This is a genomic window from Rhodanobacter lindaniclasticus (assembly GCF_004799035.1).
GTDB lineage: Bacteria > Pseudomonadota > Gammaproteobacteria > Xanthomonadales > Rhodanobacteraceae > Rhodanobacter > Rhodanobacter lindaniclasticus.
The window spans coordinates 1-57,671 of the sequence record NZ_MWIO01000031.1 but is presented as its reverse complement, the minus strand read 5'-3'; the positions used below and the strand labels follow the sequence as shown (position 1 = coordinate 57,671).

The 57,671-nt window shown below is 68.7% G+C and carries 37 protein-coding genes (1 of these 37 running past the window's edge); 25 read left to right on the top strand and 12 right to left on the bottom strand.

Translation table 11 applies throughout. The annotated features are described in order from the left end of the window. A protein-coding gene (locus tag B1991_RS11865) for a hypothetical protein (RefSeq protein ID WP_246031153.1) crosses the window boundary here: on the top strand, positions 1–1,517 show its 3' portion. It extends 1,453 nt beyond the left edge of the window; the window shows 1,517 of its 2,970 coding nt (coding positions 1,454–2,970); its start codon lies beyond the left edge, outside the window; it ends in the stop codon at positions 1,515–1,517. Between the two features lie 93 nt (positions 1,518–1,610). Here the strand turns inward: B1991_RS11865 and B1991_RS11860 are convergent, their stop codons facing one another. Next, positions 1,611–2,267 carry a J domain-containing protein gene (locus tag B1991_RS11860; RefSeq protein WP_136258895.1) on the bottom strand — a complete coding sequence of 219 codons (657 nt, stop codon included), beginning with the start codon at positions 2,265–2,267 and terminating at the stop codon, positions 1,611–1,613. Between the two features lie 158 nt (positions 2,268–2,425). Between B1991_RS11860 and B1991_RS11855 the strand changes: the two genes are divergently transcribed. The 10 genes from B1991_RS11855 to B1991_RS11810 all read left to right on the top strand — a co-directional run bounded on the left by B1991_RS11855 (position 2,426) and on the right by B1991_RS11810 (position 25,780). Next, the gene (locus B1991_RS11855) at positions 2,426–3,265 is read left to right on the top strand and encodes a TIGR04325 family methyltransferase (protein ID WP_136258894.1); all 840 of its coding nucleotides are present in this window, start codon (positions 2,426–2,428) and stop codon (positions 3,263–3,265) included. 76 nt (positions 3,266–3,341) lie between these two features. After that, the gene (locus B1991_RS11850) at positions 3,342–4,265 is read left to right on the top strand and encodes a cupin-like domain-containing protein (protein ID WP_136258893.1); all 924 of its coding nucleotides are present in this window, start codon (positions 3,342–3,344) and stop codon (positions 4,263–4,265) included. Between the two features lie 44 nt (positions 4,266–4,309). Further along, entirely contained in the window at positions 4,310–5,101 is a 792-nt protein-coding gene (locus tag B1991_RS11845; protein WP_136258892.1) for a hypothetical protein, read from the top strand. Positions 5,102–5,364: 263 nt separating this feature from the next. Continuing rightward, the gene (locus B1991_RS11840; RefSeq protein WP_246031152.1) at positions 5,365–12,609 is read left to right on the top strand and encodes a hybrid non-ribosomal peptide synthetase/type I polyketide synthase; all 7,245 of its coding nucleotides are present in this window, start codon (positions 5,365–5,367) and stop codon (positions 12,607–12,609) included. A 5-nt stretch (positions 12,610–12,614) separates the two neighbouring features. Beyond that, a complete protein-coding gene (locus B1991_RS11835) occupies positions 12,615–19,109 on the top strand; it encodes a non-ribosomal peptide synthetase (RefSeq protein WP_168709633.1) in 6,495 nt (2,164 codons plus the stop codon). 225 nt (positions 19,110–19,334) lie between these two features. Next, positions 19,335–20,597, top strand: coding sequence for an O-antigen ligase family protein (locus tag B1991_RS11830; protein ID WP_136258890.1), 1,263 nt, complete (start codon positions 19,335–19,337; stop codon positions 20,595–20,597). Then, positions 20,594–22,144 (top strand): oligosaccharide flippase family protein, encoded by a 1,551-nt coding sequence (locus tag B1991_RS11825; protein WP_136258889.1) that lies wholly within the window; start codon positions 20,594–20,596, stop codon positions 22,142–22,144. The genes B1991_RS11830 and B1991_RS11825 overlap by 4 nt, the downstream gene beginning before the upstream one ends. Next, positions 22,141–23,511, top strand: coding sequence for a phenylacetate--CoA ligase family protein (locus tag B1991_RS11820; protein WP_136258888.1), 1,371 nt, complete (start codon positions 22,141–22,143; stop codon positions 23,509–23,511). The genes B1991_RS11825 and B1991_RS11820 overlap by 4 nt, the downstream gene beginning before the upstream one ends. Next, entirely contained in the window at positions 23,508–24,629 is a 1,122-nt protein-coding gene (locus B1991_RS11815; protein ID WP_136258887.1) for a glycosyltransferase, read from the top strand. The genes B1991_RS11820 and B1991_RS11815 overlap by 4 nt, the downstream gene beginning before the upstream one ends. Next, positions 24,626–25,780 (top strand): glycosyltransferase, encoded by a 1,155-nt coding sequence (locus B1991_RS11810; protein WP_136258886.1) that lies wholly within the window; start codon positions 24,626–24,628, stop codon positions 25,778–25,780. Before B1991_RS11815 ends, B1991_RS11810 begins: the two co-directional genes overlap by 4 nt. Positions 25,781–25,783: 3 nt before the next feature. Here the strand turns inward: B1991_RS11810 and B1991_RS11805 are convergent, their stop codons facing one another. Both B1991_RS11805 and B1991_RS11800 read right to left on the bottom strand, forming a co-directional pair. Further along, positions 25,784–27,889 carry an NAD-dependent epimerase/dehydratase family protein gene (locus B1991_RS11805; protein WP_168709632.1) on the bottom strand — a complete coding sequence of 702 codons (2,106 nt, stop codon included), beginning with the start codon at positions 27,887–27,889 and terminating at the stop codon, positions 25,784–25,786. Between the two features lie 26 nt (positions 27,890–27,915). Further along, a complete protein-coding gene (locus B1991_RS11800) occupies positions 27,916–29,079 on the bottom strand; it encodes a glycosyltransferase (RefSeq protein WP_168709631.1) in 1,164 nt (387 codons plus the stop codon). 247 nt (positions 29,080–29,326) lie between these two features. Here B1991_RS11800 and B1991_RS11795 point away from each other — a divergent pair, with 247 nt between their 5' ends. From B1991_RS11795 to B1991_RS11765, 7 genes are all read left to right on the top strand, one after another. Next, complete coding sequence (locus B1991_RS11795; protein WP_246031151.1) at positions 29,327–30,001, top strand: polysaccharide deacetylase family protein; 675 nt, start codon at positions 29,327–29,329, stop codon at positions 29,999–30,001. Next, complete coding sequence (locus B1991_RS11790) at positions 29,998–31,164, top strand: hypothetical protein (RefSeq protein ID WP_136258883.1); 1,167 nt, start codon at positions 29,998–30,000, stop codon at positions 31,162–31,164. Before B1991_RS11795 ends, B1991_RS11790 begins: the two co-directional genes overlap by 4 nt. A gap of 71 nt (positions 31,165–31,235) precedes the next feature. Continuing rightward, positions 31,236–32,168: a class I SAM-dependent methyltransferase gene (locus B1991_RS11785; protein WP_136258882.1), complete on the top strand. Its 933-nt coding sequence runs from the start codon at positions 31,236–31,238 to the stop codon at positions 32,166–32,168. Between the two features lie 269 nt (positions 32,169–32,437). Next, positions 32,438–33,502 carry a glycosyltransferase family 2 protein gene (locus B1991_RS11780; RefSeq protein ID WP_136258881.1) on the top strand — a complete coding sequence of 355 codons (1,065 nt, stop codon included), beginning with the start codon at positions 32,438–32,440 and terminating at the stop codon, positions 33,500–33,502. 50 nt (positions 33,503–33,552) lie between these two features. Then, positions 33,553–34,689 carry a GNAT family N-acetyltransferase gene (locus tag B1991_RS11775; protein ID WP_168709630.1) on the top strand — a complete coding sequence of 379 codons (1,137 nt, stop codon included), beginning with the start codon at positions 33,553–33,555 and terminating at the stop codon, positions 34,687–34,689. Between the two features lie 14 nt (positions 34,690–34,703). Then, entirely contained in the window at positions 34,704–35,699 is a 996-nt protein-coding gene (locus B1991_RS11770) for a polysaccharide deacetylase family protein (RefSeq protein WP_136258879.1), read from the top strand. After that, positions 35,696–36,505 (top strand): glycosyltransferase family 2 protein, encoded by an 810-nt coding sequence (locus B1991_RS11765; RefSeq protein WP_136258878.1) that lies wholly within the window; start codon positions 35,696–35,698, stop codon positions 36,503–36,505. Before B1991_RS11770 ends, B1991_RS11765 begins: the two co-directional genes overlap by 4 nt. A gap of 10 nt (positions 36,506–36,515) precedes the next feature. Here B1991_RS11765 and B1991_RS11760 read toward each other — a convergent pair whose 3' ends face one another. The 8 genes from B1991_RS11760 to B1991_RS11725 form a co-directional block, all read right to left on the bottom strand. Then, the gene (locus tag B1991_RS11760) at positions 36,516–38,207 is read right to left on the bottom strand and encodes a hypothetical protein (RefSeq protein WP_136258877.1); all 1,692 of its coding nucleotides are present in this window, start codon (positions 38,205–38,207) and stop codon (positions 36,516–36,518) included. Positions 38,208–38,212: 5 nt separating this feature from the next. Next, positions 38,213–39,205 (bottom strand): UDP-glucose 4-epimerase GalE, encoded by a 993-nt coding sequence (gene galE / locus B1991_RS11755; protein ID WP_136258876.1) that lies wholly within the window; start codon positions 39,203–39,205, stop codon positions 38,213–38,215. Next, positions 39,202–40,032, bottom strand: a complete 831-nt coding sequence (locus B1991_RS11750) for an alpha/beta fold hydrolase (RefSeq protein WP_136258875.1) — start codon at positions 40,030–40,032, stop codon at positions 39,202–39,204. The genes galE and B1991_RS11750 overlap by 4 nt, the downstream gene beginning before the upstream one ends. After that, positions 40,029–40,805 carry a serine aminopeptidase domain-containing protein gene (locus B1991_RS11745; RefSeq protein WP_136258874.1) on the bottom strand — a complete coding sequence of 259 codons (777 nt, stop codon included), beginning with the start codon at positions 40,803–40,805 and terminating at the stop codon, positions 40,029–40,031. The genes B1991_RS11750 and B1991_RS11745 overlap by 4 nt, the downstream gene beginning before the upstream one ends. A 3-nt stretch (positions 40,806–40,808) precedes the next feature. Next, positions 40,809–42,125: a porin family protein gene (locus B1991_RS11740; RefSeq protein WP_136258873.1), complete on the bottom strand. Its 1,317-nt coding sequence runs from the start codon at positions 42,123–42,125 to the stop codon at positions 40,809–40,811. Positions 42,126–42,276: 151 nt separating this feature from the next. Then, on the bottom strand, positions 42,277–43,068 hold the full coding sequence (locus B1991_RS11735) for a P-loop NTPase family protein (protein WP_246031150.1): 792 nt from the start codon (positions 43,066–43,068) through the stop codon (positions 42,277–42,279). Then, positions 43,065–44,621 (bottom strand): XrtA system polysaccharide chain length determinant, encoded by a 1,557-nt coding sequence (locus B1991_RS11730; protein WP_136258872.1) that lies wholly within the window; start codon positions 44,619–44,621, stop codon positions 43,065–43,067. Before B1991_RS11730 ends, B1991_RS11735 begins: the two co-directional genes overlap by 4 nt. Before the next feature lie 33 nt (positions 44,622–44,654). Continuing rightward, positions 44,655–45,275, bottom strand: a complete 621-nt coding sequence (locus tag B1991_RS11725; protein WP_136258871.1) for an XrtA/PEP-CTERM system exopolysaccharide export protein — start codon at positions 45,273–45,275, stop codon at positions 44,655–44,657. A gap of 155 nt (positions 45,276–45,430) precedes the next feature. Here B1991_RS11725 and tviB point away from each other — a divergent pair, with 155 nt between their 5' ends. Next, a complete protein-coding gene (gene tviB / locus B1991_RS11720) occupies positions 45,431–46,708 on the top strand; it encodes a Vi polysaccharide biosynthesis UDP-N-acetylglucosamine C-6 dehydrogenase TviB (protein ID WP_136258870.1) in 1,278 nt (425 codons plus the stop codon). 64 nt (positions 46,709–46,772) lie between these two features. Then, positions 46,773–47,795, top strand: a complete 1,023-nt coding sequence (locus B1991_RS11715; protein ID WP_136258869.1) for an NAD-dependent epimerase — start codon at positions 46,773–46,775, stop codon at positions 47,793–47,795. Between the two features lie 49 nt (positions 47,796–47,844). Here the strand turns inward: B1991_RS11715 and B1991_RS11710 are convergent, their stop codons facing one another. Beyond that, entirely contained in the window at positions 47,845–48,060 is a 216-nt protein-coding gene (locus B1991_RS11710) for a twin transmembrane helix small protein (protein WP_136258868.1), read from the bottom strand. Positions 48,061–48,119: 59 nt separating this feature from the next. On the opposite strand from B1991_RS11710, the gene B1991_RS11705 reads away from it, so the two are divergent. The 5 genes from B1991_RS11705 to B1991_RS11685 all read left to right on the top strand — a co-directional run bounded on the left by B1991_RS11705 (position 48,120) and on the right by B1991_RS11685 (position 57,492). Continuing rightward, positions 48,120–48,848: an SURF1 family protein gene (locus tag B1991_RS11705; protein WP_136258867.1), complete on the top strand. Its 729-nt coding sequence runs from the start codon at positions 48,120–48,122 to the stop codon at positions 48,846–48,848. Between the two features lie 34 nt (positions 48,849–48,882). After that, positions 48,883–49,455, top strand: a complete 573-nt coding sequence (locus tag B1991_RS11700; RefSeq protein WP_136258866.1) for a hypothetical protein — start codon at positions 48,883–48,885, stop codon at positions 49,453–49,455. Further along, the gene (locus tag B1991_RS11695) at positions 49,455–50,618 is read left to right on the top strand and encodes a COX15/CtaA family protein (protein WP_136258865.1); all 1,164 of its coding nucleotides are present in this window, start codon (positions 49,455–49,457) and stop codon (positions 50,616–50,618) included. Before B1991_RS11700 ends, B1991_RS11695 begins: the two co-directional genes overlap by 1 nt. A 1-nt stretch (position 50,619) precedes the next feature. Next, positions 50,620–51,522, top strand: a complete 903-nt coding sequence (locus B1991_RS11690; RefSeq protein WP_136258864.1) for a heme o synthase — start codon at positions 50,620–50,622, stop codon at positions 51,520–51,522. A gap of 135 nt (positions 51,523–51,657) precedes the next feature. After that, positions 51,658–57,492: a hypothetical protein gene (locus B1991_RS11685; protein ID WP_136258863.1), complete on the top strand. Its 5,835-nt coding sequence runs from the start codon at positions 51,658–51,660 to the stop codon at positions 57,490–57,492. Positions 57,493–57,671: the final 179 nt, after the last annotated feature.

The window sequence follows — 57,671 nt, the reverse complement described above, 5'->3', positions numbered from 1 at the left end:
ATTTCACCTGGCCGTCGCTGGTCTACTTCGACGACCGCGACGACAACCACTCCAACGGCGATCCCTCTTCACCGCCGCCGGGCGCGACCCCGGTCGGCATGTTCCAGCAGATCATCGGTGCGTTGAGCTACTGGCAATCGCCCAAGCTCGCGGTGTTCAACCAGTACCTCGCGGCGGTCGATCAGGCCACCGGCGGCTACAGCGAGGCTCCGGCCTGGCTGCAGTTCTTGGCGATCGATCCGAATGCGCCGAAGGCGGCGCTGACCACCTTGCCGCTGTCCTATTTCGCGCCGGGCATGAACGCCGTCTCGGCGCGCTCGGATTGGACCACCGCGGCCAGCTGGATGTCGTTCCGCGCCGGCCCCTACACCAACAACCCCGCCGCCGGGCACGAGTTCTTCGACCAGGGCAGTCTTGCCCTGGTGCGCGGGGGCTCGCCGTTGCTGGTGAACGCCGGCGGCTGGCTGGTGCACGAGCCCGGCGGCAATGCCGACGAAACCAAGATCTTCAACGACAACTACGGCGATCTCGACGGCACGCCATACTCGGGCAACCGCCAGCTGTACAACGTCTTCTATGTGCGCAGCATGAGCGGCAGTTCCGTGGCGCAGCGTTTCGGCCAGGGCGCCTATACCACCGAAGACGACAACGTGCGCACCAAGGTGTCGGCCTACGAGGAAGGCGGCGGCTATGTCTACATGCTGGCCACCCACCTGGAGGACATGTACCGCAGCTTCTCGGCCGGGCCGGCCGTGTCGGCGTGGTCGCGGCAAATCGTCTACCTGCGCCCGAACCGCTTCGTCGTCTACGATCGCACGACCGAAGGCAGCGCGACTTATGATCAGTACATGGCCTGGCATTTCCCGGCCAACCCGACCGCCGGCAGCGCGCCGGCCGGGCAGAACCGGTTCGACGTCACCTACAGCGGCAAGTACATGGGAGCGATGACCACCGTGCTGCCTGCCGGCACCAAGACGACGACAGTGGGCATGTATCCGGGCGACAACCCGGTCAAGGCGTGGCAGGTGCAGGTGCGCCCGGCCGACACCAAGACCAGCCAGCAGTGGCTGACGGTGTTCGATCTGTCCGGCACCGCGGCCAAGGTGGCCACGGCCAGCCCGGTGACGGTGAGTCAGGGTGGCATCGTCGGCGTGGAACTGCTCGCCAGCGACGGCAACAGCGTGGTGGTGAGCAGCAGCGGAGCCGCAGGTACCCCGCTCAGTGGTGGCATCGTCTACGGAGTGCAGCCGTTGTCGGCCTACCACGTGGTCACCGATCTGGTGCCTGACACCGGCTACACGGTGACCACCTCGGCCAATGCCGGCCTGCGCAACGTCAACATCAGCGTGGGTGGTACCACCATGAGCAGCGACAAGGGCGTGCTCAGCTTCTACGTGACGACCGACGGCACGGTGCAAGGCAACCCGCCGCCACCGCCGACGCCGGTTTACGTCCCGGTGCCGATCAGCTCGCTGCCGGTCCCCGGTTTTCCGGCGCCGTACAAACCCGGCGGTTGAGTCGGGCCGCGACCGGCGTTAGTACCGGTCGCGGCTGACGCCCCTCCGTGCCGTGATCGCCGTCGATCAGGGGCGGTCCGGCGCATCGCGCGCTCACTGGCCCCGCGGCGCGCCGCCGTGCGCGGTGACATGCAGCGGGTACAGCGGCGAGCTGTACCAGTCGACCACCTTGCCGTCTTCAAAGCGCACCCACGACGGGCCATACTCCCATCGCTGGTCGCTGGGCATCAGGGTGGGTTCGCCTTCGATGCTGCGCACGCTGGCGGCATCCATGCCCAAACCCCACGCCGGCTGTGCCGCCGGCCGCTCCGCCAACGGCGTCGGCGCGGCGTGATGCACGATTTCGGCGGGCGGGGCAGCGGGCGGCGAGGGCGGTTCGCCCGGCCACAGCAGCCACACCGCGATGGCGGCGGCCGGCAGCAACAACCAGCGGCGGGAGCGCCGCCGGCTCGTGCGTACCCGCGGCGCCACCGCTGCCGGCCCGGCCTCGCCCGCCGGTGATGGGGACGGCCGCACACTTGCCGCGCCGGGCAAACGGCCGTGCGCGCGATGGAACTCCATCGCCATGCCGTACATCGCGGTGAGCTGTTGCAGCCGTTGCGCGGCCACGCCGTGCGGATCATCGCTGCGGCGATCGGGGTGCAGGACCGCCACGCGGCGTCGATAGGCATGCTTGAACTCGCCCAGGCCACAGCCCGGTTCGAGGTCAAGCAGCCTGTAGAGGTCCAGGAAATCGGTCTCGCGCGCCACGTCGTGCTTCTCCCCAATGCTGCGAGCCGGGTCGCCCGTCGCGCACCCTCGTTCATGCCGCCGTTCTGCGGGACTATACCTGTTCGGCGCGGAGGGCAGGGCGCGCCAGCGGGCGCTCGTGCTAGCGTGGCGCACCGGTGGCGGAGGGAGGAGCAACGATGTCCAGGGGACTGTCCGCAAGCCTGCGTGGCGTTGCGCTCGGCGTGGCCGAATTGCCGGGCGTGCGCCTGCTCGCGCGGCCGCTCTACCGGCGCCTGTTCGCCAGCGACGTGTTGCCCGGCAATGCCTACGGTGGCGTGTTCGCCAGTGTCGAGGCGGCGCGTGCCGGGGCGCCGGCTTCGTTGCCGACCAGCTACGACCAGCCGCAATCGGGCGAGCTCTACGCCGACCGGCTGGAGCGCGTGCAGATCGTGGATTACCCGGTGCTGTTCTGGCTCTCGCAGCTGTTTGCCGCCGATGCGCGGAAACTGTTCGACCTGGGCGGCAATGTGGGCACCAGCTATTTCGGTTTCCGCCACCACCTGCCGTATCCCGATGACCTGCGCTGGCTGGTGCACGATGTCCCCGCCGTGGTCGCGGCCGGACGCGCGCTGGCCGAGCGAGAGGACGGCGCCGGCAAGCTCGGCTTCACCGATTCGCCGCAGGACGCCAACGGCTGCGACGTGCTGCTCTGCAGTGGCGTGCTGCAGTACCTCGATTATTCGCTGCCGGAGCTGCTGCGGCCGTTGCGCGAGCCGCCGCGCCACGTGCTGGTCAACGTGACGCCGCTGCACCCCGAGCGCAGCTTCGTGACCCTCCAGCGCGTCACCCGACGCCGGGTCGGCATTGCCAACTGCCCATATCGGGTGTCCGCGCTGGATGCCTTCATCGAAGAGTTTGCGGCAGCCGGCTATCGTGTGGTCGATCACTGGTCGACGACCGAGCGTCACATGCGCATTCCGTTCGAACCCGCCTGCTCGGTCGACCGCTACCACGGCTTCTGCTTCCGCCGCGACTGAGCTTGCGGGGCGTCGGGGTGCGGGGCACACTGCCGCTTCGATCCCGCGGCGCAGCTTGCGGATCGCGGGAGGGGGCATGTCGGGTCCATCGTCCAAGTGGCTGGAAGTCGCCTGGGATCAGTTCGATCCCTGGCGGATACAGGGTGTGCGGCATCATCTGGCGGCGCACCCCGCGTTGCAGTTGCCGGCCCTGGTCGAGCTGGGCAAGCGGCTGGAGGCGCGTGGCCGCGTGCGCTCGCACAGCGGCGACGCCACGGCGGGCACGTCGTTCAACGAGGCCCCCCGCCTGCACCCCAACGCCAAGGGTGTCGAGGCGACGCTGAGCGATATCGAGCATGCCGCGGCATGGACTTCGCTGCTCAACGTGCAGTCCGACCCGCAGTACCGCGCCGTCGTCGACGAGGTGCTCGATTCGATCCGGCCGCAGGTGGAGGTGGTCGACCCGGGCATGTGCTATCGCGCCGGCTGGATCTTCCTCACCTCGCCGAGGGCGGTGACGCCGTTCCACATGGACAAGGAACACAATTTCATCCTGCAGGTACAGGGCCGCAAGCGCATCTACGTCTGGGACCATCGCGACACGCAGGTGGTCAGCGAGCATGCGCGCGACCGTTTTCACCGCACCCATTCGCGCGAGCTGCTGCAGTGGCGCGAGGAGTATCGCGAGCGCGCGCAGGTGTTCGAGCTGGAACCCGGGATGGGCGCGTACATGCCCTCGACCAGCCCGCACATGGTCGAGAACGGGGATGGCCCGTCGATCACCATGAGCTTCACCTACTACACGCGGTCGACGCGGCGCGACGCCCTGCTGCATCGCACCCACGACATGCTGCGCGGTCGGGGTTGGGTGCCGCCAGTGGTGGGTCGCTTCCCGCTGTTCGACGCCGCCACGCTGGCGGCCGGCGGCCTCTACACCGGCGCCAAGCGGCTGGCGCGGCGACTGGCCGGCGCGTCCGTCGATTCGGATGCCGCGCCGTACGCCAAAGTCGGCGATTCGTGATGTCCGGGCGGTCGCGTGGCGGTCGCCGGGCCTGGCGGGTGCTCATGCTGGCCTGCATTCCGCTGACCGCGGCAGGCGTCGACGGGCCGGTTCCTCCGGTGCCCGCGCCGCCGGCGCTCGGCGTCCACACCCTGCTGGCGCAGGCCGATCACCGCGGCCGCCGTCCTGCCGTGACCGTGCCGCTCGACACGGCACCCACGGGCAGTGCGTTGCTGGTGCTCAATGGCGGCTTTGCCAGTAACGCGGTGCCGCCGACCGACAGCTATGGGCGGCACTGGACCCAGGTCGGCCCCACCGCCGTCTACGACGGCTACCAGGGCCGCTTCGACGTGAAGGCCTACGTGTCGCTGGCCGGCCCCGGCGGTCCGCACCACACGGTCAGCATCGACAAGCCGGGCGAGCCCGACCGCGAGATCACCATTCCCTTCGTGGAGATCCGCCACGCCGCCGTGCTGCAGGATTTCGCCCAGAATTACCCCGCGCCGACCTTGACCCAGCGCATCGCGGGCAAGCTCAAGCGCACGCTGGAAGGCATGCTCTCCGAACCGGACGACCGCTTCAGCGTGACCAGCGGCGAGGTCGCCACGACCGGGCCGGCCACCTTGATCGCGGTGTGGTGGGGTGACGGCAACGTGCGCCAGATGAGCGCGGTGCCGGACAACGGTTTCACGGTGATCGACAGCTATCTGCAGTTGCCGCCGATCAGCGGCGTGCAGTGCGCGGTGGCCTACCGTCAGGTCGACCGTGCCGGCACCTATCGGGTGAGCTGGAGTGGCAGCCCGCGCCAGCGGGCGATCCTGTGGCTGTTTGCGTTCCAGTCCGCCGCTGCGCCCTAGCTTTGCTGCATAGCACACAGGCATCTAGAATGGCGTGTTCTGTTGCACAGTTCTGCACGATTTTGCGCTAATCTTGTCGTCCAGGGGCTGGTTTGGTGACGACGCGACAAGCGGGCGCCTCCAGGCAGTTCCGCTGGGCAGATGCCGGTCGATCCGCGATGCCTCGCGAACGATGCGCATCCTGCCCGAAGGAGATCGGCGAGTGTCGTGGCGGTCATCGCCGCCCCGACCAGGAGGGGGCGGTGGGCGCGGCATCCAATCCAGTGGCAATTGACGACGGCGTGTCGTTGCTGGACGTGCTGCCGGGCATCGCGCCTGTCGGCGACGAAGCCTGGCAAAGCCGCCGCGTACCGCTCGACGAAGCATTGGTTGCGCGCGTGGCGGCGATGGACGCGGTCGATCCCGCGCGCACTGCGCTGACCCTGTTGGCCGCGTTGGCCCTGGTCGAGGCGCGACTGACCGGCGCCGAGTCCGCCGTGGCGACACTGCACCAGGCCGGACGCATCCGGCAGCTGACCGTGCCGGTGCCTCGCGGCGCGCAGCGCAAGGCGTGGCTGGAAGGCGTGCTGTCCGCGCCGGGCGAGTCGGTGGCTCCGGCCACGGTCGCGTGGATGGTGCTGCACGACACGGCGGTACCGGGCGACGCCGCCGCGCTCTCCACCTGGCGCATCGATCGCGATACCGCTGCCCTCGAACTGCGCTGGCGCAGTCCGCTGACCGCGGCCAGCGTGGAGCTGCTGGCCGGTGGCGTGCAGCGCGCATGGGCGGGCCTGCTCGACGAAGGCGAGGCCAGCCTCGCCGAACTGGATCTGCTTGTCCCGGCCGAACGCCAGCGCTTGCTGGTGCAGTGGAATGACACCACGGTGCCGCGCAACCGCGGCGACAGCGTGTCCGCCTTGTTCTCCCGCACCGCCGCCGCACATGCCGACGCACCGGCGGTGGTCGAGGACGGACGCGCCCTGAGCTATGCCCGGCTCGATGAGCGGTCCAGCGCCTTGGCCCGGCATCTGCGCGATGTCGGCGTCGTGCCCGGCGACATCGTCGGCGTCGCGCTGGAGCGCTCGGCGGCGGCGCTGGTGGCGATCCTCGGCGTGCTCAAGGCCGGCGCGGCCTATCTGCCGCTCGACCGCAACTACCCGCCGGAGCGGTTGGCGTTCGCGCTGGCCGATGCGGGCGCGCGGATGGTGCTGGTGGCGTCGACGTCGTCGTCACCGTCGTTGCCCGAGGGCGTGGCGTGCGTGGCGCTGGATGCCGTCGAGTCCGCACCCGCGCCGCACGACGCGCCGCTGCCTGCGGTCGACGGCAATGCGCTCGCCTACGTGATGTACACCTCCGGCTCCACCGGCACGCCCAAGGGCGTGGCGATCGCCCATCGTTCGATCATCCGACTGGTATGCGGCGTCGACTACGTGCGGCTGGATTCGGACACGCGCATGCTGCACGCCGCGCCGCTCGGTTTCGATGCGTCGACCCTGGAAATCTGGGGCGCGCTGTTGAACGGCGGCCGCGTGGTAGTCCATCCCGAAACGATCCCCACCGCCGCCGGCCTGGCCGCAACCATCGCCGGCGAAGGCGTCAGCACGGCGTGGCTGACCTCGTCGCTGTTCAATGCGGTGGTCGACGAGGAGCCGCGTCGGCTCGACGGGCTGCGCCAGTTGCTGATCGGCGGCGAGGCGCTGTCGGTCGACCACGTGCGTCGCGCGCTGGCCGCGTTGCCCGGCGTGGAGATCATCAACGGCTACGGCCCGACCGAGTGCACCACGTTCACCTGCACCTGGCCGATCCCGCGCGACCTGCCTGCCGACGCGCGCTCGGTGCCGATCGGTCGGCCGATCGCCGACACCCGCGTGTACGTGATGGGCGCCGCCGGTGAGCTGCTGCCGACGGGTGTGGTCGGCGAGTTGTACGTCGGCGGCGCCGGCGTGGCGCGCGGCTATCTCGGGCGCGAGCAGCTGACCGCCGAGCGTTTCGTGGCCGATCCGTTCGGCGGCGCCGACGATCGGCTGTATCGCACCGGCGACCTGGTGCGCTGGCGCCATGATGGCGTGCTGGAGTTCGTCGGGCGCCGCGACGGCCAGGTCAAGATCCGCGGCTACCGCATCGAGACCGGCGAGATCGAGGCGGCGCTGCTGCGCCAGCCCGGCGTACGCGCTTGCGCCGTCGTGTTGCGCGACGACCCGCCGCTGGGCAAGCGCCTGGTGGCCTATGTGGCGCCCGCCGCCGCCCGTCCCGACCTGCCGGCGTTGCGCCGCGGCCTGGCCGCCGAACTGCCGGAGTTCATGCTGCCGGCCGCCTGGGTGGTGCTGGACGCGCTGCCGGTCACCGCCAACGGCAAGCTCGACCGCGCCGCGTTGCCGGCACCGGGCAGCGCGCGGCCGGAGCTGGCCGCGGCCTACGAGACTCCGGTGGGCGAGGCGGAGACACGCCTGTGCGCGGCGTTTGCCGCCAGCCTCGCGCTGGACAAGGTGGGCCGCCGCGACAATTTCTTCGAGCTGGGCGGCAGCTCGCTGCTGGCGGTGCGGTTGGTCGATCGCTTGCGTCGCGACGGCGATGCCACGCTGGACGTGCTGACCTTCTTCCGCGATCCCACGCCGCTGGCGCTGGCCCGTCACCGCGATCACGCCGGCGCCGACGGCATCGAACCGGCGCGGCTGGCCCGCCCCCGTTCCGCCGGCGCGCACGCCGGCGCCGAACCGATCGCGATCATCGGCATGAGCGGCCGCTTCCCCGGGGCCGCGGACATCGAGAGCTTCTGGCAGAACCTGTGCGAAGGGCGCGAGTCGATCACCCGTTTCGCGCCGGGCGAGCTCGACCCGTCGATTCCGGCCAGCCTGCGCGACGACCCGGCCTACGTCCCCGCACGCGGCGTGATCGACGGCGTGGAGCTGTTCGACGCCGCGTTCTTCGGCATCAGCCCGCGCGAGGCGGAGTTGATGGATCCGCAGCAGCGGCTGTTCCTGGAGTTGTGCTGGGAGTGCCTGGAACGCGCCGGCCATGCGCCCGGCGCACAGGACGGTCCGGTCGGCGTGTTCGCCGGCATGTACAACGCGACCTATTTCCAGCATCACGTCAGCGCGCATCCCGACCAGGTCGAAAAGCTCGGGGCGTTCCAGGTCATGCTGGACAACGAGAAGGATTTCATCGCGCCGCGGGTCGCGCACAAGCTCGATCTCACCGGCCCGACGGTGAGTGTGCATACCGCCTGTTCCACCTCGCTGGTGGCGATCTGCCAGGCAATGGAGAGCCTGCGCAACGGCCAGTGCGAGATGGCGCTGGCCGGCGGCGCCTCGATCACCTGCCCGCCGCGCAGCGGCTATCTGTTCCAGGACGGCGCCATGCTGTCGCCGGACGGCCACACGCGCAGCTTCGACGCCGAGGCACGCGGCACGGTGTTCAGCGATGGCGCGGCGGTGGTGCTGCTGAAGCGGCTGGCCGACGCGCAGGCCGATGGCAACCCGATCATCGCGGTGATCCGTGGCGGTGCGATCAACAACGACGGCGGCACCAAGGCCAGCTTCATGGCGCCCAGCAGCGAGGGCCAGGCCGCGGTGGTCGCGATGGCCCAGCGCAACGCCGGCGTCGACGCGCGCAGCATCTCCTACGTGGAGGCGCACGGCACGGCCACGCCGATCGGCGATCCGATCGAGGTCGAGGGCCTGGTCAAGGCGTTCCGCCGCGACACGCCAGATACCGGTTTCTGCCGCCTCGGCTCGGTCAAGAGCAACGTCGGCCACCTGGTGATCGCCGCCGGCGCGACCGGGGTGATCAAGACCGCGCTGGCGCTGGCCGAGCGGCGGATTCCGCCGAGCCTGCATTACGCTGCGGCCAATCCGGCGATCGACTTCGCCCGCTCGCCGTTCGTGGTCAACGATCGCCTGCACGACTGGACCAGCGCCCCCGGCGTGCCGCGCCGCGCGGGCGTGAGCTCGTTCGGCGTGGGCGGCACCAACGCGCACGTGGTGCTGGAAGAAGCGCCGGCGCCGGCGCCGGGCGAGCCGATCGCCGGGCCGCAGTTGCTGTTGCTGTCGGCGCGCACGGCCACCGCGCTGGGCGCGGCAGCCACCCGGCTCGGCGCACACTTGACTGCGGCGCCCGACCTCGAGCTTGCCGACGCGGCGTGGACGCTGACGGTCGGGCGCAAGGCCTTCGCCCATCGGCTGGCCGTGGTCGCCGATGACGCCCTCAGCGCCGGCGCGCAGCTGGCCGGCGCGGAAACCGCCGCGGCAGCGGCCCGCAGCGCGCCGGCGCAGGCGAGCGACGTGGTGTTCCTGTTCCCTGGCCAGGGTGCCCAGTACGCCGGCATGGGGCGCGCGCTGCATGCCAGCGAGCCGGTGTTCCGCGACGCGTTCGATGCCTGCGCCGAGGCCTTGCGCGAGAAGGGCGGTTTCGATCTGGCCGCGCGCGTATTCGCCGATGACCCGGCGGCGCTGCTGCCCACGGCAGTGATGCAGCCGGCGACGTTCGCCATCGAGTACGCGCTAGCGCAGTGGTGGATGAGCCTGGGCCTCAGGCCGGCGGCGATGATCGGCCACAGCGTGGGCGAGTTCGTGGCGGCCACGCTGGCCGGCGTGTTCAGTCTGCGCGACGCGATCGCGCTGGTCGCGCGGCGCGGCGCGCTGATGCAGGCGCAGCCGGCTGGCGCGATGCTGTCGGTGCGCCTGCCGCTGGATGCGCTGCAGGTGCGGCTGCCGGTCGAGCTGGCGCTGGCGGCGGAGAACGCGCCGGGCGCCTGCGTGGTGGCCGGCCCGGCCGGCGCGATCGAGAACTTCCGCGCGGTGCTCGAAGCCGACTGCATCGCCGCGCGCCTGCTGCAGACCTCGCACGCCTTCCATTCGGCGATGATGGAGCCGGTGCTGGCGCCGTTCCGCGAGGCGCTCGCCGCCGTCGAGCTGGGTCGTCCGCAGTTGCCGCTGGTGTCGACCGCGCTGGGCGACTGGCTCGACGCCACGCGGGCCGGCTCGATCGATTACTGGACGCAGCATCTGCGCGTGCCGGTGCGCTTCTCCAGCGCGCTGGCGCGGGTGCTCGACGCACCTTCGCGCGTGCTGCTGGAAGTGGGCCCGCGCCACACGCTGACCACGCTCGCCCGCCAGCAACTGGGTGCCGCACGCGAGCGCATCGTCGCCGTGCCCAGCCTGGCCGATGCGGCGGATGCGGAGCGCGCCGCCTTGCTGCAGGCCGCGGGCCAGCTGTGGTGCCGCGGCGTGGCGCTGGATCCGACTCGACTCGACCATCGCGCGCGCCGTCGCCGTGTGCGCCTGCCCACCTATCCGTTCGAACGCCAGCGTTGCTGGCTGGATGCCGCACCGGCCGCGTCGCCGGCGCCGTCGTTCGTCATGCCGATACCCGTCGCCGCCGCGCCTGCGGCCGAGGAAGCCCCCATGCCGCAAGTCGCCACGCCCGTCGATCGCCGCCCCCGGCTGGTGAACCAGCTCAAGGCGGTGTTCGAGGACATCACCGGGATCGAGCTGGACGATGCCGACAGCACCAGCAACTTCATCGAGCTCGGGCTGGACAGCCTGATGCTGACCCAGGTCGCGCTGCACCTGTCGCGGGTGTTCCCGGTCAAGGTGACGTTCCGCCAGTTGATGGTCGACCACGCCAGCCTGGACCGGCTGGCGGCGTTGCTGGACGAGCAGATGCCACCGGACGCGCCGGCGGCGCCAGTCGCCGCGCCGGTCGCCGCCCCCGTGGCTGCGCCGACGCTCGCCGCGCCAACGCTTGCCGTGCCGGCGCTGCCGACGGCGGGAGCGGGCGGCAACGACTACGTGCGTCACGTGATCGACCAGCAGATGCAACTGATGGCGCAGCAGCTGGCCTTGCTCGGGGGAACGGCGAGCGCCGCCGCACCCGTCGCGCCCGCACCGCAAGCGGCACCGCCGGCCAGCGTGGCAATGCCGCCGCCAGCGGCACCCGTATCGACCAGCGCGGATCGCGACGAGGAGGCGGCGCTGGCGCACACGCGCTACGACGTCAAGAAGGCGTTCGGCGCGATCGCACGCATCGACAACGGCCAGCTGGAACTGTCCAGCCACCAGCGCGAGCGACTGGACCGTTTCATCGAGCGCTACGTGGCGCGCTCGCGCAAGTCCAAGCAGTACACCGAGGCGCAGCGCCCGCACATGGCCGATCCGCGCGTGGTGAACGGGTTCCGCCCGTTGACCAAGGAGATCGTCTACCCGCTGGTGGTCGAGCGTTCCAAGGGTTCTCGCCTGTGGGACCTGGACGGCAACGAATACGTGGATGCGCTGAACGGCTTCGGCATGAGCCTGTTCGGCTGGCAGCCGGATTTCGTGCTGGAGGCGATCCGCCGCCAGCTCGATCTCGGCTACGAGATCGGCCCGCAGCATCCGCTCGCCGGCGAAGTGGCGCGGCTGGTGTGCGAAGTCACCGGACACGACCGCGCCGCCCTGTGCAACACCGGTTCGGAAGCCGTGCTGGGTGCGCTGCGGGTGGCGCGCACGGTCACCGGGCGCAGCACCGTGGTGCTGTTCAGCGGCTCCTACCACGGCATCATCGACGAGGTGATCGTGCGCGGCACCAAGAAGCTGCGCGCGGTACCGGCGGCGCCGGGGATCATGCGCAACACGGCGGAGAACGTGATCGTGCTGGACTACGGCACGCCCGAGTCGCTGGAGATCATCCGCTCGCGTGCGAACGAACTGGCCGCCGTGCTGATCGAGCCGGTGCAGAGCCGGCGACCCGACTTCCAGCCGGTCGACTTCCTGCGCGAGGTGCGCAAGATCACCGCCGCGTCCGGCACGCTGTGCATCTTCGACGAGATCGTCACCGGCTTCCGCGCCCATCCCGGCGGCACCCAGGCGCTGTTCGGCATCCAGGCGGACCTCGCCACCTACGGCAAGGTGGTCGGCGGCGGTTATCCGATCGGCGTGATCGCCGGCAAGCGCGAGTTCATGGATGCGCTCGACGGCGGCAGCTGGCAGTTCGGCGACGACTCGGTGCCGACCGTGGGCGTCACCTATTTCGCCGGCACCTTCGTGCGCCATCCGCTGGCGCTGGCGGCGGCGCAAGCGGTGCTGCAGCACATGAAGGAGCAGGGCAGCGGCCTGCAGGAACGGCTCAACGCGCGCACCAGCGCGATGGCGGCCGAGCTCAATGCGTTCTGCGACGAAGTGGGCGCGCCGATCGCGGTCAAGCACTTCGCGTCGTTCTGGAAGACCCAGTTCCTGGAGGAACACCCGCTGCAGGATCTGCTGTTCGCGATGATGCGCAGCCGCGGCGTGCACATCCTGGACAACTTCCCCTGCTTCTTCACCTCGGCGCACAGCGAGGCGGACTTCCAGCAGATCACGCAGGCCTGGAAGGATTCGGTGATCGAGTTGCAGGAGGCCGACTTCCTGCCGCGGCGCACCGCCACCGCCCGCAACGTGATGGACGCGCGCCAGCCGCCGTTGCCTGGCGCGCGCATCGGCCGCGAACCGGACGGCCGTCCGGCATGGTTCGTGCAGGTTCCCGGGCAACCGGGCGGCTACACCAAGGTCAGTTGATCATCATGAGTATCGGAACTCCAGCCAGGGATGCGGCACTCGCCGTCGACTACGACCCCTTCGCCGACGGCACGCTGTCGCGCGTGGTGCCCAGCACCGAGCCGCAACGCGAAATCTGGCTGGCCGACCAGCTCGGCGCCGAGGCCTCGCTGGCCTACAACGAATCGGTCTCGTTGCACTTGCGCGGCGTGCTCGATGCGGTCGCACTGCATGCCGCGCTGCAATCGCTGCTGGATCGGCACGATGCGTTGCGCGCCAGCTTCGGCCCGGATGGCGAAGCCCTGTGCGTGCGCGAGCAGGTGAGCTTCGAGCTGCCGCTGCTGGATCTGTCCGCTGCCGATCCGGTGCGGCGCGAGCAGGCGCTGGAGGAGCGCCGCGCCGCGGCGGTGGAAACGCCGTTCGCGCTGGGTCGCGATCACCTGCTGCGCGGCGAGTTGCTGCGCCTGGCGCACGACGAGCATGTGCTCATCCTGACTGCCCATCACATCGTCTGCGACGGCTGGTCGTGGTGGGTGCTGGTGCGCGAGCTCGGCACGCTGTATGCGCAGCGGCTCGGCCACGCGGTGGAAGCGCTGCCGCCGGCCGAAGCGTTTGCCGACTATGCGCTGGCCCAGGCCCGTCAACCGGATGCCGCGTACGCACAGGACGAGCAGTACTGGTTGTCGCGCTACGCAGGCGAGATTCCGGTACTCGACCTGCCCACCGATCGCCCGCGCCCGGCCCGCCGCGGCTTCGCCTCCGCCCGCGAGGACTGGACGCTGGATGCGGAACTGGTCGCCGCGGTCCGCCGCTTCGGCGCGCGTCGCGGTGCGAGCCTGTTCGCTACCCTGCTCGGCGGTTTCGCTGCCTTGCTGATCCGGCTGGCGCACCAGCCGCGGGTGGTGATCGGCATCCCCACGGCCGGGCAGGCGATCGACGGCCACGATGCCCTGGTCGGTCATTGCGTCAACACCTTGCCGCTGCTGTTCGAGCCGGACTTGGACCAGCCCGCCGCGCTGGCCATCGAGCAGGCGCAAACCACCTTGCTGGACGCGCTGGAACACCAGCGCCTGACCTTCGGTACCTTGTTGCGCAAGCTGCGCATCGGGCGTGACCCGTCGCGGCTGCCGCTGGTCAGCGTGATGTTCAACATCGACCAGGCGCTGGACCACGAGGATTCGGCGTTCCCCGGCCTGCAGCTGGAGTTCGCCAGCAACCCGCGCCGCCACGAGAACTTCGAGCTGGCGATCAACGCGGTGCAGAGCCACGGCGAGCTGCGCCTGGAATGCCAGTACAACCGCGAGCTGTTCGACGGCGCCACCATCCGTCAGTGGCTGGGGCACTACCAGACCCTGCTGCAGGCGATGGCCGGCGACGAGGACGACACGGTGTTCGGCCGGCTGCCGCTGCTGGCCGACATCGAGCAGCGCAAGGTGCTGGAGAAATTCAACGCCACCCACGTCGACTATCCGGCCGGGCAGTGCATCCACGAGTTGATCGAGGCGCAGGTCGCGTGCACGCCGCAGGCTGTCGCCGTCAGGCATGAAGGCGCAACGCTGAGTTACGGCCAGTTGAACGAGCAGGCCAATCGGCTCGCCCACCATCTGCGCGCGTCCGGCGTGCGCCCCGACCAGCGCGTGGCGATCTGCGCCGAGCGTTCGCTGGAGCTGGTGGTCGGCCTGCTGGCCATATTGAAAGCCGGCGCGGCGTACGTGCCACTCGACCCGGAGTATCCCGCCGAACGCCTGGCCTGGATGCTGGAGGACTGCGCGCCGGCGGTGCTGCTGACCCAGCAGGCACTGGTGTCGCGGCTGGCTCCGCTGGCACCCACCGTGCCGCGGCTGGTGCTGGATGAGGCTGTGCCGGCATGGGCCGCGTGCGAGACGTCCAACCCGACCGCGGCGGCGGCCGGCCTGCACGACCGCCACCTCGCCTACGTGATCTACACCTCCGGCTCCACCGGCCTGCCCAAGGGGGCGATGAACGAGCATCGCGGCGTGGTCAATCGCCTGCGCTGGATGCAAGCGATGTTCGCCATCGATGCGCACGACGTGGTGCTGCAGAAGACACCGTGCAGTTTCGATGTCTCGGTGTGGGAGTTCTTCCTGCCGCTGATGAGCGGCGCGCGGCTGGTGATGGCGCGTGCCGGTGGCCATCGCGATCCGGCCTACCTCGCCGACACCATCCGGCGCGAGCAGGTCAGCACCATCCACTTCGTGCCCTCGATGCTGCACGCCTTCCTCGACCACGGTGATACCGCGGCGTGCGCCAGCCTCAAGCAGGTGATCTGCAGCGGCGAGGCGCTGCCGGCCGCACTGGCCGCGGCCTTCTTCCGCCAGTTGCCCGACGTCGGCCTGCACAACCTGTACGGCCCGACCGAGGCGGCGGTGGATGTCACCGCGTGGGCGTGCGTGGCCGGTGATGGCGCGTCAAGCATTCCGATCGGCCGCCCGGTGGCCAACACGCGCATCTACATCCTCGATGGCTACGGCCAGCCGGTGCCGGTGGGCGTGGCCGGCGAGATCTTCATCGGTGGCGTGCAGGTCGGCCGCGGCTACCTCAACCGCGAGGCGCTGACCGCCGAGCGCTTCCTGCCCGATCCGTTCGCCCATGACGCCGACGCGCGCATATACAAGACCGGCGACCTCGGTCGCTGGCGCGCGGACGGCAACATCGAGTACCTCGGCCGCAACGATTTCCAGGTGAAGCTGCGCGGCTTCCGCATCGAGCTGGGCGAGATCGAACACCGCCTCGCCACGCACCCGACGGTGGCGCAGACGGTGGTGCTCGCGCGCGAGGATCGCCCCGGTGACATGCGCCTGGTCGCCTACATCGCCGCGGCGGCCGGCGCCAGCCCCGATCCGGCGGCGCTGTCCGCGCACCTGCGCGCGAACCTGCCCGAATACATGGTGCCGTCGCATTACGTGATGTTGCCGGCGATCCCGCTGTCGCCCAACGGCAAGGTCGATCGCGCGCGGCTGCCCGCACCCGATGCGGCCACCGGCAGCGGCACGCGCGCACAGCAGGCGCCGCGCGACGAACTCGAACAGCACGTGGCCGCGGCGATGGCCGCGACGCTGGGCGTCGAGGCCCCGGGCGTGGACGACAACTTCTTCGATCTGGGCGGCCATTCGCTGCTGGCCTCGCGCTGGATCGCCCGACTCAATCGCGAACTTGGATTGAGCCTGTCCTTGCGCGCCGCGTTCGACGCCCCCAGCGTGGCCGCGATGGCGGCGGCGATCCGCGCGCTGGACGCCGATCCGGCGCAAGCGCGCCCGGCGCCGCCGGCGATCCCGCGGCTCGCCGATCGCGGCAGCGCGCCACTCTCGCTGATGCAGCAGCGCGTCTGGTACCTGGAGCAGCTCAACCCCGGTCAGGTGGTCTACCACGCGCCGTCCGCGCATCGCCTGCGCGGGCCGATGAACGTGGCCGCCTTCGGACAGGCCTTGCGCGACATGGTGCGGCGTCAGCCGACCTTGCGCACCACGATCGAGCTCGACGACAAGACTGCGGTGCAGCGCATCCACGCCGAGCTCGACGTCGCGTTGCCGCTGGAGGATCTGTGCGGCGTGGCCGCGGTCGAGCGCGAGGCCGTGCTGGCCCGGCGCCTGGAGGAACTGATTGCCGAGCCGTTCGATCTCGGCACGCCGCCGCTGTTCCGGGTGCGATTGTTCCGGCTCGATGCGCAGGAGCACGTGTTCTTCTTCATGCCGCATCACGTGATCTGGGATGGCTGGTCGTTCGACCTGCTGTACGAGGAGATGTCGGCGCTGTATGCCGCGCGTGCCGCGGACAGGGAACCCGCGTTGCCGCCGCTGGTGGTCGAGTACGCCGATTTCGCCGCATGGCATGCGCAGTGGATGCGCGGCGACGAACTGAAACGCCAGCTGGCGCACTGGCGCAAGCGTCTGGCCGGCGCGCTGGAGCCGCTGGAGTTGCCGCTCGACCGTCCGCGTCCGCCGCGGATGAGCGGTGCCGGCGCCACCGAATGGATCCACCTGCCGGCAAAGCAGGCCGCCGACATGCGCCAGCTCGGCCAGCAGGGCCAGGGCACGCTGTTCATGGTGTTGCTGACCGCCTGGTGCGTGCTGCTGCATCGGCTCAGCGGGCAGGGCGAGGTGATCGTGAACACACCCGTGCGCGGTCGCGACACGCCCGAGCTGGAGCGGGTGATGGGCTTCTTCGTCAACGCGCTGCCGCTGCGCGTGCAGCTGGAAGACGGCGCCTCGTTCCTGGACGCGCTGCAGGCGGTGCGTGGCGTGGTGCTGGATGCGTTTGCCTGTGCCGACGTGCCGTTCGAGCAACTGGTGATCGACCTCAACCTGCGTCGCGACGACAGCCGCCCGCCGCTGAGCCAGGCCATGTTCTCGTTCCAGGACGTGCGCCTGCGCCCGGGCCGCTGGGGCGACCTCGAACACCGGAACATCCCGGTGTTCCAGCACGGCGCGGCCGACGACGTCGGCCTGTGGTTCATCGAGCACGCGCAGGGGCTCTCCGGCGGCCTGACCTACAACACCGACATCTTCGACGCCCCCAGCGTGGCGCGCTGGACCGATTACCTGCGGCAGATCCTGGCGCAGGCGGTGGCCTCGCCGCAGCGTGCGCTGGGCGACTTCGAGCTGATGGACGCGGTCGAGCGCCAGCAGGTGCTCTCCGGCTGGAACGCCACCGCGATGGACTACGACCGCACGCTGGGCCTGCCCGCGCTGATCGAGCCGCAGATGCGTGCCGCGCCACGCCGCATCGCCGCCGAGTGCAGGGGCGAGCAGCTGGACTATGCCGGCCTCGACCGGGCCAGCCGCAATCTCGCGATGGCGCTGGGCCGTCACGGCCTGGGCCGCGGCGATCGCGTCGGCATCTGCGTGCCGCGCAGCCTGTCGATGCTGGTGGCGGTGTTGGGCGTGTTGCGCAGCGGCGCCGCCTACGTGCCGCTGGACCCCGGCTTCCCGCCGGATCGCCTGCACTACATGGCCGGCCATGCGCAGCTGCGGCATGTGTTGGTCACTGATGCGGCGTTGTTGCCGGCGGCGGTCGCCGAGGGTCGCGAACTGCTCGACGTCGATGCGCTGGCGGCGCAGCCGGCGGGCGAGGGCAACTTGCCCGAGGTGCACGGTGACGACACCGCCTACGTGCTGTACACGTCCGGCTCCACCGGCAAGCCCAAGGGCGTGGCGATCCTGCATCGCAACCTGGTCAACTTCCTGCTGGCGATGGCGCGCGAGCCGGGCTTCACCCAGGACGACACCTTGTGCGCGGCCACCACGCTGTCGTTCGACATTGCCGGGCTGGAGCTGTACCTGCCGCTGATCGTGGGTGGGCGCATGGTCATCACCACCGACGAGGAACAGCACGAGCCAAACCAGATGTGGGACCTGATCGGCCGCAGCGGTTGCAATGTGCTGCAGGTGACGCCTTCGGTGCTGCGTCTGCTGCAGGACACCGGACAGGATCGCGCGGTGCACCAGTTGCGCCTGTTCGTCGGCGGGGAAGCGCTGCCGCTGGTGGTGGCGCGCAACATGGCGGGCCGCTGCCGCGAGTTCTGGAACCTGTACGGACCTACCGAGACCACGATCTGGTCCACCGTGGCGCGCATCCGCCCGGACCTCGACACGGTGCCGCTGGGCAGGCCGATCGCCAACACGCGGATCTACGTACTGGACGCGCAACGCCGGCCGCTGCCGCCGGGCGTCATCGGCGAGATCTGGATCGGTGGCGACGGCGTGGCTGCAGGCTACCTGTTCCAGCCGGAGCTGACCGCCGAGCGCTTCGTCGACGATCCCTTCGTCGGCGGCACCGCACGCATGTATTGCACCGGCGACCTGGGTGCCTGGCGCCATGGCGTGCTGCATTTCCACGGGCGTGTCGACCATCAGATCAAGGTGCGCGGGTTCCGCATCGAGCCGGGCGACATCGAGTCTGCCGCCGACAGTCATCCCGCGGTGCACGAGTCCGTGGTGGTGGTGCGCCGCTTCGGCGACAACGACCTGCGCATGGTGCTGTACGTGGTGATGGACGGCGACGTCGAGGCGGGTGCCCGCGACCTGCGCGAGCACCTGCGCCAGCAGCTGCCCGCCTACATGTTGCCGCAGCACATCGAGACCCTGGCGCAGTTGCCGAAGACGCCCAACGGCAAGATCGATCGCAAGCAGCTGCCCGAACCTGTCGCCGCGGCCGTCGTGGCGCAGTCGCGGTCCAGCCAGCAGGCCGAGGCCGTGACCGTGGCCGAGACGATGAGCGACCCGCGCGAGTTGTACCTCGCCGGCCTCTGGCGCGAACTGATCGGCGTGGAGGAGATTCGCCGCAACGACAACTTCCTCGACCTCGGCGGGCACTCGATGCTGGCGGTGGAGTTCGCCAGCCGGGTGCGCAAGGAGACCGGCGTAAGCCTGCGCCTGCTGAACGTGGTTACCGGCACACTGGCGTCGCTGGCCGTCGAGTTGCCCGAAGCCGGCGCGGACTCGCCGTCGCCGGCGGAGAGTTCCCTGTGGTCGCGCCTGCGCAAGCGTCTCGGCGGGGGCTGAGGTGCAGCCTCGACCAGGGGCGTGCGCAGAACGCGTGCCATGCCCGCCTGCCGCCCGCGGCAGGTGCGGCGACTGCTACCATCGTGGCGGCCCCGCCGATGGTGCGGGGCGGGTTGGCGAGCGGATGCACGCAGGCATCCGTCCATGGGGCGCGGCACCGATCGTGATGGCCTGGCTCAGTCGTTTCTTCACCCCGAGTCACGCGCTCGATCCCGATCACGCCGAATGTTCACATTAAGCCTCATCTATCTCGCCCTCACCATCGTCCGGCCGCAGGATTTCGTGCCCGCGCTGGAGGGCATTCCGCTGCTGCCGGTGGTGCTGCTGCTGGCTTTCGCCGCGTGGATGATCCGTGCCGGCAAGAGTTTCGACGCGCCGCAGTTCCTGCTGTTGCCGGTGTTCCTGCTGGTGGGCATGGTGTCGATGGTCGCCAACCACTGGTTCGGCGGCGCGCTGGCGCTGCTGGAGAGCTTCGGCCCCATCGTGATCGCGTTCTTCGTCTTCGCCGCGGCCTGCACCACGCCGCGCCGGGTGACCATCGCGATGGCGGTGTTCGTGCTGTGCGCCTGCGTGCTGGCCCAGCACAGCATCGTGCAGGCGAACACCGGCACGGGCTGGACCGGCGTGCCGCTGGGTGAGGATGGACGCGTGCGCTACGTGGGCATTTTCAACGACCCCAACGACGTGGGCCTGCTGTTTGCCGCCACGCTGCCGATGGCGTTCTTCCTCAGCAGCGGGGGCGGTTTCCTGCGCCGGCTGTGGTGGCTGGCCGCCGCGGCGCTGCTGTTGTACGGCGTGTACCTGACCAATTCGCGCGGCGCCATGCTGGCGGTGCTGGTGGTCGGTGGCATCTTCGTGTGGCAACGCCGCGGCATGTTCACCGCCGGCGTGCTGGGCGTGCTGGGCTTGGTGGTGATGCGCCTGCTGTCCTCGCGCATGCAGGAGCTGGACCCGGACGAGTCCTCCGCGTTCGGCCGGGTGGATGCCTGGTACGAGGGCATGCACATGTTCTTCTCCAACCCGCTGCTCGGCGTCGGTCCCGGCAACTTCACCGACTACAATCAGCTCACCGCGCACAACTCCTGGATCCTGGTGCTCGCCGAAACCGGGTTTCTGGGCTACACCCTGTGGCTGGCGTTCACCAGCTACGGTTTCTGGATGATGGTGACGGTGATGCGCCATCAGCCAGAGGCGGCCGGCGAGCCGGTGCGAGCCGGCACGTGGAAGAGCGAACGGGCGATCGCGTTCACCCTGCTGCTGTCGCTGTACGGGCTGTTCGCCGCGGCGTTCTTCCTCAGTCGCAGCTACACCGTGGTGATGTACCTGCTGATCGCACTGGTGGTGGGCCATTACATGGGCGCGCGCCAGCGCTGGCCGGGCGTGCCGCTGCTGCGCCTGACCGATCACTGGATGCGCTGGCTGGCCGTGTCGGTGGCCAGCATCGTGGCGTTGTACGTCATCACCACCATCTTGCTGATCGGCTCATGAACACCCGCAGCCGCGCCTTGCGCAACACGCTGTTTTCCTCGATCGGCATCTACGTCGAGTACTCGCTGGGAATGCTGGCGGCGATCCTGATCGCGCGCCAGCTGGGACCGCAGCATTACGGCATCTACGGCCTGTTCATCTGGTTTGCCGCGATCGGCGTGGTGGCGACCAACTCGGGCATCACCACCGGCGTGATCAAGTTCGTCGCCGAGCTGCGCGGCGCCGATCAGCACGAGCTGATCGTGCCGGTGGTGCGCTACCTGCGCCGCATGCAGATGTGGCACCTGGTTGCGGTAATGGCGCTGGCGCTGGTGCTGTACCTGCTGTTCGGCGCACGCTTCGCCGCCGACCTGCACGCGACCGAATTCGTCATGCTTGTCGTCGCCGTGGCGATGCGCGCGCCGTACATGTTCAACATCGCCGTGGCCAAGGGTTTCGAGGCGTTCGATGCCACCGCCAAGGTCAGCCTGATCTCCGCGCCGCTGAACCTGCTGATGGTGGCGGCGGCGATGCTGATGGGTGCGTCGATCTTCTGGTTCCTGGTGGTCTACCTGATCTCCGGCGCGGTGTTCCTGCTCACCTCGCGTCACCAGGCGCGGCGCCTGCTGGCCAGGCATGACGGCACGCAGGCGGTGCCCGATGTGTTGCAGCAGCGGGTGCGTCGGCACCTGCGCATCGTCTCGGTCACCATCATCTTGGGCTTCCTGATTGCCAGCGACGTGGAGATCCTGTTCCTCAACCTGTTCGACAGCGCCACTTCGGCCGGCTATTTCAAGGTCGCCTACCAGCTGGCGACCGGCATCATGCTGCTGGTGCCGGGCGTGTTCGGCGCGGTACTGCTGCCGATGATGGCCAAGGCGCAGAGCCAGGGGCGCGAGGCCGGCGGCCGGCGCTTCGTCGCCGTGACCAGCTACCTGGCGTTGCTGGCGGCGCCGGTGGTGGCTTTCGGCGGCACCTTCTCCGGCGCGGTGATCGGCCTGCTGTACGGCGCGACCTATGCCGCGGCGGCGCCGGTGTTCGGTTGGTGCCTGTTCGCCTGCGCGATGGGCACGGTGACCCAGGGCGCCACCAGCCTGCTGGTCAGTGCGGATCGGCAGAACGTGGTGCTGATCCTCACCATCGTGCTGGGCGTGCTGAAGATGCTGCTCGACTACGTGCTGATCGCGCGCTTCGGGCTGTACGGTTCGGTGGCGGCCATCGTGATCCTGCTGTTCGTCATCGCCGCCTCCTACCTGACCATCGGCATCCGCATCAGCGGCGTGCAGCTGGAGTGGCTGCGCCTGCTGCGCATCGTGCTGGCCGCGGCGCTGGCCGCCGGGCTCGCCTCGCTGGTGCACGCCGCGCAGCTCGGGCCGATCCCGACCCTGCTGCTGGGCGCGTTCGTGCTGACCGCGTCCTACGCGCTGCTGACCCTGCTGCTGCAATGCTGGAGTCGCGCCGACATCGCCCAACTGCAGAGCCTGCACCAGCGCTACGCTGCCGGTCGACCGCGTCCGCTCGGTCGTCTGCTGGCGTGGGCCGGTGCCCGTGCCTGGGGGGATCCATGAAGACATCGTGGTACGAGAAGGCCTTTTCCCGCGTGCTCTACCCCCTGTGGGAGAGCGGCCTGCGCCGCCGGCACACGCTGGCCTATCTGGCCGACTACCAGCGCGACCAGTGGCTGGCGCCGGAACAGATCGCCGCCCTGCAATGGCAGCGCCTGAAGCAGTTGCTGGAGCACTGCGAGCGGACGGTGCCGTACTACCGCCAGCGCTGGCGCGAGGCCGGCATCGCCGTCGCCGACATTCGCACCCTCGACGACTACGCGCAGTTGCCCGTGCTGACCAAGGCCGACATCCGCCAGCACTTCGACGCGCTGCAGGCCGAGGGCTGGCACGACCGCGTGCTGAACAAGGCCACCGGCGGCTCCACCGGCGACCCGCTGCGTTTCGGCTACACCCGCGAGAGCTACGAGCGGCGCACCGCGGTGATGTGGCGCGGCTACGGCTGGGCCGGCTCGCGCATGGGCCGGCGCACCCTGTTCGTGTGGGGCGGGGCGGTGGGCACGCCGCACCGGTTCCAGCAGTTCAAGGATCGCGTGTACAACGCGGCGTTCGCCCGCCACGTGCTCAACAGCTTCAACATGACTGACGCGAACATGGCCGAATTCGCCGATGCGATCGACCGCTACCGGCCCCAGGTCATCGTCGGCTACGTCGGCCCGCTGGTGCGGTTGGCGCAGTGGCTGCTCGACACCGGTCGCCGCGTGGTCGCGCCGCAGAGCATCATCGGCGCCGCGGAATCCCTGCACGAGTTCCAGCGCGAGATCATCGAGCGCGCCTTCGGCTGCCCGGCGTACAACACCTACGGCTGCCGCGAGTTCATGCTGATTGCCTCCGAATGCGAACGCCGCGAAGGCCTGCACGTCAACGCCGATCACCTGGTGGTGGAGTTGCAGCGACGTCCGGGTGCGCTTGCCACCGAGCCGGGCGAGGTGGTGATCACCGACCTGTTCAACTACGGCATGCCGTTCGTGCGCTATCTCAACGGCGACGTCGCCACCGCGAGCGACCACGTCTGCAGCTGCGGCCGCGGCCTGCCGCTGCTGCAGCGCGTGGATGGCCGCCTGCTCGACGCGATCCGCACGCCGGCCGGCCATCTGCTGCCCGGCGAATTCTTCCCGCACATGCTCAAGGACGTGCCGGGGCTGGCGCGTTTCCAGGTGGTGCAGCGCCGGCTCGACCAGCTCGACCTGTCGCTGGTGCGCGGCCCCGGCTTCGACGACTCCTCGCTCGCCTACATCCGCCGCGAGCTGGCCAAGGTGGTCGGCGACAGCCTGCAGCTGAACGTCCACTTCGTCGACGACATCCCGCTCACGCCCAGCGGCAAGTGGCGCGTATGCATCTCCGAACTGCCGGCCACGCCCGCGGCATGAACATCGTCCACGTCGTCGAGAACCTCAACCGCGGCGGGCTGGAACGCATGGTCATCGACCTGGTGAGCATGCAGCAGCGGCAGGGGCACCACTGTCGCGTGGTCTGCCTGTTCGAAGCCGGCGCGCTGGCGCACGAGCTGGCCGCGCAGGGCATCCCCGTGCACGTCTGCGGCAAGCGCCGCGGGCCGGATCTGCGTGCCTTGCTGCGCCTGCGTCGCGCCCTGGCGGTTCCCGTCACCGAGGTGCTGCACACCCACAACGCGGTGGCGCACTACCACGCGGTCTGGGCCAGCACCGGGCTGGGCATCGGGCGTGTCGTCAACACGCGGCACGGCATGGGCGCCAACCGCAACTCGCGTCGGCGCGAAGGATTGTATCGACGCGCGCTGGCACGCACCGATGCGGTGGCGCTGGTGTGCGCGGCCGCGCGCGACGACGCCCTGCGCCGCGGCATCGTGCCGCCCGGCAAGGCCTGCGTGGTGCCGAACGGCATCCGCGTGGAACAGTTTCTGCCTGCCTCTCCCGACCATCGTGCGCGGCTGCGCGAGAGGCTGGCGTTGCCGGCGCAAGCGCGGCTGATCGGCAGCGTAGGCCGGCTCAACTGGACCAAGGACCAGGCCAGCCTGATCCGCGCCTTCGCCACGGTGCGCCAGCGCGCGGCCGATGCGGTGCTGCTGCTGATCGGCGACGGCGAACTGCGCGCCGAACTGGAGCAGCTCGCCGCCTCGACGGTGCCGGGCGGGAACGTGCGTTTCCTCGGCGACCGCAGCGACGTGCGCGAACTGCTGCCCGGACTCGACCTGTTCGCGCTGTCCTCGCTCAGCGAGGGTTACTCGATGGCATTGCTGGAAGCCTGTGCCAGCGCCTTGCCGATCGTCGCCACCGCGGTGGGCGGCAATGGCGAGATCGTGCGCGAGGGCGTCAACGGCAAGCTGGTGCCGGCCAGCGATCCCGGCGCGCTGGCTGCGGCGATGGTCGCCTTGCTGGAAGCGCCCGCGATCGCGCAGGAGCTCGGCGCGCAAGGGCGCGCGTGGGTCGAGGCGGAAGGCTCGCTGGAACGCATGGCCGAACGCTACGAAGCGCTTTATCGCGGCACACCGGAGCGGGTCGGCGCATGAAACTGCTGATCACCACCAACCTGTTTCCGACGCCGTGGGACCCGCTGCGCGGCGCGTTCAACCGACAGCAGTTCGAGCGCCTGGGCCAGCGCCACGAGGTGCACGTGCTGACCGCGGTGGATTTTCGCGAACGATTGGCCGGCGTGCGCGGCGCGGTCGAGGTGCCCGGCCTCCGCCGCGACCACTTCACCTTCGTGTTTCCGCCGGGGCTGCGCTCGCTGCATGCGGCGTGCTGGTTCGCCTCGCTGTGGCTGCAGCACGGCCGGCGCCTGCGCGCGGAAAAGTACGACGCGATCCTGGCCAGCTGGGCCTATCCCGATGCGGTGGCCTCGGGCTGGCTGGCGCGGCGGCTGGGCATTCCCTATGTGGTCAAGGTGCACGGCAGCGACCTGAACGTGATGGCCGAGGGCGCGTTGCGCCGGCCGCAGATCGGCGCGGCGTTGCGTCGTGCCGGCGCGGTGGTGGCGGTGAGCCAGGCGCTGGCCGACAAGGCGGTGGCGCTGGGCGCGGATCCGGCACGGGTGCACACGATCTACAACGGCGTCGATGCGCAGCGCTTTGCGCCCGGCTCGCGCGAGGCGGCGCGGCAGCGGCTGGGCCTGGGCGCCGACCAGCCGCTGCTGCTCTACGTCGGCAACCTCAAGCCGACCAAGGGTTGCCTCGACTTGCTGGAGGCGTTTCCCGCAGTATTGGCGCAGCGGCCGCAGGCGACCCTGGTCTACGCCGGCGCCGGCGCCGGCGGCTGCCGCGACGAACTGCTCGCCCGGGCCGCCGCACTGGGCTGCGCCGAACGCGTCAGTCTGGTCGGTGCCGTGCCGCACGCGCAGCTCGGCGACTGGTTCCGTGCCGCCGACCTGCTGTGCCTGCCCAGTCACAACGAGGGCGTGCCGAACGTGGTGCTGGAGGCGATGTCCTGCGGCATCCCGGTGGTGGCCAGCCGGGTCGGCGGCATCCCCGAAGTGCTGCCGGAGTTTGCCGGCATGCTGGTGCCGGTGCGTGATCCGGCAGCGTTGTCCGCCGCCTTGCTGGAAGCCACCGGCCGGGCATGGCAGGGCGAGCGCATCGTCGAACACGCGCGGGGTTTTCGCTGGGACGACAACGTCGACCGGCTGGAGCGCGTGTTGCGCGACGTGGTCGACCGTCGCGCCTGACGCTCAGGAATCGGCGGTTTCCGGCGGCGTTGCCGTGCCCGGTTCGGCGGCCGTGGCAAACATCCGCTCGAAACCCTTCTGCAAGCCGATGCGCGGTTCCCAGCCCAGTCCGCTGCGTGCCGCACTGATGTCGAAGTTGGCCAGCGGGCGCAGCGAGCGGACCCGGTAGCGGGTCAGCGGCACGCTGCGGTGAAGCAGCTTGCCGAGCAGTTCCACGCCGGCAGCCAACGCCATGAACACGCCGGTGGGCACGCGCAGCAGCTTCAGCTCGTCGCCCAGCTTGCCCTTCACCCTGGCCAGGTAATCGCCCTGGGTGACGATCTGCGGGTCGACCACGTTGAAGATCCGGCCCGTCGCGGCGGGTGCCTGCGCGGCCAGCAGCAGCGCGTCGACGACATCGTCGACGTAGACCAGCGGCAGAGTCTGCTGCGCCGGGCCGACCGCGATCCAGCGCCCGGCCAGCGCCAGCGTGCCGTTCGGGGTCACGCGCTCGGCCCCCGGCCCCACGATCTGGCCCGGGCGCACGATCACCGCCGGCAGCGCGCGCTCGCGGATCGCGTCGCTGACGATTCCTTCGGCGGTGAGCTTGGTCTGGGTATAGGCGCCGCGGCGGTCGGGCCAGGGCTCGAACGCCGAGTTTTCGGTGACGGCCACCGCCGGATCGCGGCCGGCGTGGTCGAGCACGCTGAGCGAGCTGACGTAGACCAGCCGTTCCGCCGCATGCCTGGCGCAGGCGTCGACCACATTGCGGGTGCCCCACACGGTGCCCGCCTCGAAGTCGCCGGGACCGCCGCGCATCGCCGCGCCGACGTGGTAGACCACGCGCGCGCCCTGCACGGCGTGGTCGACGATCGCCGGATCGCCGAGATCGCCCACCACCACCTGGAGGCCGGCACTCTCGGCGGCCGGGTCGGCACGACGCACCAGCACGCGTACCGACTGGCCGCGTGCGCGCAGCGCGGCAACCAGCGCACGGCCGAGGAAACCCGCCGCGCCCGTGACCAGCGCATCGACCGGCGCCAGCGGCACGATGCGCGCGGCCAGTTCGTCGCGACGCTCGCGATCGGCCCGTGCGCACACCGCTTCCATCAGCTCGACATGGCGGCGGCCTTCCTCGGCGCTGATCGGCGGTGCGCTGCCCCCATGCAGCGCCTGCGCGAACGCCTGCGCGCCGTGCTGGATGCCGGGCGAGGGGCGCAGCCGGCCGGTGGCGAAGCGCAGCACGTTCCACGGCACGCGCACCACGTCGCGCAGGGCGTTGGTGAAGGCGGTAAGCACGATGCCGATGAACTTCGGCCCCGGCAACACGCGCTTGATCCGGCAGATCTGCAGGAAGCGGTCGGCCTCGATGATGCCGCGCGTGCCCTGCACGATGATGCGGTTCTGCATCGGACGGATGTTCCACGACAGCAGCAGCCGGCCGACGCCGTCCGTGCACTGCGCGCGCGCGTCCCATTCGTCGAACTTCAGGTTGGTGCTGCGTCCGCTGGAGCGGTAGTGCACGTCCAGCTCGCCGATCGGGCCGAGGAAGGATTCGAGCACGTACAGGCCGTGCACGCCGAGGTCGCGGAACGGATACGAACCCTGTTTGACCATGCCCGGCAGCGGGCCACCGGCGTACGGCGGATAGTCCGAGCTGCGCAGCACGTCGAAGCTCAGCACCTCGCCGATGCGGCCGGCCTTCACCCAGGCCTGCGCCTGCATCACCACCGGATCGAAATGGTCGGAATGGTCGACCGACAGCTGCAGGCCCTTGTCGCGCGCCTTGGCGATCATCGCATCGCACTCGGCCACGGAGTCGGCCATCGGCTTCTCCACGAACACGTGGCAGCCCATGTCCAGCGCCTGCAGGGTCAGCGGCGCGTGGCTGGACGGCGGCGTGAGCACGTACACCGCATGCGGGTGGCGTTCGGCGAGCCGGGTGAAGTCGCCGGTGACGAACTCGATCCCGAAGCTGGTGGCCAGCGCCTGCGCGGCCTTGGTATCGATGTCGCAGATGCCCACGATCTCGACGAAGTCGAGCCGGCGCAGTGCGGCGATGTGGTGGCGCGCCACGTAGCCGGCACCCACGATGGCGATGCGCAGCTTCCCTTCGATTCCCGCGTTCATCCTGTCCCCTGTCGTTTCCACTTGAGTCATGCCTGCTTGCGTGCAAGCGCCGATGATACTTCGCGCAATACCTCGTCCACGCGGTTGTCCCAGGTTTGTCCGGCCACCGCGGCCACCCGCGCGTCGGCCGCCGCCGGCGAGTCGTTCTGCAGCGCGCGATCCAGCGCGTGCAGGAAACCCTCGCGGTCGGGCGCGATCTCCACCCACCGCGCGAACTTGTCGATCTCCGGCTGGCTCACGCTGACCACCGGCTTGCCGGTGGCCAGGTACTCGCGCACCTTCAGCGGATTGGCGTTCGCGACCTGGCGGTTGTGCCGGTACGGGATGATCGCCACGTCGAATGCCTTGGCCCAGCGCGGCAGTTCGCGGTACGGCTGCGCGCCGACCAGGCGCACGTTGTCCAGCGCACGCAGGCGCGACACGTCCGCGGCGGCATGGCCGACCAGCAGGAAGCTCCACTGCGGGCGCTCGCGCGCCAGCCATTCGATCAGCTCCAGATCGATCCATTCGTGGATCGAGCCGAAATAACCCACCACAGGATGGGCAAGGTCCTGCGCCGCGGCCGGCACCGGCGTGGCGGGATCGCGAGCCTGGCCGAACAGGGCGGTGTCCACGCCGTGGGGCGAGAAGCGGGTGACCGGGTTGATCGCGCGCTTGGCCTCCAGCAGCGCCGGCGGGGCGACGAAGACGAGGTCGGCGCGGCGGGTCAGCTCCAGGTCGCGCGCGGCGATCAGCTCGCTGTCCACGCCCGGATGCGCCGCGTAGTCGTCGATGCAGTAGTACACGCACAGGCGCTCGCCCAGCTGCTGGGCCAGGAAACCCGGGTGCGGCACCGCGAACCAGGAGATCGGCGTGACATCGCCCAGCACGCGCATGGCGCGGCGCACCGCCCAGCGGCCGAAGGCGCGGTTCAGCCAGTCGACCCCCGGCACCCGTCGAAACGGCAGTTGCGGCACGGTGCAATGCCACAGGTTGGGGCGCACCGCCACCGGCGCGCGCAGCGCCGCGCGCAGCTTGCGCCAGGCGCGGCGCAGGTCGCGGCCGCTGGCCTGCGGTGCGCGCATGCCGGGCGAGTCGACATACAGCAGCGGCGCGGCATCGGCCAGGCGTTCGGCCACGTGGTGGCTGCTGGTGCGGTTTTCCGCGTACCAGTCGTTGCCGAAATAGATCAGGCCGTATCCCTGCAGCACGCGTCTCTCCGCGGATCGCAAACGTGGGTGTGTCGGCCGGCGCCGTGATCTCCGCGTGTCCGCCGGAAGGACGGCGGACATGCGAAAATCGCCCGGCTCGGCGCCGAATGAAGATATCCTGTGCGTCGGATTCGGATGGCGACGGCAGCCCCTGCAAACGCCATCGACGACAAGGGTGGATTATGCCTGCAAGCAAGGGTTTCTGCCGGTGCCGGCGCGGCTTGCGCGGCAGCGACGGATGGTCGCCATGATCGGCTGGTTCAAGCGCACGCGATTGCTGCACTGCCTGCCCGACGCCGTGGTGCTCACCGCCATGCCGGCCGGTGCCGGCCGCGAGCTGTACCTGACCTTCGACGATGGCCCCGACCCGCAGCACACCCCGCCATTGCTGGACCTGTTGCGGCAGCACCAGGTACGCGCCACGTTCTTCCTGATCGGCAGCAAGGCCGAGCGCCAGCCGCAGCTGGTGCGGCGCCTGCTGGACGAGGGGCACCGGCTGGGCAACCACTCGTACACCCATCCGGATTTCAACCGGCTGTCGCTGGCCGCCAAGATGGACGAGATCGACCGCACCGACCGCGTGCTGCAGGCGTTCGACGGTGTGCGCCACCACGGCGTGCGCCCGCCCAGCGGCGCGTTCTCGCTGGCGCTCACGCTGCGCCTCGCGCGCGAACGGCGGCGCCTGCTGTACTGGTCTTACGACAGCCTCGACTATCAGCGGCGGCCCCCGGCCGAACTGGTGGCGGCGCTGCGCGCGCGGCCGCCGCGGCCGGGCGACGTGATGCTGATGCATGACGATGGCGACTGCTGCATCGGCATGCTGGAAACGCTGCTGCCGCAGTGGCGCTCCGAGGGTTTCGAATTCCGCGCGCTGCCTACCGGTGCCGACGTGGACGCAACGGTCGAAGGAGCGCGCGCATGATCGTCGTCTGGCTGATCCTGGGCTTGCTGGCACTGGGGGCGATCGCCATCACCGTGGCGATTCGCGCGCGCAACATGCAGTACTGGCTGGCCGGCTATCTGCGCCGCCCGCGGCCGCCGGCGGTCGACGGGCCGATCCACGTGATGTTCTGCTTCGTCGACCATTTCGAGCCGGCCTGGGGCAAGGTCGACCTGGCCACCCAGCGCGCGCGTGTCGATCGCTGGTGCCGCGACTACCGCGCCCTCGCCGGGGCGCACCGCGATGCCGACGGACGCATGCCGCAGCACACGTTCTTCTACCCGGAAGAGGAATACCTGGAAGAACACCTGGACAAGATCGCCGCGCTCTGCGCCGAGGGCTACGGCGAGATCGAGATCCACCTGCACCACGACAACGACAACGAGGCGAATTTCCGCCGGACCATCGAGCGCTTCAACACCCTGTTGCACGATCGCCACGGCGCGCTGCCGCGCGATCCGGTCACCGGCCAGTTGCGCTTCGGCTTCATCCACGGCAACTGGAGCCTGGACAACTCGCGCGCCGACGGCCGCTGGTGCGGCATCAACAACGAGCTGATCCTGCTGCGCGAGCTCGGCTGCTACGCCGACTTCACCCTGCCGTCGGCGCCCAGCGACACGCAGACGAAAACCAGCAACGCGATCTACTACGCCACCGACGACCCGCTGCGGCCCAAGTCGCACGATCGCGGCGTGCCGGTGCGGGTGGGCGGCGAGGCCAGCGGCGACCTGATGATCGTGCAGGGGCCGCTGGGGCTGAACTGGCGCGAGCGCAAGTTCGGCGTGCTGCCGCGGATCGAGAATGCCGACGTGCGACGCGGCTGCCCGCCCACGCCCGAGCGGGTCGACGCGTGGGTGGCCACCGGCATCCACGTCGAGGGGCGGCCGGAGTGGGTGTTCGTCAAGGTGCACACGCACGGCACCCAGGAACGCGACATGGATACCCTGCTGGGCGCCGCCGCGCAGCGCATGCACGAGCACCTGGAGCGCGTCTACAACGACGGCAAGCGCCATGTGCTGCACTACGTGACGGCGCGCGAGACCTACAACATCATCAAGGCCGCCGAGGCCGGGCATCGCGGCAACCCGCACACGTTCCGCGATTTCCTGCTGCCGCCGCCGCCGCACCGGCTTGCGGGGGCGTAGCGACGCCGCGCTCGCGCGGATCGCCACGGCGTGATCCCGGCATCATTTCCGTCCTCGAAGGAGGGAAGCAGATGGACTGGCGCACGAAGGGGTTGCTGCAGAAGGTGCTCGGCGTGATGCCGGGTGGCGACGCGATCCATTACCAGCTGCAGCGGCGGTTCGGCGGGCTGCGCGACTTCGATCGCGAGTTCGACATCAAGATCGACGACTGGCGGCTGATGGCCAACCAGTTGCGCGAGGTCGGCGTGCCGATGGCGGGGGCGCGGCTGTTCGAGATCGGCAGCGGCTGGTATCCCACCTTTCCGCTGTGCTGCTTCCTGGCCGGCGCCCGGCGCGTGGTCACCGTCGACCTCAACCGGCACCTGCGCCGGGATCTGCTGCGCGCCTGCGCGCGCGGACTGGAGCGGCACGTCGCCCTGATCGCCGAGGTCGCCGGCGTGCCCGAGGCCGAGGTGCATCAGCGCCAGCAGCAGCTGGCCGCCGCGCTGGAACGTTCCGCCGACCTGGCCGCGGCGACCGCCGGCGTGGTCGATTACCGCGCGCCGGCCGATGCCGCCCGTACCGACCTGCCGCCGGACCATATCGATTGCGTGTTCTCCAACAGCGTGCTGGAGCACGTGGCGCCGGAGGCCATCGGCGGCATCTTCGGCGAGGCGAAGCGCATCCTGCGCCCCGGCGGGATCATGTTCCACTCGGTCAATTGCGGCGACCACTACGCCTACGTGGACTCCCGCATCACCCAGCTCAACTACCTGCAGTATCCGGACGCGCAATGGCGGCGCTGGAACAACGCCTTCCTGTACCAGAACCGGCTGCGCGCGGATGCCTTCGTGGAGTTCGCCGAGGCCGCCGGTTTCGCCATCGTGACCCGGGTGACCTCGCCCCCGGCCCGGCGCCTGCGCGAGCTGACGGAGTTGAAGATCGCCCCGCAATTCGCGTCGATCCCGGCCGAGCGCCTGTGCATCACCTCGATCGACTTCATCGCGCGCAAACCGGCTGTTTGACCCGGGTCCGGGGGCCGGCCCGGGGTGCTGGCCGGCGCTGCCCGCAGGCCCGGGTGGAGCGTGGAAAGCGGTGCCCGGCGATCCGGAAAACGCATACAATGACGCCGTTTCCGGCGCTGCCCGCGCGCTCGCGGAGGTTCCATGCCTCTTTGCGACCGGGAGGGGTCGGCCGGCGGTGCGCGTGACAGGGGGCGACCGGCGCGGCAGGGGCGGTGGCAGGCGAGTCGAGGCTTCGTGTTGTCACTGGATGCAGGAGTGGTCGGGTACCCATGGCACTGGTCAGCGTAGTCATCCCCACGTTCAATCGTGCCTATTGCCTGGCGCGCACGCTGGACAGCGTGCTGGCCCAGACGCATGCCGAACTGGAGATCCTGCTCGTCGACGACGGTTCCACCGACGAGACGGCCGAACTCGTCCGGCAGCGCTACGGCGACGAGCCTCGCCTGCACTACATCACCCAGCCCAACGCCGGCGTCGCGGCAGCGCGCAACCACGGCCTGCGGCTGGCCCGCGGCGAGTTCGCGGCATTGCTCGATTCGGACGATGTCTGGCAACCCTGGAAGATCGAACTGCAGCTGCGCTGCATGCAGCAGTTTCCCGAGCTGGGCATGGTGTGGACCGACATGGAGGCGATCGACCCGAACGGGCGCGTGTTCAACCGCGCGTACATCCGCACCATGTACAGCACCTACGCGCTGTTTCCCGATGATTCGTTGTTCCAGCACAGCGTGCCGCTGCGCTCGTTCGTGCCGACGATGGAGGCGGTGGTCGGCGCCGCGCCGCTGCGCATCGGCATGATCTTTTCGCAGATGATCATGGGTAACCTGGTGCACACCTCCACCGTGCTGATCCGCCGCGAGCGGCTGGAAAAGGTGGTGGCCTTCGACGAGACCCTGCGCTATTCCGGCGAAGACTTCGATTTTCACCTGCGCACCTGTCGCCACGGCCCGGTGGGTTTCGTCGACCTGCCCACCATCCGGTATCAGCGCGGCATGCCCGACCGGCTGACCCGCGCGGAATACCGCATCCACACCGCCACCAACTTCCTGCGCACGATCGCCCCGCTGATCGAAACCGCGCGCGACGAGATCCACCTGCCGCGGCGAATGATCGACGGTGCGCTGGCCGATGCCCACGAATGGATCGGCGAGCTGCAGTTCGAGGCGAACGACATGGCGGCGGCGCGCGCCCACCTGTTTGCCAGCATCCGCCATCGCTGGCTGCAGAAACGCGCGTGGGAACTGTTCATCAGCTGCTACCTGCCGGCGATGTTGCGCCACTGGCTGCGGGCCCACCGCCGGCATCTGCGCCAGCGCACGGTGGCGTCGCCATGACGTTGAACCAGGCGTCGCCGGACACGGGGGCGCCCTCGCGGACAAGCGGCTTGCCGGCGTCAGCACCGACCTTGCGCGTGATCGGGGACGTCGTCGCGTGGGACGCGATTCGCGCCGACTGGGACGCGCTGTACCAGGCCAGCCCCACCGCATCGACGCCGCTGGATTTCACCTGGCTGCGCCACTGGTGGAATGTCTACGGTCCGGAGTATGGCCGCGGCGGCCTGCGCATCATCACGTTGTGGCGCGGCGCGCGCCTGGTCGGCGTGCTGCCGCTGTACCTGGATGTCGGCCGCGGTGGCCGGTTCGGCGTGCGCTGCCTGCGCTTTCTCTCCACCGGCGAGGCGGAGTTCGAGGAAGTCTGCGCCGATTACCTGGACCTGCTGCTGCTGCCCGACGAAGGCATGGCCTGCGTGCAGGCCGCGTGGCAGGCGATCGACGCCATGGCCTGGGACACGCTGGAACTGCTCGATCTGTCCGAGCATTCGGCGCTGCTGCGCTGGCGCCACACCTTTGCCGGCCACGCCCGCCTGCACCTGGTGTCGCGCGGCGCCTGTCCCATCGCGCGGCTGGGCGACGGCTTCGATGCGTACCTGGCGAGCCTGTCGTCGAAGACGCGCATGCACGCGCGCCAGTACCTGCGCGACGCCGAGCGCGCCGGCATCACGGTCGAGCTGGCCGATGCCGCGGTGGCGGATGCGTACTTCGACGATCTCGTGCGCGTTCACCAGGCGCGTTGGGTGGCGGCCGGCGAGCCGGGGTGCTTTTCGGCGCCGCGCTTCACCGAGTTCCATCGCGACCTGGTGCGCCAGTGGGTGCCCGGCGGGCGCGCGGTGCTGGCGCGGTTCTCGCACCAGGGCGCGGTCTTTGCCGTGCTGTACGGCTTCGTGACCGCGCGCAAGTTCGACCTGTATCAATTCGGTGTCGCCCCGCTCGACTCCGGCGTGCTGCGCAGTTCGGGCACCGCCGCGAACCTGCTGCTGATGCGGCACCTGGCCCAGCGCGGCATCGGCCATTACGATTTCCTGCGCGGGGTGAGCTCGTACAAGAAATCGCTGGCCACCGAACAACGCCAGCTGCTGTGCGCGTCCTGTCGCCGGCACACGCCGCGGGCGCTGCTCGACCGGATGCGCCAGCTGGCCGCGCGCGTGCTGCGCCGGTTCGTCAAACTGGTTACACCGGGCTGAGCGGGGTGTTTCCGATGAAGAAAGCGATCGCCTCGCGCCTGCTCTGCCGCAGCGGCCTGCGCGCGCTGCTGCACCGGAGCGTGCGCTGGTCGGGCGTGCTGGTGCTCAACTATCACCGCATCGGCGACGCGCTGGATTCACCGTTCGACCGCGGCCTGTGGAGCGCCAGCGCGGAGTCGTTCGCCGAACAGGTTCGTTTCTGCAAGACGCAGCTGGAAATCATCGACCCGGCCGACCTGCCGCGGGTACTCGGCGCCAGGCGCGGCCGCTACGCGATGATCACCTTCGACGACGGCTATCGCGACAATTACCAGACGGCGTTGCCGATCCTGCGCCGCGAAGGGGTGAGCGCCACCTTCTTCGTCGCCACCGGTTTCATCGACGCGCCGAGCCTGCCGTGGTGGGACGAGATCGCCTGGATGGTGCGCAGCAGCCGGCACGAATCGCTGCACCTGCCGGCGTGGTTCGATGCGCCGGTCCGCTTCGACGAGCCAGAGCGCGAGGCCGCCGTGCGCCGGCTGCTGCGCAAGTACAAGGAAATGCCCGAGCAGGCCACGGGCGCATACCTCGATGCCGTGGCGGATGCCGCCGGCACCGGCCGCGCGGGTCCGCGCGCCGGCGATGCGCTGTGGATGGACTGGGACATGCTGCGCGAGATGCAGGCGGCGGGCATGACCATCGGCGGGCATACGGTGCATCACCCGGTGCTGTCGCACATGTCGGCGCAGGGCCAGCGCGACGAGATCCGGGGCTGTGCGCGCCGGCTCGCCGAAGAGCTGGGGGCGCCGATGCGCTGCTTCAGCTATCCGGTCGGCAACCGCGGCGCGTTCGACCAGACCACCCGCGACTGCCTGCGCGAGGCAGGCGTGGAACATGCCTTCAGCTACTACGGCGGGCACGCCCGTTACGACCGCTGGGACGCGTACGACATCCCTCGCGTGGCGGTGGAGACGGAGCTGGACACCGACTGGTTCCGCTGCCTCGTGACCTTGCCGCAGCTGTTCGCATGACGACCGCGGCGACCACGACCGCTGTCCCGACGTCCGCGCTGGGCGGCGACCTGGTCAGCGTGGTGATGCCGGTGTACAACGCCGCGGCATGGTTGCCGCGGGCAGTGGAGTCGGTGCTGGCGCAGAGCCACCGCAACCTGGAGCTGGTCGCGGTGGACGATGGTTCGCACGACGAGTCGCTGGCGATCCTGCAGGGTTTTGCGCAGGCCGATGCGCGCGTGCGCGTGCAGCGCCAGCCGGTGAACGGCGGCGTCGCCGCCGCGCGCAATGCCGCGCTGACCGCCGCGCGTGGCGACTACATCGCCTTTCTCGACGCCGACGACTGGTGGCACCCGGCCAAGCTGGAGCGACAACTGGCCAGCCTGCGCGCCAGCGGCGAGCGGATCAGCTACGCGGCCTACTGGCGCGTGGCGGAAGATGGCCGGGTGCTCAGCCGGGTCGATCCGCCGGCGCGGCTGGGCCATCGCGACATGCTGGCCAGCAACTTCATCGGCAACCTCACCGGCTTGTACGCGCGTGAGCTGGGCGACGTGCCGTTTCGCCGGATCGGCCACGAGGACTATGCGTTCTGGCTGGAGCAGGTTCGCCGCGCCGGTTCGGCGGTGCGGGCAGACAGCGACGAGCCGCTGGCCTGGTATCTGGTGCGCGAGTCGTCGCTGTCGGCCAACAAGCTGCGCGCGGCGCGCTGGCAATGGACGATCTACCGCCAAGTCGAAAACCTCGGCGTGATCCGCGCTTCGCTGTGCATGCTGCGCTACGTGTGGCACGCCTTCGCCAAGCGGCGGCGACCGCGCCGGTCGACCTGACTCGCGCGCCTCAGGGCTGTGCCGGCGCGGCGCCGCTGCCCGCACGCTGGCGCATCAGCCACTGCACCACGCCGGTGCCGCGGTTGTTCCAGTTGAAGCGTCGCGCCGTGCCGGCGTTGCGGGCGCAGGCGAGGTTGTACGATGAGGCCAGCGCCTGCATGCGCCGGTCCAGCGCCTGCTGCAGTTTCGGGTCAGTGCTGAAATAGCGGGCGGCGGCCACCGGAAGGGTCAGCTCCACGTTGTGCGCATCGCTGTACCAGCCGTCGGCGTTCTCGATGGCGACCAGCCTGGCCCGGTCGACGTGGGCCGATGACCAGTACCAGCTGATCTGGCCACCCGGTCCGCTGCACGGGTCGCGCCAGTCCTTGCCGACCGTGGCCACGGTTTTGGCGTCGATCCAGCCGTAACGCTCGAGATAGCGGCCGAACGCGGTGATCATCGGCGGGATGCGCGCGTCGCCCGTGGCCAGCCAGGCATGCCACAGGCCGTCGATGATGTTCTGCGTCATCCATGGCGAGCTGCCCGGCACGTCGGTGGCCGCGTCGTACGGATTGCCTTCATGCATGTCCCAGCTGCTGCGCCAGGAGCCGTCGTTGCCCAGGCCATCGGGATTGTGCTGCTGGTGCTGGTACAGCCAGCCCACGCGATCGCCGATGTGTCGCAGGTATTCGCGCTTGCCGGTGAGTTCCCACGCGCTGACGATCTGCAGCAGGCCCAGCCCGGCCTGGCGTTCGGTGAAGAACTTCTGGGTGAGCCCGGTGTAGGGGCCGGCGGGGATGGTCCAGCCGCCGGTATCCCACGCGCCGACCATGCGCTCGATCAGCGCGCCGTCGTCCTGGCTGTCGTCGCCGGTAAGGCCGAGCGCGAGCAGGGTGGGCTGGATGTAGACGTACTTCGGGTCGCAGGGGTTCACCTCGCCCAGCTTGAAACCGCCGCCGCACAGCGGCCAGCCCGGCGCACCGAAGCGGCGGATGTGCGCCATGTAGAAGTGGTAGCTCTCGACCGCGGCGGCGAGGTAATCGACGCGGCCGGTGCGCACGTACTGCTGGAACAGCGTGGTGGGGCGATCGAACAGCCACGCCGAGCCATCGCTGCGCGGCAGCTTGCGTGCCCAGGCGAACTGGGCTTCGAAGTAGCGGTCGTAGGCGCCGGGCGGCACCGCCGGCACCTGCGGACCGGCGATCAGGGAGGCGGCCATCCATTGCGGACTGAGCGTGGCCAGCACCCCCGGCACGCGCACGCCGTCGGGGCCGTCCACCAGCTCGTCGGCGTAGGGCCAGCCCGGCGCGGCGCTCGTGGCGGCGCCGGCTGGAGCGAGGGCGAAACGCAGCTGCGCGCTGTCGCCGGCCAGCGTGGCATGGAACTGCGCGCGCACGGCGCGGATGCCGCCGCCGTCGAAATGCCAGCGCAAGGTGGCCTCGACATGCGCCGGCACGAGCTGGCCGCGCGCGCCCTCGATCCGCACCTGCCGCGCGTCGTGCAGCATGCCGGGCGGGAAGGGGATGCCGATGGTCACCGCCACCCGGTCGCCGACGGCGCCGTGGCGATGCAGGGTGATCGTTTGCCACTGCGCGTCGATGCCGCCCGGCGCCAGCCGGGCGATCGGCGGCGGCGCGGCGGCGCCTTGCGCGTATGCGGCCGCGAGCAGCAGGCCGAGGCTGGCCAACGCCACGCCCAGCCACCGGCGGATGCCGCGCGGCATGTCTGTCACCGGGCCGCGTCCCGTGCCGCCAGATGGCGTTCCCACGCCAGCGCGGTGCGCACGATGAACTCCAGGTCGTCATGGCGCGGCGTCCAGCCCAGGCGCTGGCGCAGGCGGTCGGCGCGGGCGATCAGCATCGGCGGGTCGCCCGCGCGGCGCGGCTGTTCGGTCACCTGCAGGGCCGCACCGCTGACCCGGCGCACCGTGTCGATCACCTCGCGCACGCTGTAGCCGTGGCCGTAGCCGCAGTTCAGGGTCAGCGATTCGCCGTCCGTGCGCAGGTGGTCGAGGGCGCGCAGGTGCGCCGCGGCCAGATCCTCGACGTGGATGTAGTCGCGGATGCCGGTGCCGTCGGGGGTGTCGTAGTCGGTACCGAAGATGGCCAGGCCCGGGCGCTTGCCTACCGCATGCTCGCAGGCGACCTTGAGCAGCAGGGTGGCGTTGGGCGTGGATTGCCCGATGCGGCCGAGCGGATCGCAGCCGGCGACGTTGAAGTAGCGCAGGATCACGTAGCGCATCGCGCCGGCGGTGCCGAGGTCGCGCAGCATCATCTCGGACATCAGCTTGGAGCTGCCGTACGGGTTGATCGGCTGCAGCGGGGTGTCCTCGTCGGCCACGCCGCCGGCGGGTGTGCCGTACACCGCCGCGGTGGAGGAAAAGATGAAACGGTCGACGCCGGCCTCGACGCAACAGGCGAGCAGGTTGCGCGTGTTGCAGGTGTTGTTGCCGTAGTACTTCAGCGGGTCGCGCACCGATTCGGGCACGACGGTGTGCGCGGCGAAGTGCATCACCGCATCCACCTTGTGTTCGGTCAGCAGCCGCGACACCAGCGCCTGGTCGCCGACGTTGCCGACCACAAGCTCGGCGCCGCGCACGGCGTCGGCGAAGCCGCTGACCAGGTTGTCCAGCACCACCACCCGCTCGCCGCGCTCGCTCAGTTGCTGCACCACGTGGCTGCCGATGTAGCCGGCGCCGCCGGTGACCAGGATCGTGCTCATGGATTGCTCCCGCCGGAAACCGGAAAATTGTCCCGCAGCCACGTCGTGATGTCGTCCAGCAGGCGCTGGCGGTCCACCCGCAGGGCATAGGTGTGGTCGGTGCCGGCAAACAGGCGCGCGCTGATCTGCGGCCGGTCGGCCAGGCGCCCGAAGCACTCGCGGAACTGGCGCGGATGGTTGAAGTAGCGGGTCACCCCGCCGCTGTAGATGAAGCGCAACTTGAGTCCGCGATCGAGCATGGCGGCCAGTTCCCGCTGCACCTGTTCGCGCGGCGGAAAACGTACGGCGAACACGTCGTCGCCCTGGCTGGCGCGCGCCTGCAGGCTGCGGCTGATGAAGCGGTGCCAGCGTTCGGCGCTCCACAGTCGAGGCAGGTAGTGGCGCAGCTGGAAGCCCAGCGTGCGGTAGGCATAGCCGTCGAGGAAGATGGCGCCGGCCACGCGGGCCTCGTCGATCGCCGCGCCGTGCGCATTCTGCGCGCCGGAACACAGGCCGAGCAGCACGAAACGGCTGCAGCCGGAGTGGCTGGCCAGCAGGCTCATCGCGTCGGCGACGTCCGCGTTTACCTGCTGCGCCTGCGAGCGTGATTCGTCGGCGGCGCTGCTGTCGCCGAGCGAGGAGAGATCGAAACGCAGGGTGGGATAACCGCTGGCGTTGAGTCGACGGGTGATCTCCACGTGCAGCCGGAACGGACCCACCCGGTGCACCATGCCTGCATTCAGCACGATCACGCCGACCGGCGCGGTCGGCGCGGCCGGTTCGGGCAGCCCGGCCACGCCGACCAGGTGGTGCGCGCGACCGAAGCGGAATGCGCGCTCCGTGCTCATGCCGCCACCCGCAGCTGGTCGACGACCGCGCGGACCAGGTCGGGCGCGAGGATGGCGTGCTCCAGCCGGTCGAGCACGTCCCAGCTCGCCGTCGACGACAACGCGACCACTTCGGCGTCGGTGCCGAGCTGCGCGTACCGGTCTGCTCCTGCCTCGGCGGGCAGCGAATCGAACACGCGCACGGGAACCGCCGCCGGTGCCGCGCGCCAGCCTTCGAGTTGCCCGCGGAGTTCCGCGCCGACCGGGAAACCCAGCCACTGGCCGGCCGCGTCCTCGCGCGTGCGCGGCGTGCTGAAACGCATCGGATCGACGCGCAGCTCCTCCTGCATCGCGTCCAGCCCGGTCACGTACTCGTGGCCATCGAGCACCGGGTCCCACAGCAGCAGTTCGGCCAGGCGCGCAGCAGGGGCTGCTTCCAGCGCGATGGCACCACCCAGCCGCGCGCCGAAACCGAGCAAACGGGTGCAGCCGGAACGCGCGCGCAGTTCCGCCGCCGCCGTGACCGTGTCGGCCACGCAGCGTACCCAGTCACTTTCCTCGCTGGCGCCGGCCGAATCGCCCGTACCGAAATAGTCGAAGCGCAACGCGGCGATGCCCTGCTGCGCCAGCGCATCGGCGAGCTGGCGATACACCCGGTGGCTGCGGATCATGTTCTGGCCCAGCGGCGGACACAGCAGCACCGCCGCCCGTGCGCGACCCGCCACTGCGTGATAGAGACCGAACAGACTCCCGCCGCTACCGAATTGGCACGGTTGTGCCGGTTCGACCTGCATCCCTTACCTCCGGTACGCCACGCCGAGATAGATCTCGTTCGCGTGGTAGCTGGCACCGACCGTGTCGCTGTGGCGCAGGCGACGGGTGAACGAGGCGCTCCAGCTCCAGTGTTCGGTGCGCTGGGTGTTCAGGATGAGGCCGAAGTTGGTGGTGCGGTCGGTGCGTGCCACCGCCCGATATTCCATCGACTCGACGTTGCCGAACAGAGACAGGACGGTGCGCGGGCGCAGGCGGTAGTCAAGGCCGAGGGTGCCGCCGCGGCCACGCTGGCTGTCGGTGGGGTCGTTGATGTAATCGAAATCGCGGTACAGCGGCGCGACGCGCAGGTTCCAGCGCGTGCCGACGTAGGCGTAGACCGCCTCGTAGCGCCGCTCGGTGTAGACCTGCGAGCTGATCACGGTGGCACCGGTGTTGATGTTCGACGGTGCCGGCGGGGCCAGCGCCGATTCGCCGGGATTCTGGTCGAGCTGGTTGATCAGGTCCTCGGCGGCATCGCCGTACTGGCGTGCGCCGCGCAGCAGCAGGGTGCTGTTGGGGGTCATGCGCCAGGCCACGCTCAGGCGCGCCAGCGGCGTGTTGATCGTCTGCGCCTGATCGAACGACAGCCGCGACCAGCCCAGCGATGCATTGATGTCGATCTGGCTGAGCCGGCTGGCCGAGCTGGCGAACAGCTGGGTGCGGTTGTAGGCCGGGCCGGTGTCGGCGTGGTCGAAGGTGACCCGTTCGGTCTCCGCGTTGGCCGACAGCGTGGCCGTGGGGCTGAGGTCCTTGAACAGGCGCAGCGCCAGCAGGCCACGCGAGGAGTCGAACTCGTTGGTCTTGGAGGCGCGGCTGTCGATGTAGCGCAGTTCGGCCTGGCCGCGCACGGTCGGATTCAGGCGAAAACGCAGCGTCGGCCCCACCGTCAGCACGTTGGTCTGCTGCTGGTTGTCCGGCGCATTGCTGGAGAAGGTCGACAGCGGCTGCACGCTGGCCACGTCGCGAAGGGTGAAATCCAGCCGTTCGGGCAGCATGGTCCAGTTCATCTGGCCCGCGAGCTGAGCAAGCGTCTGGTTGTCGAAGGCGTGCGCCAGGTAGTCGCGGTACTCCACGTTGCCGACCACGTCGGCCTGGAAGGTGGAGCCTTCCTGCTGGTAGCTGAAGTCGAAGCCGGGGATCAGCATGTTCTGGCTGATCGGGTCGGTTTCGGTCAGGCCGATGTTGTCGCTGTGGCCTACGCCTACGCGCCAGCCGTAATCGAACTGTGCCGCCGATGCGCTGGTAGCGCCGATGGCCAGCATCGAACCCAGTACGCAGGTACGGGTGCGGTGTGTCGACATCTTTGCGTGCCCCCTTGACTTGTCCATGATCGTCGAGCCCTGAACCCGCGAATACCACATCCGGTGGTTTCCCCTGGCGCGAGTCTGGCACATCTGCAGACCCGCATGTCCGGACCGGGGGGCGGAAGCGCCACACCCTTCCGGGGCGCCCTCACGGCGCGTGATTGAAGACTACCCCGGCCACCTTGTTGGTATCGAAACTGGCCACCGCCTGGCTGATCGCCGCCGGCGTGTCGCGGCCGTAACCGGCCACCACCACCACCTGGTCGGCCAGCTCGGAGAGGATGCGCGCGTCGGGCGAGCCCTTGATCGCCGGTCCGTCCAGGAACAGGTAGCGGTCGGGGTAACGGCAGCGCAGCGAATCGACCACGGCGCGCATGCGGAACGAGGAGAAATATTCGCCGCTGTTCTCGCGCGTGGAGCCGGCCGGAATCAGGCGCAGGCGCGGGATTCCGGTCTCGTAGATGATCGACTTGATGCCGATCGACGGTTGTTCGAGGAAATTGATCAGGCCTTCGGTGCCGCGCGCCATGCCCAGCGCCTCCTGCTGTGCGGGGTAGCGCAGATTGCAGTCGATCAGCAGGCTGGTCTTGGCCTCGTCGAAGGCGAACGCGAGGGCGAGGTTGCGCGCCACGAAACTGCCGCCGGACTTGGGGCTGACCGGCACCACCATGGTCACGAAATTGCGCTCGCCGCCGAGCCACAGCAACCGCGTGCGGATCTCGCGGAAGGCGTCGGATTGCGTGCGCACCGACTCCTCGCGGTGGATCAGCCGGCGCTCTTCCAGCTGCCGCGGCACCAGCGTGCCGGTTTCCGACATCAGTGCGATCGAGTGGCCGGGCGCGTTCTTCGCCTCGTCGCCGGCAGGCATCGCGCGCTCGCGGGCTTCCGGATCGCGTGGAGGCAGGTTGATCACCGACTTGTCGTCATCCCGGGCGTTCATGCCAGTCCCTTCAGCTTGAGCCAGAACAGCACTGCGTATGCCAGCACCACGCCCAGCACGATCACCACCAGGGTCACGGTGCGGCGCCGTTCGCGACGATGGTCGCCTGGCGTCGGGTAAAACGCGATCGTCGCCAGTACCGGCAGGCCAGTCGCCTGTTCCAGTTGTTCCGCCGAACGCACGCGCGGGTCGAAGCGGGCGAACCCGAACAGCACGCCGAACGGAACGGCCATGCCGGCGAGGATACCGGCAATGCCGAAATGCATGAAGCGCAGCCCCGAGGGTACCAGCGGCATCACCGCGGGGTTCTGCACCACGAACGAGGGGCCGTCCTGGTCCGCATCGAGGTTCATCGACACCCGCGCGCTCTCGCGGCGCTTGAGCAGATCCTGGTAGACGTCGCGGTTGACCGTGTAGTCGCGGGTCAGCTCGGCAGTGACCGCCTCGGAGTTGGCGATGCGCTTGCTACGATCCATTTCCGAGTCGAGTCGCGCCTGCGCCGCGCCCAGCCGCGCGGTGGTGGCGGCGATGTCCGAGCGCAGGTTGGCGAGCTGGCTGCGCATCTGCTGGTAGAGCGGATTGAACTGCACCGCGCTGCCGTTGTTGGCCGTGTCGCCGATCGCCCTCGGCGCGTTCGCCGCCGTCCGCTGATCGGCGCTGGCCAGCAGCCGGCGCAGGTCCTCGATCTGGTGGCGGGTGCGCACCACGTCGGGGTATTCGTCGGTGTAGGTCAGGCGCAGCTTGTCCAGCTTCGACTGCAGGTCGGCCAGCTGGCTTTCGTAGACGCCGCCGGAGGTCTGCACCGCGCTGACCTCCGATTCGCCGGAGAGTTGACGTTCCAGCGAGGCTGCCTGCGAATGCTTCTCCATCAGGTCCATCCGCGCCGTCTCGATCTGGTTGCGCAACTGGCTGATGCTGGCGTTGGTGTCGGCCTCGCTGCCCGGGCGCGCATCCGCGTTGGCGTCGCGGTAATCCTTGAGCTTGGTCTCCGCGTCGGTCAGCTTCTTGCGGTAGGCCTCGACCTGGCTGTCGATGAAGTCGAACGCGTCGCGGCTTTCCTTCATCTTCGAAGCCACGCTTTCGCTGATGAACAGCTGGCCGAAGGTGCGCGTCACGTCGAAGGCACGCCGGGCGTCGCTGTCGTGGTAGCTGATCGTGATGAGGTTGTCGCGCGAGATGGTGACGACGGTGCGCGCCTTGATCTCCTGGATCAACTTGTCCTGGTCGACCGGGGAGGGGTTCTTCGCCATCCAGCCGCCGTCCACCAGCACCTGGTCCATTACCTTGCGGCTGAAGATCACCGCCTTGGCGATGCCGGCGCGGTTGGTGTTGCCGGTGGCCGCGGCGGCGCCTTCCATCAGCGGCGTGATGATGCTGCTCTTCTGCGCCAGGATGGTGACCGAGGCATCGTAGCGGCGCGGCCAGTTCACGCCGACGATCAGCGCGAGTATCGCGATGGCGGCGAAGATCACCGCCAGCGAAACCCGGCGCCGCTTCGCTTCGGTCCACAGTACCGGCAGCAGTGCCAGCAGGGGGTTCGGTTCTTCATTCATGGGTGGATCGACTCATGTGCCTGTGCCGGCAGCTCAGAACGCCCGCTGCGGCACGGTGATGACGTCCCCAGGCTGCACCGGATAGTTGGTTGTCAGGTTGCCTTTCTGCAGGATGCTGTCCAGCCGGATCGCGTACGACTGCGTGCCTTCGCCGGACTTGCGGTACAGCTCGGTGCGGTCGGGCGCGGCGAACTCGGTGGTGCCGCCGGCGGCCAGCACGGCGTCGAGCACGGTCATGCCCTGGCGGTAGGGGATCGACACCGGCGTACGCACCGCGCCGGTGACGCGCACGCGGGAAAGGTATTCATGGCTGCGCAGCGAGGTGAGGATCACCGCCACCTGGGGGTCGCGCACGTAGGCCTGGAGCCTGTCCTTGATCTCCGCGGCGACCTGTTCCGGGGTGCGGCCGCCGGCCTGGACGTCGCCGATCAGCGGCACCGTGATCATGCCGTCGGGGCGCACTGGTACGCTCACGCTCAGGTCGGGGTTGTGCCACACCGATACCTGCAGCTGGTCGTCCACACCGATATGGTAGACGGCGACCGCCTGGGCCTGGGGGTTTACCGTCGGCGCCTGCGTCGAACCCGGCCCGGTGGCACATCCGGCGAGCGCAAGCAGCAGGCAGAGCAGGAGCAAGCGGTAGAACGATTTCATGGCAATCCCCCCGATTGTCTTTCAGAATGTGAAGAATATCACGGCGAACCAGGCGGCAACCGGCTAGGCAAACAGGGCGTGCGGATCACGTCGGGTGGGTAGTTTGCCCCGCCCGCGAGGGGCGCTCAATCATGGAAATCACGGGATAGTTACGTATGCAACAGTTGGAATACACCAGGATCGCCATCGTCGGGCTGGGCTACGTCGGCCTGCCGCTGGCGGTGGAGTTCGGCCGGCGCTACGACACGGTCGGTTTCGACATCCGCGCGGCGCGGGTGGACGAGCTGCGCGCCGGCCACGACCACACGCTGGAGGTTGATGCCGCCGAACTGGCAGCGGCCACCCGCCTGCGCTTCAGCGCCGAGCTGGACGGCATCCGCGAGTGCAACGTCTACATCGTCACCGTGCCCACCCCGATCGATGTGGCCAAGCGCCCCGACCTGACCCCGCTGGTCAAGGCCAGCGAAAGCCTGGGCCAGGTGCTCAAGCGTGGCGACATCGTGGTGTATGAATCCACCGTCTACCCCGGCTGCACCGAGGAAGTGTGCATCCCGATCCTGGAGCGTGTCTCGGGGCTGGTCTACAACCGCGACTTCTTCGCCGGTTACAGCCCGGAGCGGATCAACCCGGGCGACAAGCAGCACCGGGTCACCAGCATCCTCAAGGTCACCTCCGGCTCCACCCCCGAGGTGGCCGATTTCGTCAACCGGCTGTACGGCTCGATCATCACCGCCGGCACCCACCAGGCCAGCTGCATCAAGGTGGCCGAGGCCGCCAAGGTGATCGAGAACACCCAGCGCGACCTCAACATCGCGCTGGTCAACGACCTGGCCAAGCTGTTCAACACGCTGGGCATCGATACCCTGGAAGTGCTCGAGGCGGCCGGTACCAAGTGGAACTTCCTGCCGTTCCGGCCGGGCCTGGTCGGCGGCCACTGCATCAGCGTCGATCCGTATTACCTCACCCACAAGGCGCAGGAGGTGGGCCACCACCCGGACGTGATCCTGGCCGGCCGTCGCACCAACGACAGCATGGGCGAGTACATCGCCGGCCAGGTGGTGCGGCTGATGGTGCGCAAGGGCATCAACCCGGTGCACGCACGCATCCTGGTGCTGGGGCTGGCCTTCAAGGAGAACTGCCCGGACCTGCGCAACACCCGCGTGGTGGACATCGTGCAGGCGCTGCGCGGCTACAACACCGAGGTGGACGTGTTCGATCCGTGGGTCGACGCGACCGAGGCGAAGCACGAATACGGCCTGGACCTCATCGACGCGCCCGCCGCAGGAAGCTACGACGGCATCGTGGTGGCGGTGGGCCACCGCCAGTTCGCCGCGCTGGGCAGCGCGGGCATCCGCGCCTTCGGCAAGCCGTCCAGCGTGCTGTACGACGTCAAGTACGTGCTGCCGCGCAATGAGGTCGACGGCCGGTTGTAGACCTGCGCTGCACGTTGCGACTGCGTATCATGGGCGGGTTTTCCCCGCCGCAGGCCGCTTCCGCATGAAAGTCCTCGTCACCGGTACCGCCGGCTTCATCGGCTCCCACGTCGCCATGCGCCTGCTCGAGCGCGGCGACGAGGTGATCGGCATCGACAACCTCAGCGACTACTACGACGTGGAGCTGAAGAAGGCGCGGCTGGCGCGCTTCGCCGAGCGCCCGGGTTACCGCCACGAGCCGGTCGATCTCTCCGATCGTGCGGCGATCGAGGCGGTGTTCGCGCGGCACAAGCCGCAGCGGGTGATCAACCTGGCCGCCCAGGCCGGCGTGCGCTACGCGGCGCAGAATCCGCACATCTACGTGTCGACCAACGTCACCGGCTTCCTGCACGTCATCGAGGGCTGTCGCCACCACGACGTCGAGCACCTGGTCTACGCCTCGACCAGCTCGGTATACGGCGCCGACACCAGCATGCCGTTCTCCGAGCACCAGTCGACCGAGCATCCGCTGACGCTGTACGCGGCCTCGAAGAAGGCCAACGAGATGATGGCGCACAGCTACGCGCACCTGTACGGCCTGCCGTGCACGGGGTTGCGTTTCTTCACCGTCTACGGGCCGTGGGGCCGGCCGGACATGGCGCTGTTCCTGTTCACCCGCGCGATCCTGGCCGGCGAGCCGATCAAGGTATTCAACCACGGCCACCACAAGCGCAGCTTCACCTACGTCGACGACATCGTCGAGGGCGTCGTGCGCACGCTGGACAGGATCCCCGGCAAGGACCGCGGCTGGGACGGCAGCGCACCCGACCCGGCCAGCAGCGGCGTGGCGCCGTACCGCATCTACAACATCGGCAACGAGCAGCCGGTGGAGCTGCTGCGCTACATCGAGGTGCTCGAACAGTGCCTGGGCCGCAAGGCGCAGATGGAGATGCTGCCGCTGCAGGCCGGCGACGTGCCGGACACCGAGGCCGACATCTCCGACCTGATCGCCTCGGTCGGCTACCGGCCACGGGTAGGCGTGGAGGAGGGCGTGGCGAATTTCGTGCGCTGGTATCGCGAGTACTACCGGGTCGACGGGCAAGCCTGATCGAGGTGGCGCGCGCCGCGGCAACGCCGGGGCGGCGCAACCGCTACAATTACGGGCTGACGCCGTGCGGGTGCAGCCAGCCCATCCAGATGCCCAGGATGACCATGCCGATCAGCACCAGCGACAGGCCGATGCGACGGGTCAGTGCCCATACCGTGCGTCGGTCGTCGTCCTTGTCCTTCATCATGAAGAACAGCGCCTGGCCGAGGTTGAAGATCACCACCAGCAATACCACCACCAGCGCGACTTTGTAGATGGTTTCCACGTGACCGGTCCGAACGATTTCGACAGCGGCAGTATAGCCACCCGCGGCAGCCGCACCGCGTGAACGGTTTTCGCCGTCCGTCATGGTGGGCGTTGTTGCTGACGGTGGCCGGCGCCTTGCTGTTTCTGCGCCTGGGCGTCTGGCAACTGCATCGCGCCGACTTCAAGGAATCGCTGCTGCGTCGCTATGCCGCAGCGGAAACCGCTGCTCCGCAGGACTTCGCCAAGGTGGCCGCCACGCCGCCGGCGGACAGCTTTCCGCGCGTGCAGGTGCATGGCCGTTACCTGGCCGACCGGCTCTACCTGCTGGACAATCCGAAGCACGACGAGCGCGGCGGCGTGGAGGTGTTCGCGCCGTTCGAACTGGCCGGGCACGCACCGCTGCTGCTGGTCGACCTGGGTTTCCTGCCTGGCAGCGGCAACGGCAAGACGCCGCAGCTGCCGCCGCTGCCGTCCACGCCGGTCGCGTTGCATGGTTTGTACGTGCCGCCGCCGCCGACCGGTTTCGAGATGGGCGGCAACGCGCTGGCGCGACAGACCCATTGGCCGAAGCAGAGCATCTACCTGGCGATGGGCCAGGTCGCCGCCGACCTCGGCCGGCCGTTGTATCCGCGCGTGCTGGCGCTGGATGCCGATGCCTCGTCGATCTACGCCCGCGAGCACACGCTCGACCTCTCGATGCCGCCGGCGCGACATCGCGCCTACGCGTTCCAGTGGTTCGCCTTCGCCGTCGCCGCGGTGGTGATCCTGCTGGTGCTGCACCGCAAGCGCCCTCCGCGCGGGCGATGATGACCCCACCGATGCCTTGTGATGACTGTCCACGATGAACACTGCTGAGCCCAACCGCACGCGCAAGAGCCGCACCCACCTGTTGCTGATCGCGCTGGTGTTCCTGGCACCGATGATCGCCGCCGGTGTGCTCACCCTTGCCGGATGGCAGCCGGGCACCAAGGGCAACGGTCAGCCGATCGTGCCGCAGCGCAATTTCCTCGACGAGCACCTCCGCGTGGTGCTGGCCGACGGCGGCGATTACGCCTGGCGCGACAGCGAGCCGCGAATGACCCTGGTGGCGCTGGCCGGCCCGGATTGCGCCACGCAGTGCCTGGCCACACTGACCGCGATGGCCAAGGCGCGGGTGATGCTGAACCACAAGCAGGATCGCCTGCGCCTGCTCTACCTGGGCACGCCACCTGTCGATGCGGCGGCACGCGCGGCGATGGCGACGTACTGGCAGACCGGTCGCGACATCGACGGCAAGCTCGATGGCTACCGGCCGGCCACACCCGACAGCGTCGGCGCGCTGCTGGTGGAATCCAACGGCACCGCGCTCTCGTTCTATCCGCCGGGCTTCGACGCTGCCGGCTTGCTGCGCGACATGCGCAAGGTGATCAAGTGATGTCGGCACGCCAGCGGAAGTTACTGCGCGGCCTGTCGCTGCTGGCGGCGCTGTTCGCGTTCGGCCTGGTGATGTTCGGCGCCTTCGTGCGGCTGTCCAACGCCGGGCTGTCCTGCCCGGACTGGCCCACCTGCTACGGTCAGGTCACCTGGCCGCAGCACGCGCAGGCGGTGGCGCATGCCGACGCAGCGTTCCCGGATCGCCCCTACGAGGCGCACAAGGCCTGGCGCGAGCAGGTGCATCGCTTCCTCGCCGGCACGCTGGGCGTGATGGTGCTGGTGCTGGCGCTGGCCGCCGCGTGGCGTGACCGGCGCGTGCGCGCGATGGTGGTGCTCGGCGCGATATGCGCCGCGATCGGCGTGAGCATGTACATGCGCGGCGAACACGTGTTTTCCTCGGTGCTGGCGGGGGTGGCGATCGCGGCACCGCTGGTCGCTGCGTGGCGATCGGGTGGCAGCGGCGCGCGGCGGATCAGCGTGCTGGCGTTCGCGGTGATCGTGTTCCAGGCCATGCTCGGCATGTGGACGGTCACCTTGCTGCTGAAACCCGTGGTGGTCACCAGCCACCTGCTCGGCGGCATGCTCACCTTCGGCCTGCTCTCATACGTGGCGCTGCGCTTCGCCGGCGTTGCCGCGCCGGACCAACGGCTGGCCGGGCTGCGCACCCTGGTGGTGGCGGGCGTGGTGTTGCTGGCGTGCCAGATCGCGCTGGGTGGCTGGACCTCGTCCAACTACGCGGCGCTGGCCTGCGGCTACGGCCCGGGCTCGTTCCCGCAGTGCCTGGGCCAGTGGGCGCCGCCGACCGATTTCCATGAGGGCTTCATCCTGTGGCGCGGCATCGGCGTCAACTACGAAGGTGGCGTGCTCGACATGGCCGCGCGCAGCGCGATCCAGATCGCGCATCGGATCGGCGCGCTGGTGGTGTTCTGCTACCTCGGCTGGCTGGCGTTCAAGGCGGCGCGTCGGGGTTTGCGCGTGCACGCGCTGGCGATCGCGCTGATCCTGCTGGCCCAGGTCACGCTGGGCGTCAGCAACGTGTATTTCGGCCTGCCGTTGGCGGTGGCGACCGCGCACAATGGTGTGGCGGCCTTGTTGTTGTTTGCCTTGCTGGCCACATTGGCGCGCACGCAGGCGATTGCGCCGATGTCAGAGGAGTCCCCTTAAGATGGAGTTGATCCGCGAATACATGCAGCTGACCAAGCCGCGCATCGTTGCGTTGCTGGTGTTCTGCGCGGTGATCGGCATGTTCCTGGCCGTGCCCGGGATTCCGCCGTGGCGCGCGCTGGTGTTCGGTACGTTCGGCATCTGGCTGGCCTCCGGTTCGGCCGCGGCGTTCAACCACCTGATCGACGAACGGATCGACAAGCTGATGGCGCGCACGGCGCGCCGCCCGCTGGCCACCGGCAAGCTCACCGCGCACCAGGCGCTGGTGTTCGCGGTGCTGATGGGGATTGCCTCGATGCTGGTGCTGGCCCTGCTGGTCAACACGCTGACCGCGCTGCTCACCTTCGGCGGTCTGATCGGCTACGCGCTGGTCTACACGCGCTACCTGAAGCGCGCCACGCCGCAGAACATCGTGATCGGCGGCCTCGCCGGCGCGATCCCGCCGGTGCTGGGCTGGACCGCGGTCACCGGCGAACTGCATGCCTTCGCGCTGCAGCTGTGCCTGATCATCTTCGTGTGGACGCCGCCGCACTTCTGGGCGTTGGCGATCTTCCGTCGCGACGACTACGCCCGCGCCGGCGTGCCGATGCTGCCGGTCACCCACGGCGTGGTCTACACCCGCTGGCAGGTGCTGTTCTACACGATCCTGCTGGTGCTGGTGACCCTGCTGCCGGCGATCACCGGCATGAGCGGGCTGCTCTACCTGGCCGGCGCGATCGTGCTCGGCGCGGGATTCCTCTACTATGCGATCCGCCTGCTCAACCCGCCCGACGAGCTGTACCCGATGAAGGTGTTCAAGTATTCCATCGTGTACCTGATGGCCTTGTTCGCCTTCCTGCTGCTCGACCACTGGCTGGTCGACCCGCTGCTGCAGCATGGGGCGATGCTGCGGCAGATCGGTTGAACGGCAAACCGATTGCAGGAGGGCTTTCGTCGATTGTGGGTTGACTCCATGGCCACTCAAGCGTAAGAACGCCTGCGGGAATGTGCGTTGCAATGTCGGGGAAATCGTCCCCGGGGCGCACGCAAGGGGGCAGGGATGAAAGTTTCGCTTGGGCAGGTGGCGATATCGAGCCTGAAAGGGTTCTGCTGGCTGGCATTCCCGTTGTTTGTTTCTGCGACGCTGCCGGCGTTCGCGCAGAGCTCCGGCCAGGACGGCGTCGAGCCATGGGTGGAATATCACAAGCAAATCGAGGGCGCCGAGCATATGGCTGCTCTCGACGAGGGCTTCTCAGGCGAAGCCGTCAGCTTGTACGACGGGGCGACGACCTTTTCGGTTGCAGATATTGCCGTGCCAGGAAATTTCGCCCTTCCGGTACAACTCGTTCGGCGTATTTCGATCGAGTTGCAGGTCCAAGGCATAAACACTACCGACATATCGTTGGGTGGCGCTGGAAATTGGGACGTGGATGTGCCGTACATGGCGGCCACGTATCCAGTCACGCCCAGCAACCCGAGTACGAATGGTTGGCCAACACAGCGATGCTCTGGAACCAGCGTGCCCGCTCCAGAGCTTGGTCCTACCCATGCATTTTGGGGGTCGGAGGCGTGGTCCGGCGTCAGCGTCCATATTCCCGGCAGGGGCGACTCCAAGACGCTTGCGGTGAATGCGTCGGTTCCGTTGCCGACGACTGGTGGGCCATATTATCTGACGACTCCCGAACGGGACGCGCTCGCCTGCATTCCAATGCAAGCCGGATTGTCCGGCGAAGGGTTCAGACTGACTACCGCATCCGGGATTCGTTACTATTTTGATGTAGGCATCGCACGCGTCGCGCCAACGCTTAGAAAAATGTCGCTGACCGCTGGTACCGTGGTGTATTTGCAGCGCAATCAATACTACCTTCTCGCAAGCAAGATCGAAGACCGCTTCGGCAATACGGTGCAGTTTTCGTACAACGCCGCGGGGCACCCGATGCGAATCTGGGCCAGCGACGGGCGTGAAATATCGCTTGCCTACAACGGCAATCGGCTGGTATCAGCGACAAGCGACAGCCGCACCTGGCACTACCAATATGACGCGGCGGGCAATTTGAAGCAAGTGGTATTGCCTGATGGCACCGATTGGCAATACACGTACACAGGGACATTGAAGCCGCCGATGCCCCTGCCGGAGGAAAGCCTTCTAAATTGCCGGTTGCCGCCCTCCATCATCAACGTCGAATACACGCTCGCCGCGAAAGGCCCGAGTGGCGCCACCGCAAACTATCGTTTCAAAAACATGCGCCATGGGCGAAGTGGCGTGAACGTAAACGAATGCGTGAACTCGGGAACGACGGAGAATCCCGTCAACTCGCTGCGGGTGGGGAACTTCTTCGATGTAATGAGCTTGACCCAGAAAACAATCAGTGGCCCAGGTCTGCCAACGGCGACATGGGGCTACAACTATGGGGAACACAGCATCGGGGAGGATATGTGGGGTCATCCTCATCAGCCTTACCAGTACCCTTGCACGACCTGCGCGTTGGACAAGACGGTTGTCGTATCTGAGCCGGATAAATCCCAGCGTCGTTATCGGTTCGGATTTGAGTATGCGTTCAATGATGGACGGCTGCTTCAGACGGATATTCTGCGCTCTGACGGTAGCGTCATTCGTACCCAGACAAACGACTATCTCGCCGAGTCGGCCGTTTCAACTCAATCCTTTTATTCCCAGTACGGCGACCTCTTGGGTGGCATAGGCGATCCGGCCACGGCACATGTTCGTCCCACCGTCCAATCGGAGACTACTCAGGACGGCGTAACGTTCACCAACACGGTCACCGGTTTCGACTCTTACGCGCGAGCAACCCAGCAAACCGAATCCAGCAGCCTGGGTTACAGCCGGGCCACCCAGACCACGTACCACGACAACACCAGCAAATGGGTGTTGGGCCAAGTCGCCGAACGCAAAGTCAACGGCATCACGACGTCAGCGGCGACCTTCGATAGCGCGACCGCTCTGCCTCTGACCCATTCCGTGTTCGGCGTGTTGAAGCAGACCTTGACCTGGAACGGCGACGGCACGATTGCCACCGTCAAGGACGGCGATGACAACATCACGGCGGCGTCGAGCTGGAAACGGGGCATTCCTCAAGTCATCAATTATCCCGATAGCTACAGCGAATCCGCCGGAGTCAACGACGCTGGCTGGATCACGTGGGTCAAGGATCAAAATGGCCACACCACCAACTATGGCTACGACCCCATGGGTCGACTGGCCAGCATCACCTACCCGACTGGTGATGAGGTGGCATGGAACCAGACGTTGCTTTCCTTCGTTCCGGTGAGTGGCAGCGAGTACGGCATCCCGGGTGGCCATTGGAAACAGACCGTCCATACGGGCAACGGCTATGAAGTGACCTATTTCGATGCCATGTGGCGCCCGTTGGTGACGGAACGCTACGACAGCGCCAACAAGGCCGCCACACTCAGTCAGGTTGTACAGCGTTACGACACGACCGGCCGCAAGGTGTTTGCGTCTTACCCGATCAACAACCTTGCCAGTTACGCCACGGTCAACGCCGGCAGCCACACCAGTTACGACCCGCTCGATCGGGTAACCGCCGTTCAGCGGGATTCGGAACTGGGCACGCTTGCGACCACCACCGATTACCTGTCCGGATTCAAGACCCGGGTTACCGATCCCAAGAACCACGCCACGACGACGGCCTTCATGGCGTTCGATCAGCCCACGACGGATTGGCCGGTGCGCGTCGACGCACCCGCAGGGATTACGCAGACGATTGCGCGGGATGTTTTCGGCAGTCCCACGTCGATCACACAGTCCGGCCTGTACGGTACCGAGAACAACACGCTCACCAAGACGCTGACCTATGACAGCCACCATCGCCTGTGCCGAACGACCGAGCCGGAGAGCGGCAGCGAAGTGATGGATTGGGATGGGGCGGGCAACTTGCTGTGGAGCGCCGCAGGGCTCGCCATCAGCGGCACAGGGTGTGGCCAGGAGCAGGTTGCCGCTGCAGCCAGAACTACGCGCACCTACGACGCGATGAATCGCGTCAAAACGATCCTGCCACCAGCAGGCACACAAAGTACCAGCTATGACTATGACCCGGCAGGACCCATGACTCGGGCCGTCGCCTCGGGCATCAGTACCTGGAATGGCAACTACAACTTCCGCGGCATGCTCACTGACGAGAGCTTGCAACTGGTGGGCCAGAGCACCTGGACCATCGGTTACACGCACGACGCCAACGGCCATGTCAGCTTGGTGCAATATCCTGACGGCGAGAACGTCAGTTACGCCCCCGATGCGCTGGGTCGCCCGACCCGCGTGGGCAATTACGCCACGGGCATCGGTTACTTCCCCAATGGGGAGGTAAGCCAGTTCGTATACGGCAATGGCGCGGTCTACCTTGCCGAACAGAATGCCCGTCAGTTGCTCAGCAACTTCACCTACGGCGTGCGCAGCATGCCGCAGCTGAGCGAGGACCTGACCTATGACCCGAACGGCAACATCACCTCGGTAGCCGATCTGGCGGGTGGACCGCGCAACAAGAGCTTCGGCTACGACACGCTCAACCGGCTGAAGAGTGCGACCGCCAATGGATTATGGGGCACGCAGGCGTTCACCTACGACGCCCTCAACAACCTACGCACAGTGCAGACCAACGGCCAAACTGCCGTCTACCACTACGACACGAGCAACAAGCTGGCCAGCATCAGTGGCGCCGCGACAGTCACTTACTCCTATGACGCCTGGGGCAACGTCCAAACCAAGAACAACACGACGCTGCGGTTCGACCAGAAGAACCAACTCACGCAGATCCTAGGCGTGAACACTTATGCCTACGACGCCGCCGGCCGTCGCGTCAGCAAAACACCGACGACCGGAAGCCCGACCTATTACTTCTACAGCCAAGCCGGCCAGCTGATGCATCAGGTCGAGCTCGGCAGCGCCCGAGCTACCAACTTCATTTATCTCGGCCGCAAACTGCTTGCGAAGAACGCAACGATAAGTCTGGGCGCATCGGCCACCATCGGCTTCAGCAGCAATCCCAACAACGGCAGCTATACGGTGAACTGGGGTGCCGTGCCCGGAGCGACCAGCTATGTGCTGCAGGAGAGTGCCAATGGCGGTACCTGGACCACGGTATACAGCGGCAGCGCTCCCAGTGCGGCACTGAGCGGACGGGCCGGCGGCAGCTACGTCTACCGGGTGGAGGGTTGCATCGGCACCACGTGCGGCGCGTTCACCACCTCCGCCACGCTGGGCGTAACCCCGACGCTGCCCGTCGTGACCGTGCCCACCGGTATCGTCAATGGTGCCTATACGGTGAGCTGGACCGCTCCGGCCACTGCGACTGCCTACGCGGTGCAGGAGCGCCTCGGCAGCGGCGCCTGGACCACCATTGCCAGCGGCACGCCGGCCACCTCCATCAGTCGCCCGGGCACCGCCAGCGGCAGCTATACGTATCAAGTGGCCGCCTCCAACGCCCATGGCACGCGTGGTTGGGCGGCATCCAGTGCAGTGACCGTCAATACCGACTACGGGGTGGTACCGAGTCCCTTGCCGAGCTACACCGTGCCCGCGACCAATTCGACCGGCGGTGTCACGCTGAGCTGGACTGCGTCGGCCCCGGTCACCCTGTACACGCTGCAGCACAGCAGCAACGGCGGCACCAGTTGGAGCACGGCTTACGCCGGCCTGGCGACCAGCGCGGCGCTCTCGGGGTTGGCCGATGGCAGCTACACCTATCGGCTGCAGGCATGCAACGACACGGAAGGCAACTCGGTATGCACGGCGTGGGTCGCGGCCGGTCCCATGGTGGTGACGCACCCACCCACCACGGCGCCAACGTTGAGCGTACCGACGAGCAGCACCAACGGCAGCTACACCGTGAGCTGGGGCAGCGTGAGCCTGGCGACCAGCTATACCTTGCAGGAGCAGACCAACGGCGGCGGCTGGGGCACGATCCAGAGCAGCGCGGCTACCAGCAAGGCCATCAGTGGCAAAGGGAACGGCAGCTACGGCTATCGGGCACAGGGTTGCAACGTCGGTGGCTGTGGCCCCTGGAGCGTGACCAAGAGCACGACGGTCCTGCTGCCGCCGCCCGTGCCGGCAAGTATTTCCGTGCCGGCCACGAGCAGCGGCAGTATCGCAGTGAGCTGGTCGGGCAGTGCCACGGCGACCGGCTACACCTTGCAGCAACGCCTGGGCAGTGGAAGCTGGAGCAGCGTCTACACTGGCGCGGCGACGGCCAGCACGCGCACGGTGATCACGAGTGGCAGCTACACCTATCAGGTGCAGGCGTGCAACGCGAGCGGCTGCAGTGCGTACAAGGCCAGCAGCGCGGTGACGGTAACGATCCCGCCAGCCAGTGCGCCGAACCTGAGCGTGCCGGCGACCAGCAACAGCGGCAGCTATACGGTGAGTTGGGGTGCGGTAAGTGGTGCGACCAGCTATACGCTGCAGGAGGAGGTCAACGACGGCGGCTGGAGCACGGTCCAGAGCAGCGGCGCGACCAGCAAGGCATTCAGCGGCAAAGGCAACGCCAGCTATGGCTACCGGGCACAGGCCTGCAACGCCGGGGGTTGCGGAGCCTGGAGTGCCGTTGACACGATCGCGGTGACCTTGCTGCCTGCCGCCCCTGCCACGGTGACGGCACCTTACTCCGTGCTCGGGAAGCCTTACAGCATCACATGGTCCGCCTCGGCGACAGCCACCTCCTACAAGGTGCAACGCACCAACCTGGACAATGGCAGCGTCGCGATCGTGGCGACGACGGCGGCAACCAGCGCCTCGATGCCAACCCCCACCACAAGTCAGTTCCTCCAGTACGCCGTACAAGCGTGCAACGCCGGCGGATGCTCCGCATTCAAGAACGCCTCCAACCCGACGCAGGCCAACCCGCCCGGGCCGATCGAGTGAGGAGCATGGACATGGATATCCAGATCAAAGGGCGGGCCACGCACAAGGCGATCGCATATGCGTTGGTGCTGCTGATGCTCTGGTTGGGCGGAGTCGCTCATGCCGGCACGGTGACATATGTCTACACCGATGCGCAGGGCACGCCGCTGGCCGAGGCGGATGCCAGCGGCAACATCACG

Coding starts and splice junctions, on each gene's coding strand:
- B1991_RS11855 (WP_136258894.1), top strand. CDS start 2,426: ATGTCCAGGGGACTGTCCGCAAGCCTGCGTGGCGTTGCGCTCGGCGTG.
- B1991_RS11850 (WP_136258893.1), top strand. CDS start 3,342: ATGTCGGGTCCATCGTCCAAGTGGCTGGAAGTCGCCTGGGATCAGTTC.
- B1991_RS11845 (WP_136258892.1), top strand. CDS start 4,310: ATGCTGGCCTGCATTCCGCTGACCGCGGCAGGCGTCGACGGGCCGGTT.
- B1991_RS11835 (WP_168709633.1), top strand. CDS start 12,615: ATGAGTATCGGAACTCCAGCCAGGGATGCGGCACTCGCCGTCGACTAC.
- B1991_RS11830 (WP_136258890.1), top strand. CDS start 19,335: ATGTTCACATTAAGCCTCATCTATCTCGCCCTCACCATCGTCCGGCCG.
- B1991_RS11825 (WP_136258889.1), top strand. CDS start 20,594: ATGAACACCCGCAGCCGCGCCTTGCGCAACACGCTGTTTTCCTCGATC.
- B1991_RS11820 (WP_136258888.1), top strand. CDS start 22,141: ATGAAGACATCGTGGTACGAGAAGGCCTTTTCCCGCGTGCTCTACCCC.
- B1991_RS11815 (WP_136258887.1), top strand. CDS start 23,508: ATGAACATCGTCCACGTCGTCGAGAACCTCAACCGCGGCGGGCTGGAA.
- B1991_RS11810 (WP_136258886.1), top strand. CDS start 24,626: ATGAAACTGCTGATCACCACCAACCTGTTTCCGACGCCGTGGGACCCG.
- B1991_RS11805 (WP_168709632.1), bottom strand. CDS start 27,889: ATGAACGCGGGAATCGAAGGGAAGCTGCGCATCGCCATCGTGGGTGCC.
- B1991_RS11795 (WP_246031151.1), top strand. CDS start 29,327: ATGATCGGCTGGTTCAAGCGCACGCGATTGCTGCACTGCCTGCCCGAC.
- B1991_RS11790 (WP_136258883.1), top strand. CDS start 29,998: ATGATCGTCGTCTGGCTGATCCTGGGCTTGCTGGCACTGGGGGCGATC.
- B1991_RS11785 (WP_136258882.1), top strand. CDS start 31,236: ATGGACTGGCGCACGAAGGGGTTGCTGCAGAAGGTGCTCGGCGTGATG.
- B1991_RS11780 (WP_136258881.1), top strand. CDS start 32,438: ATGGCACTGGTCAGCGTAGTCATCCCCACGTTCAATCGTGCCTATTGC.
- B1991_RS11770 (WP_136258879.1), top strand. CDS start 34,704: ATGAAGAAAGCGATCGCCTCGCGCCTGCTCTGCCGCAGCGGCCTGCGC.
- B1991_RS11765 (WP_136258878.1), top strand. CDS start 35,696: ATGACGACCGCGGCGACCACGACCGCTGTCCCGACGTCCGCGCTGGGC.
- B1991_RS11760 (WP_136258877.1), bottom strand. CDS start 38,207: ATGCCGCGCGGCATCCGCCGGTGGCTGGGCGTGGCGTTGGCCAGCCTC.
- galE (WP_136258876.1), bottom strand. CDS start 39,205: ATGAGCACGATCCTGGTCACCGGCGGCGCCGGCTACATCGGCAGCCAC.
- B1991_RS11750 (WP_136258875.1), bottom strand. CDS start 40,032: ATGAGCACGGAGCGCGCATTCCGCTTCGGTCGCGCGCACCACCTGGTC.
- B1991_RS11745 (WP_136258874.1), bottom strand. CDS start 40,805: ATGCAGGTCGAACCGGCACAACCGTGCCAATTCGGTAGCGGCGGGAGT.
- B1991_RS11740 (WP_136258873.1), bottom strand. CDS start 42,125: ATGTCGACACACCGCACCCGTACCTGCGTACTGGGTTCGATGCTGGCC.
- B1991_RS11735 (WP_246031150.1), bottom strand. CDS start 43,068: ATGAACGCCCGGGATGACGACAAGTCGGTGATCAACCTGCCTCCACGC.
- B1991_RS11730 (WP_136258872.1), bottom strand. CDS start 44,621: ATGAATGAAGAACCGAACCCCCTGCTGGCACTGCTGCCGGTACTGTGG.
- B1991_RS11725 (WP_136258871.1), bottom strand. CDS start 45,275: ATGAAATCGTTCTACCGCTTGCTCCTGCTCTGCCTGCTGCTTGCGCTC.
- tviB (WP_136258870.1), top strand. CDS start 45,431: ATGCAACAGTTGGAATACACCAGGATCGCCATCGTCGGGCTGGGCTAC.
- B1991_RS11715 (WP_136258869.1), top strand. CDS start 46,773: ATGAAAGTCCTCGTCACCGGTACCGCCGGCTTCATCGGCTCCCACGTC.
- B1991_RS11700 (WP_136258866.1), top strand. CDS start 48,883: ATGAACACTGCTGAGCCCAACCGCACGCGCAAGAGCCGCACCCACCTG.
- B1991_RS11695 (WP_136258865.1), top strand. CDS start 49,455: ATGTCGGCACGCCAGCGGAAGTTACTGCGCGGCCTGTCGCTGCTGGCG.
- B1991_RS11690 (WP_136258864.1), top strand. CDS start 50,620: ATGGAGTTGATCCGCGAATACATGCAGCTGACCAAGCCGCGCATCGTT.
- B1991_RS11685 (WP_136258863.1), top strand. CDS start 51,658: ATGAAAGTTTCGCTTGGGCAGGTGGCGATATCGAGCCTGAAAGGGTTC.